Annotated in this window: 42 protein-coding genes and 2 pseudogenes; 17 read left to right on the top strand and 27 right to left on the bottom strand. The window is 70.4% G+C overall.

The genetic code is table 11. The annotated features are described in order from the left end of the window. Positions 1-70: 70 nt before the first annotated feature. Positions 71-1,702, bottom strand: a complete 1,632-nt coding sequence (locus tag FCN18_RS35480) for a GMC oxidoreductase (protein ID WP_206078065.1) — start codon at positions 1,700-1,702, stop codon at positions 71-73. A 94-nt stretch (positions 1,703-1,796) separates the two neighbouring features. Beyond that, complete coding sequence (locus tag FCN18_RS35475; protein WP_113645066.1) at positions 1,797-2,288, bottom strand: hotdog fold domain-containing protein; 492 nt, start codon at positions 2,286-2,288, stop codon at positions 1,797-1,799. A 54-nt stretch (positions 2,289-2,342) separates the two neighbouring features. Between FCN18_RS35475 and FCN18_RS35470 the strand changes: the two genes are divergently transcribed. Further along, positions 2,343-2,933, top strand: coding sequence for an acid phosphatase (locus tag FCN18_RS35470; protein WP_112270985.1), 591 nt, complete (start codon positions 2,343-2,345; stop codon positions 2,931-2,933). 29 nt (positions 2,934-2,962) lie between these two features. Here FCN18_RS35470 and FCN18_RS35465 read toward each other — a convergent pair whose 3' ends face one another. Further along, positions 2,963-3,925, bottom strand: a complete 963-nt coding sequence (locus tag FCN18_RS35465) for an SDR family oxidoreductase (protein WP_137097267.1) — start codon at positions 3,923-3,925, stop codon at positions 2,963-2,965. A gap of 255 nt (positions 3,926-4,180) precedes the next feature. Here FCN18_RS35465 and FCN18_RS35460 point away from each other — a divergent pair, with 255 nt between their 5' ends. Continuing rightward, entirely contained in the window at positions 4,181-4,849 is a 669-nt protein-coding gene (locus FCN18_RS35460; RefSeq protein WP_137097266.1) for a TetR/AcrR family transcriptional regulator, read from the top strand. A gap of 177 nt (positions 4,850-5,026) precedes the next feature. Here FCN18_RS35460 and FCN18_RS35455 read toward each other — a convergent pair whose 3' ends face one another. Further along, positions 5,027-5,506 (bottom strand): hypothetical protein, encoded by a 480-nt coding sequence (locus tag FCN18_RS35455; RefSeq protein ID WP_137097265.1) that lies wholly within the window; start codon positions 5,504-5,506, stop codon positions 5,027-5,029. Positions 5,507-5,818: 312 nt separating this feature from the next. On the opposite strand from FCN18_RS35455, the gene FCN18_RS35450 reads away from it, so the two are divergent. Further along, positions 5,819-6,745 carry a diacylglycerol/lipid kinase family protein gene (locus FCN18_RS35450; RefSeq protein WP_112271305.1) on the top strand — a complete coding sequence of 309 codons (927 nt, stop codon included), beginning with the start codon at positions 5,819-5,821 and terminating at the stop codon, positions 6,743-6,745. Positions 6,746-7,032: 287 nt separating this feature from the next. Beyond that, positions 7,033-7,287, top strand: a complete 255-nt coding sequence (locus FCN18_RS35445; RefSeq protein WP_110337660.1) for a WhiB family transcriptional regulator — start codon at positions 7,033-7,035, stop codon at positions 7,285-7,287. A gap of 358 nt (positions 7,288-7,645) precedes the next feature. Here the strand turns inward: FCN18_RS35445 and FCN18_RS35440 are convergent, their stop codons facing one another. Beyond that, positions 7,646-9,154 carry a sensor histidine kinase gene (locus FCN18_RS35440; RefSeq protein WP_112270977.1) on the bottom strand — a complete coding sequence of 503 codons (1,509 nt, stop codon included), beginning with the start codon at positions 9,152-9,154 and terminating at the stop codon, positions 7,646-7,648. A gap of 157 nt (positions 9,155-9,311) precedes the next feature. Between FCN18_RS35440 and FCN18_RS40945 the strand changes: the two genes are divergently transcribed. Continuing rightward, the gene (locus FCN18_RS40945; protein WP_098515123.1) at positions 9,312-9,386 is read left to right on the top strand and encodes a 50S ribosomal protein bL37; all 75 of its coding nucleotides are present in this window, start codon (positions 9,312-9,314) and stop codon (positions 9,384-9,386) included. Between the two features lie 65 nt (positions 9,387-9,451). On the opposite strand, the gene rsrA is transcribed toward FCN18_RS40945, so the two are convergent. Then, positions 9,452-9,781: a mycothiol system anti-sigma-R factor gene (gene rsrA, locus FCN18_RS35430; RefSeq protein ID WP_112270975.1), complete on the bottom strand. Its 330-nt coding sequence runs from the start codon at positions 9,779-9,781 to the stop codon at positions 9,452-9,454. Continuing rightward, a complete protein-coding gene (locus FCN18_RS35425; RefSeq protein ID WP_110337654.1) occupies positions 9,778-10,419 on the bottom strand; it encodes a sigma-70 family RNA polymerase sigma factor in 642 nt (213 codons plus the stop codon). The genes rsrA and FCN18_RS35425 overlap by 4 nt, the downstream gene beginning before the upstream one ends. 177 nt (positions 10,420-10,596) lie before the next feature. Between FCN18_RS35425 and ybaK the strand changes: the two genes are divergently transcribed. Beyond that, entirely contained in the window at positions 10,597-11,073 is a 477-nt protein-coding gene (ybaK, locus tag FCN18_RS35420; RefSeq protein WP_137097263.1) for a Cys-tRNA(Pro) deacylase, read from the top strand. Between the two features lie 14 nt (positions 11,074-11,087). Here the strand turns inward: ybaK and FCN18_RS35415 are convergent, their stop codons facing one another. Further along, positions 11,088-11,702, bottom strand: a complete 615-nt coding sequence (locus tag FCN18_RS35415) for an alpha/beta hydrolase family protein (protein ID WP_137097262.1) — start codon at positions 11,700-11,702, stop codon at positions 11,088-11,090. Beyond that, positions 11,699-12,502 carry an SOS response-associated peptidase gene (locus tag FCN18_RS35410; protein WP_112270969.1) on the bottom strand — a complete coding sequence of 268 codons (804 nt, stop codon included), beginning with the start codon at positions 12,500-12,502 and terminating at the stop codon, positions 11,699-11,701. The genes FCN18_RS35415 and FCN18_RS35410 overlap by 4 nt, the downstream gene beginning before the upstream one ends. 121 nt (positions 12,503-12,623) lie before the next feature. Here FCN18_RS35410 and rsgA point away from each other — a divergent pair, with 121 nt between their 5' ends. Continuing rightward, entirely contained in the window at positions 12,624-13,631 is a 1,008-nt protein-coding gene (gene rsgA / locus FCN18_RS35405; RefSeq protein WP_137097261.1) for a ribosome small subunit-dependent GTPase A, read from the top strand. 124 nt (positions 13,632-13,755) lie between these two features. After that, positions 13,756-14,577, top strand: coding sequence for a LolA-like protein (locus tag FCN18_RS35400; protein ID WP_112270966.1), 822 nt, complete (start codon positions 13,756-13,758; stop codon positions 14,575-14,577). Positions 14,578-14,667: 90 nt separating this feature from the next. Here the strand turns inward: FCN18_RS35400 and pruA are convergent, their stop codons facing one another. Genes pruA through FCN18_RS35385 form a run of 3 tightly spaced genes read right to left on the bottom strand, consistent with a single transcriptional unit; the run spans position 14,668 to position 18,264 of the window. Beyond that, positions 14,668-16,296: an L-glutamate gamma-semialdehyde dehydrogenase gene (gene pruA, locus FCN18_RS35395; protein ID WP_137097260.1), complete on the bottom strand. Its 1,629-nt coding sequence runs from the start codon at positions 16,294-16,296 to the stop codon at positions 14,668-14,670. Positions 16,297-16,351: 55 nt separating this feature from the next. Further along, entirely contained in the window at positions 16,352-16,861 is a 510-nt protein-coding gene (locus FCN18_RS35390) for a DUF6912 family protein (protein WP_112270962.1), read from the bottom strand. Further along, complete coding sequence (locus FCN18_RS35385) at positions 16,858-18,264, bottom strand: WS/DGAT/MGAT family O-acyltransferase (protein ID WP_137097259.1); 1,407 nt, start codon at positions 18,262-18,264, stop codon at positions 16,858-16,860. The genes FCN18_RS35390 and FCN18_RS35385 overlap by 4 nt, the downstream gene beginning before the upstream one ends. A gap of 35 nt (positions 18,265-18,299) precedes the next feature. On the opposite strand from FCN18_RS35385, the gene FCN18_RS35380 reads away from it, so the two are divergent. Beyond that, positions 18,300-19,058: a TrmH family RNA methyltransferase gene (locus tag FCN18_RS35380; protein WP_112270958.1), complete on the top strand. Its 759-nt coding sequence runs from the start codon at positions 18,300-18,302 to the stop codon at positions 19,056-19,058. Here FCN18_RS35380 and FCN18_RS35375 read toward each other — a convergent pair whose 3' ends face one another. Genes FCN18_RS35375 through FCN18_RS35355 form a run of 5 tightly spaced genes read right to left on the bottom strand, consistent with a single transcriptional unit; the run spans position 19,059 to position 22,684 of the window. Beyond that, positions 19,059-19,805 carry an ESX secretion-associated protein EspG gene (locus FCN18_RS35375; RefSeq protein WP_112270957.1) on the bottom strand — a complete coding sequence of 249 codons (747 nt, stop codon included), beginning with the start codon at positions 19,803-19,805 and terminating at the stop codon, positions 19,059-19,061. Continuing rightward, positions 19,802-21,124 carry a hypothetical protein gene (locus FCN18_RS35370; protein ID WP_137097258.1) on the bottom strand — a complete coding sequence of 441 codons (1,323 nt, stop codon included), beginning with the start codon at positions 21,122-21,124 and terminating at the stop codon, positions 19,802-19,804. Before FCN18_RS35370 ends, FCN18_RS35375 begins: the two co-directional genes overlap by 4 nt. A gap of 1 nt (position 21,125) precedes the next feature. Continuing rightward, positions 21,126-21,773, bottom strand: a complete 648-nt coding sequence (locus tag FCN18_RS35365; protein ID WP_112270953.1) for a DUF3558 domain-containing protein — start codon at positions 21,771-21,773, stop codon at positions 21,126-21,128. Beyond that, on the bottom strand, positions 21,773-22,246 hold the full coding sequence (locus FCN18_RS35360) for a hypothetical protein (RefSeq protein ID WP_137097257.1): 474 nt from the start codon (positions 22,244-22,246) through the stop codon (positions 21,773-21,775). Before FCN18_RS35360 ends, FCN18_RS35365 begins: the two co-directional genes overlap by 1 nt. 36 nt (positions 22,247-22,282) lie before the next feature. Beyond that, positions 22,283-22,684, bottom strand: a complete 402-nt coding sequence (locus FCN18_RS35355) for an HAD family hydrolase (RefSeq protein WP_137097271.1) — start codon at positions 22,682-22,684, stop codon at positions 22,283-22,285. A gap of 236 nt (positions 22,685-22,920) precedes the next feature. Between FCN18_RS35355 and FCN18_RS35350 the strand changes: the two genes are divergently transcribed. Beyond that, entirely contained in the window at positions 22,921-23,391 is a 471-nt protein-coding gene (locus tag FCN18_RS35350; protein WP_228714285.1) for an Rv3235 family protein, read from the top strand. A gap of 65 nt (positions 23,392-23,456) precedes the next feature. On the opposite strand, the gene secA is transcribed toward FCN18_RS35350, so the two are convergent. The 8 genes and pseudogenes from secA to FCN18_RS35310 form a co-directional block, all read right to left on the bottom strand. After that, a complete protein-coding gene (gene secA / locus FCN18_RS35345) occupies positions 23,457-26,324 on the bottom strand; it encodes a preprotein translocase subunit SecA (protein ID WP_112270947.1) in 2,868 nt (955 codons plus the stop codon). Positions 26,325-26,568: 244 nt separating this feature from the next. Beyond that, a complete protein-coding gene (gene hpf / locus FCN18_RS35340; RefSeq protein WP_112270946.1) occupies positions 26,569-27,255 on the bottom strand; it encodes a ribosome hibernation-promoting factor, HPF/YfiA family in 687 nt (228 codons plus the stop codon). A gap of 454 nt (positions 27,256-27,709) precedes the next feature. Further along, positions 27,710-28,384, bottom strand: coding sequence for a ComF family protein (locus FCN18_RS35335; protein ID WP_228714284.1), 675 nt, complete (start codon positions 28,382-28,384; stop codon positions 27,710-27,712). A gap of 25 nt (positions 28,385-28,409) precedes the next feature. Beyond that, a complete protein-coding gene (locus FCN18_RS35330; RefSeq protein WP_112270944.1) occupies positions 28,410-30,161 on the bottom strand; it encodes an LpqB family beta-propeller domain-containing protein in 1,752 nt (583 codons plus the stop codon). Then, the gene (mtrB, locus tag FCN18_RS35325) at positions 30,158-31,855 is read right to left on the bottom strand and encodes an MtrAB system histidine kinase MtrB (RefSeq protein ID WP_113644967.1); all 1,698 of its coding nucleotides are present in this window, start codon (positions 31,853-31,855) and stop codon (positions 30,158-30,160) included. The genes FCN18_RS35330 and mtrB overlap by 4 nt, the downstream gene beginning before the upstream one ends. 7 nt (positions 31,856-31,862) lie before the next feature. Beyond that, the gene (gene mtrA, locus FCN18_RS35320) at positions 31,863-32,540 is read right to left on the bottom strand and encodes an MtrAB system response regulator MtrA (protein WP_112270940.1); all 678 of its coding nucleotides are present in this window, start codon (positions 32,538-32,540) and stop codon (positions 31,863-31,865) included. 132 nt (positions 32,541-32,672) lie between these two features. Next, positions 32,673-33,254: an FAD-dependent oxidoreductase gene (locus FCN18_RS35315; RefSeq protein ID WP_369973659.1), complete on the bottom strand. Its 582-nt coding sequence runs from the start codon at positions 33,252-33,254 to the stop codon at positions 32,673-32,675. Between the two features lie 138 nt (positions 33,255-33,392). Next, positions 33,393-33,709, bottom strand: a pseudogene (locus FCN18_RS35310) (bifunctional 3-phenylpropionate/cinnamic acid dioxygenase ferredoxin subunit). 163 nt (positions 33,710-33,872) lie between these two features. On the opposite strand from FCN18_RS35310, the gene FCN18_RS35305 reads away from it, so the two are divergent. The 6 genes and pseudogenes from FCN18_RS35305 to FCN18_RS35285 form a co-directional block, all read left to right on the top strand. Then, the gene (locus tag FCN18_RS35305) at positions 33,873-34,658 is read left to right on the top strand and encodes an IclR family transcriptional regulator (RefSeq protein WP_112270937.1); all 786 of its coding nucleotides are present in this window, start codon (positions 33,873-33,875) and stop codon (positions 34,656-34,658) included. Between the two features lie 42 nt (positions 34,659-34,700). Beyond that, positions 34,701-35,087: a hypothetical protein gene (locus FCN18_RS39905; RefSeq protein ID WP_323808400.1), complete on the top strand. Its 387-nt coding sequence runs from the start codon at positions 34,701-34,703 to the stop codon at positions 35,085-35,087. After that, complete coding sequence (locus FCN18_RS40775) at positions 34,970-35,242, top strand: hypothetical protein (protein WP_323808401.1); 273 nt, start codon at positions 34,970-34,972, stop codon at positions 35,240-35,242. The genes FCN18_RS39905 and FCN18_RS40775 overlap by 118 nt, the downstream gene beginning before the upstream one ends. Before the next feature lie 9 nt (positions 35,243-35,251). Continuing rightward, on the top strand, positions 35,252-35,755 hold the full coding sequence (locus FCN18_RS35295; RefSeq protein WP_228714283.1) for a GbsR/MarR family transcriptional regulator: 504 nt from the start codon (positions 35,252-35,254) through the stop codon (positions 35,753-35,755). Next, positions 35,752-36,906, top strand: a complete 1,155-nt coding sequence (locus FCN18_RS35290) for an FAD-dependent monooxygenase (RefSeq protein WP_137097256.1) — start codon at positions 35,752-35,754, stop codon at positions 36,904-36,906. The genes FCN18_RS35295 and FCN18_RS35290 overlap by 4 nt, the downstream gene beginning before the upstream one ends. Before the next feature lie 52 nt (positions 36,907-36,958). Beyond that, positions 36,959-37,239, top strand: a pseudogene (locus FCN18_RS35285) (SRPBCC family protein); the annotation flags it as partial. On the opposite strand, the gene FCN18_RS35280 reads toward FCN18_RS35285, so the two are convergent. Then, a complete protein-coding gene (locus tag FCN18_RS35280; RefSeq protein ID WP_112270931.1) occupies positions 37,220-37,870 on the bottom strand; it encodes a dTMP kinase in 651 nt (216 codons plus the stop codon). The pseudogene FCN18_RS35285 and the gene FCN18_RS35280 overlap by 20 nt on opposite strands. Before the next feature lie 146 nt (positions 37,871-38,016). Beyond that, a complete protein-coding gene (gene ahcY / locus FCN18_RS35270) occupies positions 38,017-39,498 on the bottom strand; it encodes an adenosylhomocysteinase (protein ID WP_112270929.1) in 1,482 nt (493 codons plus the stop codon). A gap of 110 nt (positions 39,499-39,608) precedes the next feature. On the opposite strand from ahcY, the gene FCN18_RS35265 reads away from it, so the two are divergent. Next, positions 39,609-41,927 (top strand): hypothetical protein, encoded by a 2,319-nt coding sequence (locus FCN18_RS35265; protein WP_137097255.1) that lies wholly within the window; start codon positions 39,609-39,611, stop codon positions 41,925-41,927. Positions 41,928-41,970 lie beyond the last annotated feature (43 nt).

The raw sequence follows: 41,970 nt of genomic DNA, 5'->3' as shown, positions 1-41,970 counted from the left end.
TCGGTGGCCTTCCGAGTCAGGAGTGCCGGGATCCCGCCCACACACATCATCACTGTGGCCTTCACTGCGGTCACCCTCGCTGGCGGAGGTCCTCCGCGAGCACCCGCTCGATGTTGCGCTCGGCCAGCGCCGTGATCGTCACGAACGGGTTCACGCCGGTGCTGCCCGGGATGAGCGAGCCGTCGTTGACGTAGAGGTTCGGGTAGCCGCGCACCCGGCCGTAGAGGTCGGTCGCCCTGCCCAGCACCAGCCCGCCGAGCGGGTGGTAGGTGAACCGGTTCTCGAACGGGCGCGTGTCGCCGAACAGGTCGTGCCGGTAGATCGTGCCGTTGGCCCTGTTGACCCGGTCGAACAGCGCCTTCGCGGCATCGATCGTCGGTTGCCCCTGGTCGGCGGTCCAGTTGAGCCTGGCCGAGTCGCTCGTGGCGTCGTAGGTGAAGTGCCCGCGCTCGGGGTTCTTCGTGATCGCCAGGTACAGGCTCACCCAGAGCTCCAGCCCCGCCGGCATGGGCGCGATCTCGGCGAACACCGGGTGCTCGGGGTCGTCCCACGCGTCGATGCCGAGCGCGGGCATGCCCGACTGCACGGTGCCGGTGGTGTCCCACATGTGGTTGGCCCTGCCCAGCATGACGTTGCCGTTGGTGCCCCAGCACTGCCCGACCTCGCCGCTCAGCTCCGGCAGCGCACCCGTCTCGCGGGCCCGCAGCAGCAGCTCGGTGGACCCGAGGCTGCCCGCGCCGAGGAAGAGGTAGCGGGTGCCGATCTCCCTGGTCGCCACCACGTTGCCGACCTCGTCGAGCTCGCGCACGGTGAGCCGGTAGGTCCCGTCGGACTGGCGGTGGATGGCCCGCACCTCGGTCAACGTCCTGATCGTGACGTTGCCGGTGCCCAGCGCCGCGGGCAGGTAGGTCTTGTCGAGCGAGCGCTTGCCGTGGTTGTTTCCGTAGATGACCTCGGAGGCCAGCGCGGAGCGCGGAACTTCCTTCGCCTCCTCGCGGCGCATGTAGTCGAAGTCGTAGACGCTCGGCACGAACGTCGTGGTCAGCCCGGCCTTGTCGGCATGCTTGCGCGAAAGGCGCGCGTACTTGTACGAACGGCACGTCTCGAACCACGCCGGATCGATGTGGTTGACGCCCAGCGCGGCGTTGGCCCTCGGGAAGTACTTCCCGTACATCTCGTCGGCGTCGACCGAGGGCAGGATCTCCTCGAAGTAGTGCCGCTTGGGGGTCACCGCCATGGCGCCGTTGACCAGTGAGCCGCCGCCGACGCCGCGGCCGACGTAGACCGACATGTCACCGTGGTCGACGCGGTCGAGCACACCGGTGTAGCGCTCGATGTCGCGGTTGACGACGTCGATCCACAGGAACGACGCGAGCGGAGCCTCCGTGCGCGTCTTGAGCCACATGGAGCGCTTGTCGGGCCTGAGCATGCCGCTGAAGACGTTGCCGTCGTCGGCGGGCGTGTCCCACAGCCTGCCCATCTCGAGCACGAGCGTCGGGACACCCGCCTCGCCGAGGCGCAGCGCCGTCACGGCGGCTCCGTAGCCGGTGCCGATGACGACGGCCGGGGAGAAGTCGGTGCGCCGCTGCGATGCGGACGCACCGTTCGCGGAGATCGTGGTGAGCCCGAACGCGGCGGCGGAGCTCAGCGCGCTCAGCCCGAGGAAGCGCCTGCGGGACAGCGGGGAAGGCATGGCGCGCATGCTGCCGGGCACGCCATCACCCCCACAAGCTCAAACCCGAGCGGCGTTCACGTCAACTGGGTAAACACCGTTAAGTTTCACTCGCCTGGAGGAGTCAGCGCTGACTCCTTCTGGGTGTGACCCAGATCGTGATGGTCGCCGTCACCACGGCCTTGCCGCGGCGGTCGGTGACCGTCACCGGGACCGGAACCTCGACACCCTCGTGACCGGCGCCGCCGACGTCGAGCGGCTCGGCCAGCTCCGCCACCGCCACCAGCGACGTCTCGGCCTTCGCGAGGTAGGACACCGTCATGCCCTTCGGGATCCACCGGTGCGTCGAGGGCACCGTGGCCTCGGCGAGCATGCCCAACGCGGCCTCGGCGAGGTTGCACGCGGCGATGGCATGGAAGGTCCCGATGTGGTTGTGCACACCCCACCACTTGGGCGCGCTCACCTCCGCGCGACCGGGCCGCAGGTCGCGTACGTACGGCAGCACGGTGCGGAAGTACGGGGCACGCAGGCACACCGCGGCGGAGAAGAGCGCCCGGCCCGCCGTGGTCCCGGAAAGCTTGCGCCACGCCGCGTATGTCGAGTTCGAAGTCGTCATGGGCGCCATATTACTCATGAGTAACCGGTCGGGGGCGCCGCTATATTCGCAGGCGTGGACCAGCACGTGCTCCTCCTTCTCCGTCACGGCCAGACCGAGTGGTCCGCCGCGGGCAGGCACACCGGCCGAACCGACCTTCCGCTCACGGCCGTCGGGGAACGCCAGGCGCACGCCGCGGGCCGCACCTACGCGCTCATGCACGGCGGCACGTCACCGGCGCTCGTGCTGAGCAGCCCCCGCACGCGGGCCGTACGCACCGCCGAGCTGGCCGGGCTCGCCGTCGACGAGACCACCGAGGACCTCGCCGAATGGGACTACGGCGACTACGAAGGCCTCACCACGCCGCGGATCCGCGAAACCGTGCCGGGGTGGACCGTGTGGTCGCACCCGATGCCCGGCGGAGAGAGCGCGGCGCAGGTCACCGCGCGGGCCGACAAGGTCCTCGATCGCGTCCGGACCGCGCTTGCGGGCGGCGACGTCGTACTTGTCGGGCACGGGCACTTCAGCCGTGTGCTGATCGCCCGCTGGCTCGGCCTCGAAGCGAGCGCGGGCGTCCATTTCAAGTTCGATCCGGCGAGCATCACGGTGCTCGGCGACGAGCGCGGCCGCCCCCAGATCCAGCACCTGAACGTCCCGCCGTCCTGACGACGAACCTCACTTGACCCTGTTCTGCCTCAGGCCGGTGCTTGGGCGCGCCCAGCCGGGAAGCGAAAGCCGACCAATTCCTCGGAGACCTTCCAGATCCGGCGGGCGTCGTCCGCGCTGCGCAAGCGCGAGTACAGCTTCTGCTCGGCCGGAGGGCCGGAGAGGTGCCGGAAGCCGCTGGGCCCGTAGAGAACGCCGCCTTGGGCGCTGGGTGACGTCGCGGCGTAGAGCGCGGGCAACAGCGCCGTCTCCACCTTCCCGAACAGGATGCCGCGCGCGGACAGTGCGCGGATGAACCGCACCAGCGTGGTATCGCGTTCGCGGCCGACCTCCGGCCGCGCGGCGAGAAGATTGGTGGGGGTCACCCCGGGATGGGAGAGGTTGCTCGTGATGCCCCAGTCGCCGTCCCGGCTGCGCCGGTCGAGCTCGAGGCCGAACAGGCCGAACGCGATCTTCGACTGGCTGTAGGCCTGGTTGCCGTTGTACTTCCCTTTCCACTGGAGATCGTCCCAGTTGATGGAGTGCTGGTTGGCGGCGATGCTGATCTGCGAGGTGATCCGGGCCTTACCCGCGCGCAGCAGCGGAAGCAGCCGGGCTACCAGGGCGAAATGCCCGAGGTGGTTGGTGCCGAACTGCAGCTCGAAACCGTCCTTTGTAGTCTGCCGATCGGGCGGCGTCATCACTCCGGCGTTGTTCACGAGGATGTGGATCGGCCGCCCCTCCTCGGTGAGCCGGTCCGCCACCGCGGCGACGGACGCCAGCGAGGACAGATCCAGGTCACGCAGGGAGATCCTGGCGTCGGGGTGCTCACGGCGGATCTTCGCGATCGCGGCCTCGCCCTTGCGCGGGTTGCGGACCGGCATGATGATCTCCGCACCTGCTGCGGCGAGCCGGGTAGCCAGGCCAAGGCCGACGCCGTCACTTGCTCCGGTGACCACCGCGAGCTTGCCGGTGAGATCGGGAACCGGGATGTCCGGCGTGGTCTTTGCCATCGTTCTTCCTCCTGCCGGTTGGCGTCGTCCGTGGTGGCTCGGAGTTCGAGGCCGGACTTGCCTCCGAACCGGGCGGGGATGCCCGGCCTCGAGTCGTGGGCGGTCGGCCATTCCCACTGCTTCACGCCGGGCGCTGCCCTGACCATGGCAAGTCCATCCGAACACTGCCTGACAACTGTCAGATTAGATGTATTCTGACAAGTGTCAAGCGTTGTCCCCGGGTGGGTGAGCTGGAGTCGTGGGGAGAATGACCGCATGGCGGCAGAGGAGTCGGTGACCGGCGCGGCGCGAGGACCGGGGCGACCCGGGGCGGGCGCGCGTCCGGTGCCCGACGAGGCCGAGATCCTTCGACGGGGGATGGAGGCCTTCGCCGAACTCGGCTACGACCGAACCTCGGCCAGAGAGCTCGCGAGACGCCTCGGCGTCAGCCACAACTTCATCAACGACCGCTACGGGTCCAAGGCCAACTTCTGGCGGACCGTGGTGGATTCGCTCCTCGAACGCGACCAGCGGGAACGTCAGCGGCTACTCGAAGCCGACGTCGACGACGCCGAGCGGGTTCGTGCTGTGATCGTCCACTTCTATCAGGCCGCCGTCGAGGCGCCGCTGCTCGGCCGCTTGCTCGCCGACGAGTTCTCCCGCGAGTCAGAGCGCCTTGACTACCTGTACGAGAGGTATGTGGCGCCGACGCTGGGGCCGCTGGTTCCGGCCGTCGAACGGCTCATGGCGGCGGGCCGCCTGCCCACCGTGCCCATGGATGTGCTGTTCTTCGCCGTGATCAGCCCGGTTGCCGGCCTGGTGCAACTGCCGCTCGCACATCGGCTCGGCCGGGCCGAGCCGGTCACCAGGGAAAGCCAGACACGCACCGCGCGGGAACTCGCGGATCTGATCGTGAACGGGTTGCTCGGCCCACACGTGCGCTAGGGCCGGAAGGGTCGGCCTGCTCGCGCGAGGCCGCGGGACGAGTGGCCGGTCTACCGCCTCACCGACGAGCCGCTGCGCACACTGGCGAAGAGCGAAGCCATGCCTGACGATCCTCTGCCGGGCGAGCGGGGTCAGCGTGGTGCCTCGCCAGGCGGGACAAGGCCCTCGCAGGGCGGCCTAGTCCCGGTCGGGTTCGCGCTGGGCGGCACGGCCCTCGAGGCCGCCGCGCCGCGCGGCCTCCTCCTCGGTCTCACCCTCCTCCTGACCGAGCACCCACGCGCGCGAGGGCCTGCGGAAGAGCAGCACCACCACCGCCGCCCCGGCGATCATGATCGGCACACCGAAGCCCGGCTGACTGGACGGCCCGGCGGCGTACCACCCCACGCCGACGAGCACCAGGCTGATGACCAGCGCGGGCGAGCGCGCCCACGTCTTGCCGAGCAGCAGCCCCCCGGCGCACGCCAGCACACCGAACCCGAGCACGAGGTAGTAGGCGACCTCGGCGTAGACGTTGTTGCCCGCCACGGGCTCCTGTCCGAGGAACTCCACGACCAGCACCACGCCGATCGCGAGCAGCGCCAGTCCTGGCAGCGCGGTGAGGGCACCGGCGAGGCGCACCTCGCGCGGCGCCGGGGAGAACTTGTCGGCGAGCGACACGGGACGCCTTCCCGTCAGATGACCGTGCGTGAACACTTTCGATGGTATGCCACCCGGACGGCCGTTTTCGGGCGGCCGGGCCACGAGCAAAGATCTGGTTGTCGTCGATGAGCCGGCGGTCGGCCGGGGTGCACTCGTCACGGCGGAAGTTGTCGTTCGGGGTAGGACGAACGGAGGGCAGCGACCGGCTGAGGCAAACGGGATCGCGGGTCCACGACCGCTCACGACAGCTCGCGGCGCAGTGACGAGTTTCGCAAGTATTAGTTCGGGCAACCGGGCCGCGTGACGCGTGAACTCACCTACTCTGCGGTAGTGCGTGCAGTTCTCGTCGTGAATCCGCAGGCAACCGCTACCACTCCCGGTGGTCGCGACGTGCTCGCGCACGCGCTGGCCAGCCAGGTGAAACTGGACGTCGTCGAGACCGACTACCGCGGTCACGCGATGGCCGTCGCACACGCGGCGGCGCGGGACCAGGTCGACCTGGTGGTCGCGCACGGCGGGGACGGCACGGTCAACGAGGTCGTCAACGGTCTGCTGGCCGACACCGACGGCAAGCCCGGCAGGTACGGCCCGGTGCCGATGCTCGGCGTCGTGCCGGGCGGTTCGGCGAACGTCTTCGCGCGGGCCCTCGGGCTGCCGAGCGATCCGGTGGAGGCCACGCACCGGCTGCTGCACGGGCTCGAGGAGAAGAGCGGCAGACAGGTCGGCCTCGGCCTCGCCGGCGACCGCTGGTTCACCTTCAACGCCGGGATGGGCTGGGACGCCGACGTGGTCGGCGAGGTCGAGAAGCGGCGCGGCAAACGAACGAGTCCCTCGCTCTACCTGCGGACGGCCGTGCGCTGCTACCTGCGGCCGCCGAACGGCAGGCCGTCCCTGACGGTCCGGATGCCCGGCGAGGAGCCGGTCGAGGTTCACACCGCGTTCGTGTCCAATACGGACCCGTGGAGCTATCTGGGCTCGCGGCCGGTGCATCTCAACACGGAGTGCTCGTTCGACACCGGACTCGGCCTGTTCGCGCTGCGGGGCATGGGGCTCGCCACGGTGCTGCGGCACGTCCGCCAGGCTCTGCGCAGCCGCAGCAGGCACCGTGGCAGGCAGTTACTGCGTCACGACGATCTGCCGATAGTCAGCGTGACGTCTGAAGTCCCGGTAAACTTGCAGGTCGATGGCGATCTGGTCGGGCAGCGGACCCGGGTGGAGTTCATAAGCGTGCCGAGGGCGCTCACGGTTGCGTTATGAGTGGTTGCGGTCGGTCAGCAACATCGACTGATCGTCTCCGGCAAACTCCATGGTGCCGCTCAGCGACGGAGAAGCTCCGTTCACCGCAAGACGTTGCGCGACGGGCGGAACTGACAAGCGCATATCCGCAGGTCAGGCTAGTCGCTCGCGCGGGTGAGCTGACTCACCGATTGCCAGAAAACACTTGTCGAACTCGGTGACTCGTGAAAGCATTCACAAGCACCCCAAGAAACGACCGCCATGACGACTGGCGCGGAACGCCGCGCCCTTAAAAGGAGCTCAAGGAAATGGACTGGCGCCACCGCGCGGCCTGCCGAGACGAGGACCCGGAACTCTTCTTCCCTGTGGGGACCAGTGGTCCTGCTCTGTCGCAGATCACCGCGGCGAAGTCCGTGTGCCACCGCTGCACCGTCGCTTCCGACTGCCTGGCCTGGGCACTGGCCAGCGGCCAGGACGCCGGCGTGTGGGGCGGCATGAGCGAGGACGAGCGGCGCGCGCTCAAGCGTCGCCGTGCCCAGATCGGCACGCGCAGCAACTTCTGATCGCACTCAAGCGAATGCCTTTTGCCACGTAACGCTTTAACGCAATTCAAACAGCGGCAAAAGGTTTGAGGGCCGGCATCCGTCTCGGGTGCCGGCCCTCAAGCGTGTGTGCGGTTGTTTGGTTGCCGTTAATGCGCGGCACTCCTGCCGCAACGCGCACCCCTACCGCAGTGAAGGCCACCATGCCCGCGTGGAATCAGGCACAGCGGCGCGTCAGCGTCTCCGTTTGGGTGGTGGGGGGAGACGGACTGATCAGGCACAGCGGCGCGTCAGCGTCTCCGTTTGGGTGGTGGGGGGAGACGGGCGGGCGCAGTGAAGGTGGCCTTCACTGCGGTCGGCGAGGCTCCGGGGCCGGGCGTCAGACTCGGCGGCTCAGTGGAATGCGCAACGCGGCCTCGGTGCCGCCGGACCGGCGGCCGGAGGAGTCGCCGTCCCGCACGCCGCGCAGCGACAGGGACCCCCGCAGTTCCGACTCCACCAGGGTCCGCGCGATCTGCAGTCCGAGACCATCGGCCCGCTCCAGCGAGAAACCGGCGGGCAGGCCCTTGCCGTCGTCGCGCACGATGATGTCGAGCCAGCGCGCCGAGCGGGTCACCCGAATCTCGACCTGCCCTGGCCGTCCCGGCACGAAGGCGTGACCCACGGCGTTCTGCACGAGCTCGGCGACCACCATCACCAGTGGCGTGGCGATCTCCGCCACGACGACGCCGAAGGAGCCGGAGCGGGTGAGCTTCACGTGCGCCTCGGCGGTCGCGACCTCGCCCACCATCGGCAGCACGTTGTCGAGCAGCTTGTCGAGGTCCACGCGCTCGTCGACGGACATCGACAGCGCCTCGTGCACCATCGCGATCGACGACACGCGCCGCACGGACTCGCTCAGGGCCTGCCGCGCCTCGTTGCTCTGCGTGCGCCGCGACTGGAGCCGCAGCAGCGCGGCGACCGTCTGCAGGTTGTTCTTGACCCGGTGGTGGATCTCCCGGATCGTCGCGTCCTTCGACAGCAGCGCCCGGTCGCGCCGCTTCACCTCCGTGACGTCGCGTGCCAGCACCAGCGCGCCGGCCGGGCGCCCCGCGGGCCGCAACGGCAGCGCCCGGAACAGGACCACCGCCCCTCGCCGCGACTCCACCTCCGTCCGGCTGCCGGGCTTGCCGTCGAGCGCGTCGAGGATGCGGTGCGAGACCTCGGTGGCGTCGAACGGATCGCGGATCAGCGACCGCGTGAGCGGCGCGAGGCGCGTGCCGATGAGGTCCGACTCGTAGCCCATGCGGTGGTAGGCCGACTGCCCGTTGGGGCTCGCGAACACCACCGTGCCGCTCTGGTCGAGCCGGATGAGCCCGTCGCCGACGCGGGGGCTGGTGTGCACGTCGGTGCCGCCGTCGGGGCTCGGGAACGTGCCGTCGGCCATCATCTGGCACAGGTCCGCCGCGCTGCCCAGGTAGGCGATCTCCAGCGGGCTCGGCACCCTCGGCGACGCGAGGTTGGTCTCCCGGCTGAGTACCGCGATCACGCGCTCGCCGAACTTGACCGGCACGGCCTCCCTGCGCATCGGCAGGTCGCGGTACCAATGCGGGTCCTCCTCGCGGCAGAGCCGAACCTCCCGCATTGCCCTGCCGAGCTGCGGGTGCTCCCCGTTCGTGAACCGCGTGCCCACGACGTCCTCTGGATGAGCGGTCGGGCCGGTCGTCGGGCGCACCTGCGCGACACAGACGAAGTCGCCCTCGCCCTCCTCGACTGGCACCCACATCAGGAAGTCCGCGAAGGAGAGATCGGCCAGCAGCTGCCATTCGGCCACGACCATCTGCAGATGGTCGACCGCCTCACCAGGCAGTCCGGTGTTCTCCGCGAGCAGCTCGGCTAGCGTGGACATGGCTTATTCGACCACCGAACGTCATCCTCGATCACGGTGCGCAGGCCACGCACCGCCGTCCGCAATACAACCAGAGCGTGGTGCCCTCGGCACACCTCTGGCGGGCAGCGTCACTCCCCATGACACACTAGATGGAGCCAGTCATGGAGGAGTGAACATGTCGAAGCGTGCCCGTAAGCGTCGCGACCGGAAGAAGAACGGCGCGAACCACGGCAAGAAGCCCAACGCCTGAGCAGGCGAGGCGACGAACAGCGGCCCCGGCACCGGAATGGTGCCGGGGCCGCTGTTCAGGTGGCGTCAGTCGCTGCCTTCGGTGACGCGTTCCACGGTCACCTCGGTCTCGGAGATCCGCAGCCCGCCGTGCTCCTCCACGGTCTTGCGGATCGAGGCCCGCAACCGGTTCTTGAGCTCGGCCGGAGCGTGGTCGCCGCCGCACTTGCGGGCCAGCAGCTGCTTGAGCTGCTCGTCGATGCCGTACTCCTCGAGGCACGGCGGGCAGTCATCGATGTGCCTGCGCAGCTCGGCGTCGCGCTCGGGACTGCACTCCTTGTCCAGCAGCAGGAAGATCTCGGCGAGCGCCTCTTCGCAATGGACCTTGTCGGACTTGCCGGAACCGTGAGTGCTCATCGCCCGGCCACCTCCTGCTGGGCGGAACGGATGAACCCGCGCTCCCTGGCAACGTCGGCGAGCAGGCCGCGCAGCTGGCTACGGCCCCGGTGCAGGCGCGACATCACCGTGCCGATCGGCGTATCCATGATCTCTGCGATTTCCTTGTAGGCGAAGCCCTCGACGTCGGCGAGGTACACGGCGAGCCGGAATTCCTCGGGCAGCTGCTGCAGCGCCGCCTTCACGTCGACATCCGGCAGGTTGTCCATGGCCTCGACCTCGGCCGAGCGAAGGCCGCTCGACGTGTGGCTCTCCGCCTGGGCCAGCTGCCAGTCGGTGATCTCCTCCGTGGGTTGCTGGAGGGGCTGACGCTGCCGCTTGCGGTAGCCGTTGATATAGGTGTTGGTGAGGATCCGGTACATCCAGGCCTTGAGGTTCGTGCCCTTCTTGAAGGACGCGAACGCCGCATAGGCCTTGAGGTAGGTCTCCTGCACCAGGTCCTCGGCATCGGCGGGGTTACGGGTCATGCGCAACGCCGCCGAGTAGAGCTGGTCGAGCAGGGGCATCGCGTCGCGTTCGAAGCGCTCGGCCCGCTCCTGCTCCTGCTCTGTGTCGGCCGGGGTGGCCGTGGGCTCCGCGGAGTTCTGCGTGCTCGGCAAACCTTTCCCTTCCAGATCGGCGCTGTGGCGCCGGCGTGTGGTGCCCGCTGCCGACGGCTCGGTCGTCGGCTCCAAGGATACGCGGGAACGGCTGGCTGGTCTGGTCAGAGTGGTCGGCACGACGGGTGTAACGCGAGGGCCTCGTCGCGAATTCCTGGCCGGATAGGATGCGCTGCCGTGGCTGGTAAAGGCACTCCCGCAACGGCGTTGCTCAACAAGACGAAGATCGCGCACACGGTGCACACGTACGACCACGATCCGCGACACGACTCGTACGGGACCGAGGCCGCGGAGGCCCTCGGGGTGGATCCCGCCAAGGTGTTCAAGACCCTGGTCGCCGAGGTCGACGGCAAGCTCACCGTGGGCGTCGTGCCCGTGACCGGCCAGCTCGACCTCAAGGCGCTCGCGGCGGCCGTCGGCGGCAAGCGGGCGAAGATGGCGGACGCGGCGGCCGCGCAGCGGGCCACCGGTTACGTCCTCGGCGGCATCTCCCCGCTCGGCCAGCGCTCGCGCCTGCCCGTCGTGGTGGACGAGTCGGCGCAGCGGTTCGACACGGTGCTCTGCTCGGGCGGGCGACGCGGGCTGGAGATCGAGCTGGCCCCCGCCGACCTGGTGACACTCACCACGGCGACCGTGGCGCCCATCGCGGACTGAGGCTCACGGCGGGCTCACGTCACGAGCGGGCGCAGCACCCGGCCGAGCCACTCGGCCGCGGCCCGCGACACCCCGTCGAGGTCGGCCTTGAGGCTGTGGTCGCCGGGCACCACCACGACCTCGTGGTGCGGGCCCGGCTCCGGCCTGCCGAAGGGGTCGTTCTCGCCCTGCACGACCAGCGTCGGCACCTCGACGCCGTCCAGCTCGGGCTGGCGCGTCCGTTCCGGCTTGCCCGGCGGGTGCTCCGGGAACGCGAGGCAGAGCACGGCGACGGCCTGGCCCTCCGCAGCGGTGCGGCACGCGACCCTGGCGCCGGACGAGCGGCCGCCGAACACGAGCGGGAGCCCGTCGAACCATGTGGTGGAAAGGTCCTCGGCCACGGCCAGCCAGGCCGCGTCGAGTTGCTTCGCGGGCGCGGGGGCGCGCCTGCCCGCGACCCGATAGGGCTGCTCGACGAGTGCGACGTGCACGCCGGCGTCACGCGCCGACCTGGCGACCGCCACCAGGTCGGGCGCCTCGATCCCGCCGCCCGCGCCGTGCCCGAGCAGCAGCCCCGCCGTGCCCTCCTCTGCGCAGTGCAGCTCGGCACGGGCCGGGCCGTGCGGGGTGTCGATCTGCTTGCTGGTCATTTCCGGCTGGGCAGGTCGAACAGGGCGCCGGTGCCGCTCTCGTCGAGGTTCGCCGCCTCGGTCTCGACGCGCTCGAGCAGTTCGGGCCCGTTGTTGCGGACGCTGTTGACCTTGGTGGAGACCGGCCGCAGCTCGAGCGAGTCGGCCCACTCGAGGCCCGGCGGTTCGAGCAGCCCGGAGGCGTCGGTGCGATCGGGGTCCAGCCAGTCCTGCCACCGCTCCCTCGGCATGACGAGCGGCATGCGGTCGTGGATGTCGGTGAGCTGGCCGATCGCGTCGGTCGTGATCACCGAGCACGTGATCAGGGGCGGCGCGTCCGGCTCGCCCTTCGGGTCGCGCCAGGTCTCCCAGATGCCGGCGAACGCGAGCGACGACCCGTCCCGCGTGGTCATGAAGAACGGTTCCTTCGGCGCCTTCTTGCCCGCGCCCTCGGCGACCCGCCACTCGTACCAGCCGTCGGCGGGGATCAGGCAGCGGCGCCGCGACAGCGCCTTGCGGAACGCCGGCTTCTCGGTCGCGGTCTCCGCACGCGTGTTGATCATGCGGCTGCCGATGCCCGCGTCCTTCGCCCAGAACGGCACGAGGCCCCAGCGCATGACGCGCAGGCTGCGAACCGCGGGCTCGTCCTCCTGCACCTTGCCCTCTTCGTCGCGCGGGTGCCGCTCGACGACGCTGACGATGTTCTTCGTCGGCGCGACGTTGTAGTTCTCGGTCGGCGCGTGCCCCTCGGTGCCGTCGGCCGCGTCGAACTCCTTCATCAACGTGGCCGGGTCCTTGGTGGCGGCGTATCGGCCGCACATGAGATCGGCCCTCCCCTTGTTCGTGGCTGTAGAGCGCCATCGTGGCACGGTTGCTGGGCCCTGGCGAGCACCATGGGGGATCATCAGTGCAGGTATCCCCGCGAGTGGAGGGTGTGACGGTTTGGCCCGCAGTGACTGGCGCAAGCTCGACGAGAGCGACGTCAGGGTGCGCCCTGGCAAGGGAACCCGTCCACGGAGCAAGCGCCGGCCGGCACACGCCGACGCCGCACCCGCCATGGTGACGGCGGTCGACCGTGGCCGCTGGACCTGCGCGGTCGAGGCCGATCCCGGTCGCGCGGTCACGGCCATGCGGGCCCGCGAGCTGGGCCGGACACCGGTGGTGGTCGGCGACCGGGTGGGCCTGGTCGGCGACGTCAGCGGCAAACCCGACACGCTCGCGCGGATCGTGCGCGTCGAGGAGCGGACGAGCCTGCTGCGGCGTACCGCCGACGACACTGACCCGTACGAGCGTGTGGTCGTCGCCAACGCCGAGCAGCTGCTCATCGTCACCTCGCTCGCCGACCCACCACCGAGGACGGGGTTCATCGACCGGTGTCTCGCCGCCTGCTACACGGGCGGCCTCGAACCGGTGCTTTGCCTGACCAAGGCCGACCTCGCCGACCCCGGCGAGCTGCTCGCGTCCTACGCCGACCTGGACGTGCCCGCCGTCGTGACGCGCTACGACGAGGAGCCGGAGGGGCTGCGCGAGCAGCTGCAGGGGCGGGTGTCCGCGCTCGTCGGCCATTCCGGCGTCGGCAAGTCGACGCTGGTCAACCGAATCGTGCCCGACGCCCACCTGGCGACCGGCGAGGTGAGCGCGGTCGGCAAGGGCAGGCACACGTCGGTCAGCGCGATCGCGCTCCCGCTGCCCGACGGCGGCTGGGTGATCGACACTCCCGGGGTGCGCTCGTTCGGCCTGGCCCATGTCACGGCCGACGACATCGTCACGTCGTTCCCCGAGTTCGCCGAGGCCGCCGAGGAGTGCCCGTCCGGCTGCGGGCACCTCGGCCCGCCGGATGACCCGGACTGCGCGCTGGACGAGGTGGTCGAGGACGGGCAGGCGCGACCGGGCAGGCTCGCGTCACTGCGCAGGCTGCTGGCGTCACGAGCGGGTCTCGAGCAGCCCTGACACGCCGCGTTGGTTAAGCCGATGTGAAGCCGATCCGGTAAGCATGGAACCCTCATAGGGGATCGCCCGTCCGAGCAGAAGAGGGGCGAACCGCTCACACGATCAAACTCACAAGGGGATCTTCATGCGTAAGACGGCTCTGGCGGCCAGCGGCTTTGCGCTGGTCATCGCGCTCAGCGCCTGTGGCAGCGACGGTGACTCTGGCAACGCGTTCGGGGGCAACCCGGGCGGTGACGCGGGCTCGAGCTTCTTCAGCGACCCACAGCAGCTGGCGGCGGCGGCCTCCGAGAAGACGGCTGAGTCGAAGTCGTCGAAGTTCTCGATGGACATGAACATGGCCGGCATGCAGATGACGGCCGAAGGTGCGGGCCTCTACGACGGCGCCAACACCAAGATGTCCATGAACATGGAGATGATGGGCCAGTCCATCGAGATGCGCCTGGTCGACCAGGCGATGTACATGAAGATGGCCGGTCTCGAGGCTCAGACGGGCGGCAAGCCGTGGGCGAAGATCTCGCTCGACGGCACCGACCCGATGTCGCAGCAGCTGAGCAGCTCGATGGAGCAGAGCGACCCGACCAAGACGCTCGAGTACATCAAGGAAGCCGGCGAGATCACCAACAGCGAGAAGACCACCCTGGACGGCCAGGAGGTCACGCACTACACGATCGAGCTGGACTTCAAGAAGGTCGCCTCGGAGATGGGCGCCGCGTCCGGCATCACGCCCGAGCAGGCCGAGCAGCTGCCCGCCAAGCTGCCGATGGAGCTGTGGCTGAACAGCGACAACCTGCCGGTCCAGGTCGTCATGGACATGGGCAAGATGATGGAGGCCGCCGGCGCCGGTGGTCAGGAGGCCAAGATGACGATGAAGTACAGCGACTGGGGCACCCCGGTCACCGTCGAGGCCCCGCCCGCCGACCAGGTCGGCGAGATGCCGATGGGCTGACGCCCGCCCTCGGCTGAGCTGAGCCAACGTCCCCCAAGGCCACCTTTGCCGCGTTGAACGCAACAAAGGTGGCCTTGGGGGACTTTTTCGTTACTCCATGTGGGGGTAGGCGATCGAGGTGGGCGCGTCGAACGTCTCCTTGATCGACCTGGGGCTCGTCCAGCGCAGCAGGTTGAACATGGAGCCAGCCTTGTCGTTGGTCCCCGACGCCCGCGACCCGCCGAAGGGCTGCTGGCCGACGATCGAGCCCGTCGGCTTGTCGTTGACGTAGAAGTTGCCCGCCGTGAACCGCAGCGCCCGGTGCGCCTGCTGGATCGCGGCCCGGTCGTCGGCGAACACCGCGCCCGTGAGCGCGTACGGAGCGCTCGTGTCCACCAGTTCCAGCACCCGCTCGTACTCGCCGTCCGGGTAGACGTACACGGCCAGGATCGGGCCGAAATACTCCGTGGAGAGCACCTCGTGCGCCGGGTCGTCGGTCAGCAGCACGGTCGGCTCGACGAAGTAGCCGATCTGGTCGTCGCAACCGCCGCCGACCAGCACTTCCAGTGCCGAGTCACCGTCCACACGCGACAGCAGTTCCCGGTGCTTGGCGAACGCCTTGGCGTTGATCACCGCGCCGCCGAAGAGCGAGAAGTCGGAGATGTCGCCGTACTTCACGCTCTTCGTGACGTCGGCGAGCCGTTCGCGCACGCCGCCCTCCCACAGCGAGCGGGGCAGGTACGCCCGCGACGCCGCCGAGCACTTCTGGCCCTGGTACTCGAACGCGCCCCGCACCAGCGCGGGCACGAGCTTGTCCGGGTCCGCCGAGGAGTGCGCCACCACGAAGTCCTTGCCGCCGGTCTCGCCGACGATCCTCGGGTACGAGGCGTAGCCGTCCAGATTCTCGGCGATCTTTCGCCACAGCAGCTTGAACGTCGCCGTGGAGCCGGTGAAGTGCAGGCCGGCGAACCCGGGGTCGGCGAGCGCGACGTCGCTGACCGCGTGACCGTCGCCGGTCACCAGGTTGATCACGCCAGGGGGCAGGCCCGCCTCCTCGAACACCTGCATCGTGAAATGCGCGGCGAGCTGCTGCGACGGCGTCGGCTTCCACACCACCGTGTTGCCCATCAGCGCGGGTGAGCTGGGCAGGTTGCCCGCGATCGCGGTGAAGTTGAACGGCGTGATCGCGACCACGAAGCCGTCCAGCGGCCGGTACTCCATGCGATTCCACGCGCCCGGCACCGAGTTGGGCTGCTCGGCGAGGATGCGGCGCGCGTAGCTCACGTTGAAACGCAGGAAGTCGATCAGCTCGCACGCCGCGTCGATCTCGGCCTGCTGCACCGACTTGGACTGCCCGAGCATGGTCGCCGCGTTGATCGTGTCGCGGTACGGCCCCGCCAGCAGGTCGCCCGCTCGCAGGAACACGGCGGCGCGCTCGTCGAAGGGCAGCTCGCGCCACTCTGGCGCCGCGGCCTTCGCGGCCCGCACCGCCTCGGAGACGTCCTCGGGCGTCGCCTGCGCGCTCACCCCGAGCACGTGCCCGTGATCATGCGGTTGCACGACGTCGAACGGCTCTCCGCCCGCGAGCGCGCGCCTGCCGCCGATGGTCTGGGTCAGCTCGTGCTTGTCGCCCTTCAGCTCGGCGAGCCTGCGTTGCAGCGACGAGCGCTCCTCGGTGCCCGGCGCGTAGGTGCGCACCGGCTCGTTCTTCGGTACCGGAACAGATGTGACGGCGTCCATGGGTCAGTCTCGCCTCCCGGAATCGCTCCGCTTCGTGGGCGGTCTGACCTCATGGTTACATGAGCTCGAGCAGGAAGGGCAGTTCCTGAGGCGCGTACCAGGCGAGCTCGTGGTCCTCGACGTCCCCGAGGGTGAACTCGGCGTCGGGGTCCCCGAGATCGGCGGCGTCGATCACGGCGGCGGCGGCCAGCACGGCGGGCTCGGCCTCCGCGGCGTCGACGTGCACGGCCGCCACGTCGGAGAGCCGCACCGGCCCCGAGAGGCGCACCACCGCGTGGTCGAGGTCGGGCCGCAGCGTCACGTCCTCGACGTCGGCGGACACCACCACCCGCCTCGGCGGCTCCTTGGCGTCGTGCGCGTCCTCCTGCGCGGCCGCGATCAGCCGCAGCGAGGCCCGCGCCGCGTCCAGCAGCGCGGCGTACTCCAGCTCCTCCGTCGAACCGCTGACGTAGGACTCCCGCAGCGCCGGGGTGAGCGCGAAGCCGGTGCCGCTGAGCGGCCGGAACTCACCGTCCTCGACCAGTTGCCGCAGAATGCCGATCGTCGCGGGCAGGTAGACCCTCACCAGTTCGTCCCTTTCAGTTCCTCCAGCGCTTCCTCGATCATCTCCGCCACGAGGCGCACATCGAACAACGCCTTGCGGTCGCCGTTCAATCCGAAGTAGACACCGCCGTGGTACGAGGTCACCCCGATCGCCAGCGCCTGGTCGCGGGCGAGCGGCATCACCGGATAGATCGCGGCCATCCTCGCCGACCCGGCGTACACGGGTTCCTGGGGGCCCGGCGAGTTGGCGATGAGCACGTTGAAGATGCGCCCGGAGAACGACCCGGCCGCCCGCGCGGCCAGCGAGTGCATGGTCGCTGGCGCGAAACCGCCCACCTTGAGCATGGCCCGTGCGGCGACCGAACGTTCGGCGCCGAGATGCTCGGCCATCGCGTGCGCGATGTGCTGCAGCCGCAGCACCGGATCGGACTCGCCGACCGGCAGGTCGACCAGGTACGGCTTGACGCGGTTGTTGACCAGGCCTGCCGTGGAGAACTCGGCCGCGTCGGGTTCCAGCACCGCGAGCGGCACGAGCGCGCGAACGGTCGCCGAGTCGTCGAGCGGCTCGCCGCGCGAGCCCAGCCAAGACCGCAGCGCACCGGTGAGCACGGCGAACACGGCGTCATTGACGGTACAGCCGTGTTGGGCGCGGATCTTGCGGAAATCGTCGAGGCTGGTGCGCAGGCCGACGAAGACGCGACCCCCGGAGACGTGGCAGTTCAGTGGCCCCGCCGGCGCGGGCCGGATCACGCTGCGCAGGGCCGACGCGAGACCGCCAACGGCGCCGATGGTCTTCTCGGCCGTGGCGGCGAGGTCCCGCGCGGCCGAGCGGGCGTTCTCGACGAGCTCGCCGGGCCGCTGCACGGCCTCGCCCACGGCGTCGAGCACCAGTTGCGCGCGGTTGGGCGGGCGGCGCGGCGTCCAGGTGTCCTCGCCGGGATCGCGCTCGGCGGCACCCGCGTCGAGGATGAGCTGGCCGAGGTCGACGGTGCCGAGGCCGTCCACCAGCGACTGGTGGGTCTTGGTGACCAGTGCCACGCGGTTGTCGGCGAGCCCCTCGATGAAGTACGCCTCCCACAGCGGCCGTTCCCGGTCCAGCTGACGAGCCATCAGCCGCGCGACCAGGTCGAACAGCTGCTCGTCGCTGCCCGGAGCGGGTAGTGCCGAGCGGCGGACGTGGTAGTTGAGGTCGAAGTCCACGTCGTCCACCCACACGGGTCTGGCCAGGTGCCCCGGCACAGGCAGTGCGCGCTGCCGGTAGCGCGGCAGGTAGCCGAGGCGGTGGTTCACCAGCGCGAGCAGGGCGCCGTAGTCGAAGCCGGTCCTGGGCCGGTCGAAGATGGCCACGCTGCCGACGTGCATCGGGGTGGCCGGTTCCTCCACGTACAGGAACGATGCGTCCAGCGCGGAGAGACGGTCGGACATGTGGTGATCCTGGCACAGGTGGGAGACTTCCCGCCGTGGGTGACGATTCCGCGGTGTCCCCGAAGGACCGCTTCCTGACCGTCTACGGGCGCAAACCCGTGCTCGAGGCGCTGACCGACCCTGCGCTCGATGTCGACAAAGTGATACTCGCCGACGTGGCCAGAGGGCAGGCGGTCACCGAGATCGAGCGCGCGGCCAAGGCCGCCGGGGTGCCGGTGCAGCGCGCGAGCGCGCACCGGGTGAAGGTGCTCGCCGGCAACGGCAAGCAGGACCAGGGCGTGCTGGCCGACGTCGTCGCGCCGAGGATGCGCCCGCTGGCCACCGCGCTGGCGGAGCAGCGGCCACCGTCGAGGGTGCTCGTGCTGGACGGCATCACCACGCCCGCGAACGTCGGGATGATCCTGCGCACGGCGACGGCTGCGGGCTTCGGCGGCATCGTGGTCCCCCGGCGCGGGGTCGCGACACTGGACCCGCTGGTGGTGAAGGCATCGGCCGGCGTCGCGTTCCGGGCTCCCGTGCTGCGCTGCGTGACCGCTCTCGACGCGGTGGAGCAGCTCACCGAGGCCGGCTACACCGTCTACGCGCTGGGAGCCTCGGGCTCGGCGTCGCTGTTCGGCCTCGACCTGCCATCGCGCGCGGCGTTCGTCCTCGGCGGCGAGAGTCAGGGCGTGAGCGAGGAGGTCGCCCGCTACGTGGCCGAGTGGGTGTCGATCCCGATGCCGGGTGACGTCGAGTCGCTCAACGTGTCCGCGGCCGCCGCCGTGCTGTGCTTCGAGGTCGTGCGGCGAGGGTGATCAGCCCGGTAGCGTCGCGCGCAGCTTCTCGAGCGTCGCGGCGATCGCCGAAGGGCTCCCCGGGGCGATGTGGATCTCGGCCTCGGCCCCGGATCCCGTGGTGTAGTTGAGATACCGGCCCCAGTCGGTGTCCACATAGTGCAGTGGCGAGTCGAGCCTGCCGTAGCGGCCGAGCTCGTCGCGCTCGGCGACGTACAGCTCGCCGCCGCCCGTCACCGGACGCTGGACGACCTTGACGATCTCCTGCACGTCGGCGGGCAGCCGGTTCCGCGGCCCGCCGCGCCTGGCGGCCTCCTCCAGGTCGATGATCCGCACCGACCACTGCGTGCCGCCGCCGGGATAGAGCTCGGGCAACTGCTCGACGAAGGCGTCGGCCAGCTCGACGACGCCGACCGGCGTGAGCGTCACCAGGTCGCCGGCCCGCACGGCCAGCAGGCCCTGAACGCCGCGTGCCGCGGCGAGCACGCCCCAGGTGCTCTCGCCGTGGGAGAACCAGCCGTAGTACTCCAGCGAGGCGGTGGTGAGCAGGGGCAGCCAGTCGAGCAGCTCCACCTCGACGCGGCCACGCCGGTCGACGAGCCCGGCCTCGGTGAGGCTCCTGGTCAGCGCCGAGTCGAGCGCGTCCTTCTCCTCGTCCGGGAACCACATCGGCTCGGGCTGCAGAACGACGTGGAGCGTGCCCACCCGTTCGCGTTCGACCAGGCCGGCGAGCACGCCGAGGGGGAGCTCGACTCTGTTGGCTCTCACTCGCCGATCACCGGCGGCGTGGTCTTGCCGAGGTCACCGATGAACACCTCGTCGGGGTCGTTCTCCTGCAGGTACGCGGCGCGCTCGTGCTCCTCGTCCTCCTCGCGGTTCGCCCGGCCCGCTCCGACGGGCGCCATCGCACCCATGCCGGTGCCCCTGGCGCCCGCGGCGCCCCGTGCGGCGGCGGACTCCGCGGCGGAGGCGGCGCCACCGGGCAGCCCGGCGCCCGTCCCCTTGCCGGCGCCAAGTGCGCGGGAAGCCGCGTCACCGGCGGACCCGCCACTCCCGGCACCACCACCGACGCCCCCACCGCCGACCCCGCGGCCGACGGTGCCCCCGGTGCCGCTGCTGGAACCGCCGCTGGGGCCGTAGAGCCTGCTGCCCGCGCGCTCGTTGAGCCCGCGCGGGGCGCCCGGCTTCGTCGGGTTGGTGGTGCCGAAGGTGCTGCGCCCGGGAGGTGTGGACCCGGGCCGCGCCCGGTCGCCGGAAGACGAGCCGGTGGGTGGAGGCACCGGCCCGGCAGCGGCGAGCCCCGTCGTCGGCCCACTCGGACCCGAAGGACCGCTGGGCCCGGAGGTGATCGGCCCCGGTGTGGTGTTGGGCGCGCCCGTCCCGGTCGACACGGGCGAACCCACCTGCGGAACGGCGCTGGTCATCGGCCCGCTCGTGGTGGGCGTACCGGTGCCGACAGGGGCGGCGACCGTGGAGCTGCGCGTGACGTCGGAGTGCAGGTCACCGGAGATCGCGCTCGGCGTGGAGCTGTTGGCGACGGAGATCGGCGACGAGCCCGGCTCGAGCACCCCGTAGGTGCGGGGGAAGTTCGAGTTGCTGCTCGTCTGGTTCGAGTAGGCGGACATCACGTCGACGTTGTGCTGAGCGGCACGGTTGTGGGCCTCGACGCCCTCCTGGTACGACCGCAGGTCGCTGGAGGCCATGAACGGCCCCGCGACGGGAATGGCGGCCTTCAGACCGGTGGTCCAAGGGTTCGGCTTGTCCGGCAGCGGCGGCACGGGCTCGACGGAGTTGGCGGCCGTGTGCCAGTCACCGGCCTGCGTCTTCATCGAGTTGACCGTGCTGTCCATGTTCCGGGCGGACTCCTCGAGCGCGGGCATCAGCGGCGCCGCCCCCTGCCGCGCCCTGGTACTGGCGTCCCCACTCCACGCCGACTCCATGGACTGCTGGATGCCCTCGATCGCCTCCGCGCGGTCGCCGTAGGTCTTCTGCAGCTTGAGCAACTCGTTCGCGATCAACTGCAGCGACGAGGTGCCCTCGCCCTGTTTGAAGTTGTCGAAGACCTCCGCACCACTCAGGCCACCCATGTCACGCGCCCCCCTTCAACGTTTCGATCACCGCGCCGGCCACCTGCTCGACGACAGGACAGGCAGCGTCCGGATCGTCTCCATAGGGCCCTGCGTAGACCGAATAGGTCAGATCATCGGCGATGCCGACGTACATGGCGCAGCTCCCGCGGTCGCGATTGTCTGAGATATCGCTGAATGCCGCAGGATAGCCGTCCACGGTGGTCGGCTCGTAGTACTCGAACTGTCCGTCCTGGTAGCCGTCGTAGATTCCTTGCAGCCCGCCCATGCCGTCCTGTTGGTTCCCAGTCTGGATACCGACGACGACTGATTGCCCATGCCCACGCACGTTCCAGCCGCAGCCCGGTCCCGACAGGGCCGCAGTGCTGTTCTCATCGGCGGTGAGCGCCTTGCCGGGCTCGGTGTAGGAGAGTTCGTTCATGACCGTTTGCGGGACGAGGTCGCACGGGCGGTCCAGATACGCCGAGGCATCCAACGGGCTGGAGACCTGAGGCACATCCCCGCCGGAGGCTGACGTGCTGTTGTCGGCACTCGAGGTCCACGACGAGGCCGACGGCGTACCCGGCTCCTCAGTCGCGCAGCCCGCAGCGAGCAGGCCAACCATCAACGCAGCAGCTGCCGCACGGGGCGCGCGTCGTGCGGAAATCATCAGTTCGTCTGTCCAGTCGCCGCCTGCATCGGAGCCGCATTGGTCTCCTCGGTGGTGCCGATCTTCGTCTTCGCCTCGCGAAGTCGGCCCAGGAAATCCTCGACGTAGGCGATCATGGAGAGGTTCGAGTCTTCCAGCGACCTGACCCCCTCGCGGAGACCATCAACGAAGTTACCGCTCGGATCATCCTTTGAAGGCGGCGTGAGCCTGTCGACCATGAGCCTGATCGCGGTCTGGTCGGTTGCGAGATCCTCGAGCAGGTCCTCCCACTGGCCGATCACGGCGTCGATCTGCTCCGCGTCGAAGGTCCACTTGCCGGCCGTCACGTCGACCGCCGTCTGGACCCAGTTCTGGGTGCCGTACACCTTCTGGACCTCCGCGAGCGCGCTTCCGGCGCCCGCGAACACGTCGTCGAGGCGCTTTTCGCCCGAAAGCTCTTCGGCCATCCCCATCTCCAAGCTGCGCGTGACCATCCGGTACAGGAGCGTAGCCGAACGTACGGGCCCCCGTCAGGCGTTCTCACTCACGATGCCGGGAAAGAGGGCGCCCAGCTCAGCGAGGGTGTCCGCCATCGACGTGTGGTGCACACCGACCATGCCCGCGGCCACCGCTCCGGCCACGTTCACCGCCGAGTCGTCCACCACCACGCACGTCGAGACCGGTACGCCGAGGCGGTCGGCCGTCAGGCGGAAGACCTCCTCCGAGGGCTTGGCGACGCCCACCTCGCCGGAGAAGACCAGCGTGTCGAACCAGCCAGCGAGCCGCCGTCGCACGGCTCCACCACCCGCCGCGTTCGACAGCAGTGCCGTGCGGACGCCCTGGTCACGAGCGGTGTCGAGCACGTCGAGCAGCCGCGGGCCGTCCACGTCGGTCAGCACGCCCGCGTAGTCCACGACGATTCCCCGCAGCATCCACTCCACCGGCCCTCCTCGGCTGTTGTGACAATTCCGTTGGCGCCACGAGTCGCATTCTTCCGTAGCGCATCACGACGCGACCCGGAACCGGAATCGCATCTTTCACCACCTCGGGCGACTTTTGAGTCGAATCGCGGTTTTTTCACCTCTATTTCCACAGGGTGGCCGAGGGGGCCATCCCGCATTACCGTTCCACCGGAATCCAGGGGGTAAGTATGATTACTCATTCGCCTTTGCGGGGGCTGTTACCGCTCAATCCGTACGAACCCGCGAAAGGCCGGGACGCGTCGCCGAGCACCGAGTTGCCGGAGGGCCAGCTCACGCTCGACGACCTGCTCGCCGACATTCCCGCGCAGCGCGCGGGCGGGCGGCCGCGACCATTGCTCGAGCGGAGGCAACTGCACCGCGTGCTGGCCGCGATGTTGGAGGTCCACGCCGGGCGCCGACCCGCTGTCCAACTCGGACAGTGGCTTACGCCTGCGCTGCAACGGAGAATGCGGGAACGCGCTCGGATGACCGGACCGCGCTACACGTTGCACAAGGTGTACACGTGCCGGCCCGCGGAGAGCGTGGTGGAGGTGTGCGGCACCGCCGACACCGGTGAACGCGTACTGGCCGTGACCGCCCGGTTCGAGTATCGCCGCGGCAACTGGCGCTGCACGTCGTTCACCGTGCTGGAGCCGGGCAGGCTCGGGCCCCGGTAGCCCGGAACGGGTTCGGCCCGCGCCGCACAACGCGACACGGGCCGAATCCGGTCCTCGCCCGGCTACTACCGGCGAGCACCCTTCTTGTTCTTCTTCGCCTGCTCACGCGCGGCGGCACGGCGCTCCCGCCGGGTGCCCCCACCGCCGGCGCCCGCGGCACGCTTCTCGCCATCGGCGGAGCCGCGCTTCTCGACGCCGCCACCTTCGGCGGGACCGGAGTAGGTCAGCGCCTGCTGCCCGTCGCCGTCGAGCCCCTTGCCCCGAAGCGCGGACGGAACGGCCTCGCGGCCGGCCGGCCTGCCGGTGTCCGGCTGCTGCGGCACCGGCCTGGCGTGCCTGCCCGTCGCCGCCTGCTGGCCGTTGCCCGCACTGGCCGCGGCTGGCGCCGCGGCGGCCGGTGCTGCCGCCGCCGCGGGCTGCGCCTGTGCCTGCTGCTGGTCGGCCTGCTCGACCTGGAGATTGAACAGGAAGCCGACGGCTTCCTCCTTCAGCGAGTCGAGCATCGCGTTGAACATGTCGAAGCCCTCGCGCTGGTACTCGACGAGCGGGTCGCGCTGGGCCATCGCGCGCAGGCCGATGCCCTCCTTGAGATAGTCCATCTCGTAGAGGTGCTCACGCCACTTGCGGTCGAGCACCGACAGCACCACGCGGCGTTCCAGCTCACGCATGGCGCCCTCGCCGACCTTGCCGTCGATGTCGGCCTCACGCCGCTCGTACGCCTTGGCGGCGTCCTCGAGCAGGATCTCACGCAGCCGCTCGGCGTCGAGGTCGTCCTCCTGCTCGGCGATGTCCTCCCATTTGACGCCCACCGGGTACAGCGTCTTGAGGGCGGTCCACAGCTTCTCGTGGTCCCAGTCCTCGGCGTAGCCCTCGGCGGTCGCTCCGTCGACGTACGCGCTCACCACGTCGCGGATCATGTGCTCGACCTGCTCGCGCAGGTCCTCGCCCTCCAGCACGCGGCGGCGCTCGGCGTAGATCACCTTGCGCTGCCGGTTCATGACCTCGTCGTACTTGAGGACGTTCTTGCGAATCTCCATGTTCTGCTGCTCGACCTGGGTCTGCGCGCTCTTGATCGCGCGGCTGACCATCTTGTGCTCGATCGGCACGTCGTCGGGCAGGCGCATGGTGGTCATGACGCGCTCGACCATGGCCGCGTTGAAGCGGCGCATGAGGTCGTCGCCGAGCGACAGGTAGAACCGCGACTCACCGGGGTCGCCCTGACGTCCGGAGCGACCACGTAGCTGGTTGTCGATGCGGCGGGACTCGTGCCGCTCGGTGCCCAGCACGTAGAGGCCGCCGGCCTCGCGCACGGCCTCGGCCTCCTCGGCGACGTCGGCCTTGACCTCCTCCAGCACCTTCGGCCACGCGGCCTCGTACTCGGCCGAGTTCTCAACCGGGTCGAGGCCGCGCTCGCGCAGCACCTCGTCGGCGATGATGTCGGGGTTGCCGCCGAGCACGATGTCGGTACCGCGGCCCGCCATGTTCGTTGCGACCGTGACGGCGCCCTTGCGGCCCGCCTTGGCGATGATCAGCGCCTCGCGGTGGTGCGCCTTCGCGTTCAGCACCTCGTGCGGCACCCCGAGCTTGAGCAGCAGCTTCGAGAGGTACTCCGACTTCTCGACGCTCGTGGTGCCGACCAGCACCGGCTGGCCCTTCTCGTGGCGCTCCGCGATGTCCTCGGCGACGGCCTCGAACTTGGCGGGCTCCGTCTTGTAGATGAGGTCGGCCTCGTCGGCACGCACCATCGGCCGGTTGGTGGGGATCGGCACGACGCCCAGCTTGTAGGTCTGGTGGAACTCCGCCGCCTCGGTTTCGGCGGTACCGGTCATGCCGGAGAGCTTCTCGTAGAGGCGGAAGAAGTTCTGCAGCGTGATCGTGGCGAGCGTCTGGTTCTCCGCCTTGATCTCGACGCCTTCCTTGGCCTCGATCGCCTGGTGCATGCCCTCGTTGAAACGGCGGCCCGCCAGGATGCGGCCGGTGAACTCGTCGACGATGAGCACCTCGCCGTTGCGGACGATGTACTCCTTGTCCTTGTTGTAGAGCTCCTTGGCCTTGAGCGCGTTGTTCAGGAAGCCGACGAGCGGAGTGTTGGCCGCCTCGTACAGGTTCTCGATGCCGAGCTGGTCCTCGACGAACTCAACGCCCTGCTCCGTGACACCGACGGCGCGCTTGCGCTCGTCCACCTCGTAGTGGACGTCGCGCTTCATCAGCGGCGCCATCCTGGCGAACTCGGTGTACCAGCGAGAGGACTGGTCGGCGGGACCCGAGATGATCAGCGGGGTCCGCGCCTCGTCGATGAGGATCGAGTCGACCTCGTCGACGATGGCGAAGTTGTGCCCGCGTTGCACGCAGTCGTCGAGGCTCCACGCCATGTTGTCGCGCAGGTAGTCGAAGCCGAACTCGTTGTTGGTGCCGTAGGTGATGTCGGCCTTGTACGCCTCACGACGCGCCGACGGCGGCATGTCGGACAGGATCGAGCCGACCTCGAGGCCGAGGAAGCGGTGGATGCGACCCATCCACTCCGCGTCACGTTTTGCCAGGTAGTCGTTGGTGGTGACGACGTGGACGCCCTTGCCGGAAATGGCGTTGAGGTACGCGGGCAGGACCGAGGTCAGCGTCTTGCCCTCACCGGTCTTCATCTCGGCGACCTGGCCGAGGTGCAGGGCGGCACCGCCCATGAGCTGGACGTCGAAGGGTCGCTGGCCGAGCACCCGCTTGGCGCCCTCCCTCGCGACGGCGAAGGCCTCGGGGAGCAGGTCGTCGAGCGATTCGCCGCTCTCGTGCCGCTTGCGGAACTCCGCGGTCTTGCCCCGCAGCTCGGCGTCCGAGAGGTCCTTGACGTCGTCTTCGAGGGTGTTGATGGTGTCCGCGATGCGGCGCAGCCGCTTCACCATCTTGCCCTCGCCCGCACGGAGCAGGCGGTTCAGAAGCATCCGGGTCGACCTCGCTAGCTGTATCCGGTGGTCGTCGTCGCAGCACCCCAGCGGGTGCCGGGCAGCTTGACACGCGCGGCCCTGAGACCACGCAGTACTCCCCATCGTAGGGAATCTCGGGACCCGCGTGCACACGGCGTCGCGAACGGGCATCCCACTCCACCCACGTCCATGCAGGCCGACGGCCCGTGCACGGGAGCGCGCACGGGCCGTCGGGCGGAATGGTCGAAGCGCGGACGGGCGGTCAGCCCAGGCGGATCACGCCGTAGTCGAAGCCCTTCCTGCGGTAGACGACGCTCGGCTTGCCGGTGTCCGAGCAGTTGAAGAGGTAGAAGTCGTGTCCGACCAGCTCCATTTGGTAAAGGGCCTGGTCGACGGTCATGGGTTCCGCGGAATGCTGCTTCTCGCGCACGATGCGGCCGGGCTCGTGGTCGGCCACACCGTCGTCCCAGCGCTGCTCTGGGAGCTCGATCTCCTCGGCGGACACTGCCGTCGCGGGCTCTGCGGGCGCCTCCATCACGGCGGTCGCGGCGGAGCGCCGCCCGCTCGTGGGGGAACCGCTGGGGCCTGCGGCCATCGCGGCCGCGGACGTGGCCTCCGCGACGGACTCAGGGGAGCGGCGACCGTAGTGGATCCGTCGCCGGTCGTGCATGCGCCGCAGCCGGTTCTCGAGCTTGCTGATGGCGGAGTCGAGCGCGGCGTAGAAGTCGCCCGCAGCGGCAGCGGCCCGGACGGCGGGGCCCTTGCCCTTGCCGGTGATCTCAACGCGCTGGCAGTTCTTGGACTGCCGCCGGTTCGGCTCGTGGAAGAGCTCCACGTCGTACCGGATCACTTTCCTGTCGTAACGCTCCAGCCGCGCCAGTTTCTCGCTGACATGGAGCCGGTAGTGCTCAGGCACCTCCACGTTGCGACCCTTGACGACGATGTCCATACACGACCTCCCTCGCTGATTGCGGCGAGTTACCTTCTGGACGAAAAGCGCCGGGGGGACAAGGGATCACGCCGGCACGACTCCTCGTGCGCGCTCCCGCGAACTTCAGGGTTCCTCCGGCGCTAGGGGCATCGGCTCGTCACCTCCCTGCGTGCCGGGATAGCTGTTAGCGGAGCACGTTAGCCCGCTTGTCTCACTTACAACAGCCCCCGAGGCGGGGGACGTCGAACGGTGAGTGGCGGTCACGATCCGCAATGGACTCATGGAGTCCCGGGCGGACGCGGGCCCCGTTCGGAGCAGCGCACCGCCCCTGCGGGCATCACCCAGGCGCGCGCGGCTCACCCATGCCTGCGTCGGGGTGACAGCGGGCCGCCTCATACCCCTCCAACGCGCGGGCTCCGCCGCCGGGTTCCCACCCACCCGATCGAGTGAAAGTTTCCGACAAGCCCTCCGATCAGACCGCCGTCAGGGTGAGCGCCGCGGCTACCTCGAACCCGGCGAGGGTCAGCGTCCGTCGCGCCGCCGCCAGCGTGGCCCCCGTGGTCACGACGTCGTCGAGCAGCACGATCGGAGCGCCCGCTGGCGGGCCTCCCGCGGACCGCAGCAGCAGCCTGCCCTCCAGGTTGGCGGCGCGCTGCGCGCGATCGAGGCCGACGGCGTCCCGAACGCCAGGCGCCAGCTCGAGCGCCGGGGCCACGGCAGCGGGGCGGCCGCCCCGCGCGAGCACGGCCGCGCAGCACCTGGCCAGGCCGAGCACGTGCGGCCCGCCCCGCGCTCGAGCGGCCGACCTGCGGGAGGGCACCGGCACGAGCCACCATGTGCCGTGCTGGTCCGGCCGCGCCCCGGGCAGGTATGGCACGGCACCGGCGAGCAGTCGCCCGAGCGGCTCGGCGAGGTCGCGACGCCCGCGCTCCTTGTAGCCGAGCACGAGCCGCCTGGCCACGCCGTCGTAGGCGGCCAGCGCGTAGACGCCCTCACCTCTGGGCCGGGGCGCGCCGAACGCGGCGGCGCACTCCGGGCAGCACGGGGAGCCCCGCCGCCCGCAGCCCGCGCAGGTGGAGGGCAGCAGCAGGTCGAGCGTGGCCAGGCCCATGGAGGACAGTCGACGGGTGAGCACGCCCGCCAGCATGCGGGCCACCACCGACAGTTCCGGTTCAGCCGGGATAGAAGGGCTTCGCCTCCGGCCTGCTGTGCGGGTGCGGGCGCCACACGTCACCCACGTCGCTCGCCGTCCACAACCCGCTCGCGTCGGCCACCACGATCGGCCTGCCCGGCGCCGCCGTGATGGCCCGCATCGGCGGCGTGAGGTTGGAGCTGTTGAACTGATCGAGCCGTAGGCCGTCGACGGGCACGCGCGCGACCGGGATCGAGTCGGAACCCGTCGCCACGATGAGCGTGTCCTGGCTGATCCAGTCGACGTCCACCACGCTGTGCAGCTCCCCTGCCTGCAGGATCCTCGGCGCGCGCAGGGTCACCGACGAGCCGTCCGGCGCACGCACCACCGAGGCGACCACCACGTGCCCGCCCGCGATCATCGCCACCCGCGAGCCGTCCCTGGACAGCCGCAGGCCCGTGATGGGCCCGACCGCGAGCACCTCGGAGGCGTTCACCGACTGCGGAAGCCACCGACCGTCCGGCCCGCGCAGGACCCGCACGACGTTGGACCCGTCGACGACGGTCCACAGCTCGCCCGACTTGCCCCCGCTCGACGTCGCGGGCCGCCAGCTCGGCCGCGTCATTGTCATGCCGGGCAGGTCGACGATCCGGTCCTCGGCTCCGTAGTCGCCCACCCGCAGGCGCACGGCGGGCCCGACCCGCTCGACCACCGCGAGCTGGTCGCCGGTGATCGACTGCGCCGCGCTCTCCACGGTGTACGACCCGTCACCGGCGGGGCCGTCGATGGGCGCGCCGGTGCCGAGCGAGCGGAGCTGGCCGCCCACCGCCATCAGCCCCGGCAGCTCCGAGCTGGGGGAGGCCTGTGCCTCGTACGCGGGCACCTCGCTCGGCCGCCAGTCGATGTGGCCCGGCACGAGCGCTGTGCCGTCGGAGAGCAGTCTGATGCGGCTCGTGGTCACGTACTGGAGGGAGCGGACCACCTGCGCGGCGATGAGCTCCTTGGCCTGCACGCTCTGCTCCTCGACGCCGCTCAGCGGCACCACGAGCGCCCCGTCGTTCGCACCCGTCACGTTGCTCTCGAGCGTCGCCGACTCCCCGAGCGGGTTGCGCACGGCGCCGCTCAGCCCGTTCGACGGCCCGGCGAGCAGCAGGTCCATCACCCGAGCGGGCAGGCCCGACTGCGGCCGCGCGACGACGTAACGCAGGTCGGGCACGAGCGCGCTGGAGTCAGGAGCGAAGAAGTACACCGGCACGCGGAAGTAGCTGTCGGTGAAGTCGCTGTAGGTCACCAGGATGCTGTCGGGCGGATCGACGATGCGCCACTGCCCGTCGGCCTGCAGCCGCAACCGCACCGGCACCTGCACCGGCTCGTCGGAGGGGATGAACGCGCTGTCCGAGCCGAGCCTGCCGACGAAGTTGCCGCGTAGCATCACGAGCCGCTCGTCGGCGTCGGGCGACTGCTGGCTGCCGGGCCCGTATACCGTGCCGAACTCGTCCTCGATGATCGCCAGCGACTGGTCGGGCTTCCACTCCCTGCGGGTGTTGCCGGAGAGGTAGGCGCGCGCGGCGGCGTGGTCGTTGGTGGGCTGCGCGCTCGCGCGGACGAACTCGCGCACCACCGACAGCGGGTCGAGGTCGGGCGTCGGCTCCGGCACCTCCTGGGTCGGTTGGCCGAGCCGCTCGCGCGGGATGGCCTCCGGCTGCGACTCCGCGGGGATGGCCGCGCACCCGCCGAGGGTCACGACGCATGCGAGCACCGCGAGCAGCACGCGGAACCTGCCCCGGATCACCGGACCTCCTCGTGTTCCACGACCGTGACCGTCAGCTCGGCGTGCCCGTTGCGCTGCACGGGCTCCGGGGCGCGCGCCGGAGCGGCGTCCTCGGGCGGCAGCGGCAGCGGGCTCTCCCCCGGCGGCTCGCCGACCCGCCTCGGCAGCGTGAGCCGGAAGCACGAGCCCCTGTCGAGCTCGCCCCACGCGTCGAGGGTGCCGCCGTGCAGGCGGGCGTCCTCCTGGCTGATGGCAAGGCCGAGCCCGGTGCCGCCGGTGCGCCGGTTGCGCGAGGGGTCGGCGCGCCAGAACCGGTTGAACACCAGCTCGGCCTCCCCCGCCCGCAGGCCGACACCGTAGTCGCGCACGGTCAGCGCGACGGCGTCGTCACTGGCCACGAGGCGCAGTCGCACGGGTTCGCCCTCGCCGTGGTCGACCGCGTTGGCGAGCAGGTTGCGCAGGATCCGCTCGACCCTGCGGGCGTCGACCTCGGCGGTGACCTCCTCCTCCGGCAGGTCCAGCTCGATGTCGCTGCCCGCGGTGCCCGCGATGACCTTGACCTGCTCGACGGCCCGGCGCGCGATCGGGCGGACGTCGATCAGCTCCGCCGACAGCTCCTCGACGCCCGCGTCGAGCTTGCTGATCTCCAGCAGGTCCCCCAGCAGCGTCTCGAACCGGTCGAGTTCGTCGACCAGCAGCTCCGTTGACCGGGCGAGGCCGGCCGGGAACTGCTCGCGCGAGGCGTGCAGGACGTCGGCGGCCATGCGGACCGTGGTGAGCGGGGTACGCAGCTCGTGGGAGACGTCCGAGGTGAACCGGCGTTGCAGCTGACCGAACTCCTCCAGCTGCCGGATCTGCCGCTGGATGCTCGCCGCCATCTCGTTGTAGGACAGCGCGAGCTTGGCGAGATCGTCCTCGCCGACCACGTCGAGCCTGCGGTCGAGCTCGCCCTCGGCGAAGCGCTCAGCGGCTTCGGCAGCACGGCGGACCGGCCGGACGACCTGGCGGGTGACCATGTTCGTGATGCCGGCGAGCAGGAGCAGCAGGACCAGACAACCGACGAGCAGCGTGTTCTGCACCGTCGCGACGGTGTTCTGCTCGGTGGTGAGGGGGAACAGCAGGTACAGCTGCAGCGGCCGGGTCGTCGTGGTCACCGGGGTGCCGACGACGAGGTAGGTGATGCCCTCCGCGGTGTGGATCTGCTTGGCCTGCGAGTTGTTCTCGACGAAGTTGCGCAGCCCGCCCGGCACCTTGTCGTAGGGCCCCGCGTAGACCGCGTGCTCGGAGGTCTCGTCGGGGTCGCCAGCGGCGAGCACCGGTTCGAACGCGCCCGCCGCCGAGCTGGCGGTGTCCTGGGTCGCCGTCGAACTGCTGGTGATCTTCTTGATCGCGTTGTTCAGCCGGTTGCGCAGTGCCTCGTCTTGGCCCGCGTCACCGACGAGCTCGCTCTCGGCCGTCTGCACGACCACCTGGAGCTGGGCGATCGCGGCCCGCTCCTTGGTGTCCATCAGCCGCTCGGTGATCTGGTTCTGCAACACCATGCCGAGCACGAACACCACGGCCGACGACAGGGCAAGCGTCGAGACGGTCACGCGGAACTGCACCGAGTGCCGCCAGAGCTCGCCGAACGCGACGACCTTGCGCCGGCCGTACGTCGCCGCGCGACGGGCCAGCGCTATCGCCGACCAGCCGAAGGAGGCCAGTCGTTGTCTCATGGCTCGATTATGGTGGGCCGGCCTTGTAACCCACACCGCGCACGGTCAGCACGACCTCCGGGTGCTCCGGATCCTTCTCCACCTTGGACCGCAGGCGCTGGACGTGGACGTTCACCAGGCGCGTGTCGGCGGCGTGCCGGTAGCCCCACACCTGCTCCAGCAGGACCTCGCGGGTGAACACCTGGCGGGGCTTGCGGGCCAGCGCGACGAGGAGGTCGAACTCCAGCGGCGTGAGCGGGATGGCCTTGCCCTCCCTGGTGACCTCGTGCCCCGGCACGTCGATGACCAGGTCTCCGATGGTGAGGCTCTCGGCGGGCTCCGACTCGGTGCGGCGCATGCGGGCGCGCACGCGCGCGACGAGCTCCTTGGGCTTGAACGGCTTGACGACGTAGTCGTCGGCACCGGACTCGAGGCCGAGCACGATGTCCACGGTGTCGCTCTTGGCCGTGAGCATCACGATCGGAACCCCGGACTCGGCCCTGATCGCCTTGCAGACGTCGATCCCGTTCATGCCCGGCAACATCAGGTCGAGCAACACGAGGTCCGGCTTCAGCTCGCGCAGCGCGGGCAGCGCGCGCGAACCGTCGGCGACCACGGCGGTGTCGAACCCCTCGCCGCGGAGCACGATGGTCAGCATCTCAGCCAGGGCGGGGTCGTCATCGACGACCAGCACACGTGCCTTCATGAGCACATATTCGCACCACTTCGCACGCCACTTCGCATGACCCGGCCATCTGGCGCCGAGACTAGCCCAGTTGGACGATCGCCGCGTCGTGTTCCAGGCGCTTGCGCAGCCGCAGGAACGGCCTCGGCCGGTTCATCGCGAGCACCCCGGTGAGCACGCCCTCGCGGTGGTAGGTCGCGACGAACCATTCCGCACGGCGATGCGGGGTTGTTCACTCGCGGTCGTCCAGTGCTCACCGCCTGCGACGTCGCCGACGGCGACCACGCGGGAATTGCTCGTGACACAGCCGGGATCGCAGCACACCCCGTGGCCGACGGCGAGTCCCGAACCGGCGAGCCATTCGGTCGCGGGTGTACTCCCGATACCGGTCACGACCACCTCGGCAGGCAGCCACGACCCGTCGGCGAGCGAGACGCCCGTGACGCGGCCGCTCGCCGCCGTCACTCCGGTCACTCCGGTGCCCGCGAGCAGCCGGACGCCGTTGTCGCTGTGCAGCCCCGCCGCGACGGCGCCCATCCGCTCGCCAAGGACCCCCGCCAGCGGCACGGGAGCCGCCTCCACGACCGTGACGGCGCAGCCGAGCGCGTGGCACGCCGAAGCCACCTCGGCGCCGATGAACCCGGCTCCGATCACCACGACCCGCGCGCCGTCGGTGAGCTCCGCCCGCAGGGAGAGCGCGTCGTCGAGGGTCCGCAGGGCGTGGACACCGAGCAGTTCTGCTGTGCCCGCAAGGGTTTTCGCCGTGGCGTCGGTGGCGACGACGCCGTCGGAGCCGTCCGGAGCAGCCCTGCGCCCGCAGGTCCTGCGCGGCGCGCAGTCCGGCGAGCGAGGTGCCCACGACCCCGACCGTCCTCATGCGACCTCTTCCCGGACGTTCGTCTCGACGTAGACCACCCCGTCGCTCACGAGCACCGGGTAGGTGCGCACGGGCTGTTTCGCGGGCAGGCAGGTCGGCTCGCCCGTGCGCAGGTCGAACGAGGCCGCGTGCAGCGGACACTCGACGAAGCACCCCTCCACCCAGCCGTCGGCGAGCGAGGCGTCCTGGTGGGTGCGGGTGTCGTCGACGGCGTAGTAGCCGCCCTCGGCGTCGAAGACGGCGATCGGTACGTGCGCGAGGATGCGCACGGCCTCCCCTCGGGAAGGTCCGCGACATCGCAGACTCGGATCATTTCTGACCTCCGATAACGATCTGTTGCGTATTACGCGATCAATATCGCCATACGCAACAATCCGCGCCGAAGCTCTCGCCCGTCCGGGAGTTCACCTGCCTATTACGCGCCGATGTCCCCCGGACGGCCCAGTGGTCTTGCGTTCACGAGTTAGTGTTGCGCCATGCGGAACTCCGATGAGGCCAAGGGAGCCGCCAGCCCGGTCCAGTCCGTGGACCGGGCGATCAACGTGCTCGAACTGCTCGCCCGCAACGGCGAAGCGGGGATCACGGAGATCGCGGACGAACTGGGCGTGCACAAGTCGACCGCGTCGAGACTCGTGGCCGCGCTGGAGAACAGAAACCTCGTCGAACAGCTCGGAGAACGCGGAAAGTACGCCATCGGGTTCGGCATCGTGCGGCTAGCGGGCGCCGCGACCGGGCGCATGGACCTCGCCAGACTCGGCACGCAGACCTGCCAGTCGCTCGCCGATTCCCTCGGCGAGACCGTGAACATCGCCGTCGCCGACGGCGGGATCGCGATCAACATCAGCCAGGCTGTTGGCACCGCCTCGGTCGCGGCGCAGAACTGGACCGGCAGGCGGACCCCCTTGCACGCCACTTCGAGCGGCAAGGTGCTGCTGGCCTTCATGAACAGCGCCGAGCGGCGCAAGGTGCTGCACCGCAGGCTGGAGGAGTTCACCCCGCGCACCCTCACGGCGCCGGACGAGCTGGCCGCCGAGCTGGAACGCGTCGCCGACGACGGCTACGCCGCCTGTTTCGAGGAGTTCGAACTCGGCCTGCATGCCGTCGCGGTGCCGATCTACGGCAACGGCGGCGAGGTGATCGCCGCGATGAGCGCGTCGGGGCCGTCCTACCGGCTCTCCCGGCAGCGGATCCGTCAGCTCGTCCGGCCCATGACCGCGGCGGCCGCGGAACTGTCCGGCCAGCTCGGCCACTTCCCCGCGTAACCCACCTGCCAGAACGGGCTTGCCACGTGGAATGACCTGACCGTGGCCCGGCTCGACGCGGAACGCTTCCAGGTCGGGCTCAACAGTCCGCTCGACATCGACTGGCTGCGCAGGCGGCTGCCCGGCGACGGCGCGGTGAGCCTGCGCGAGACCACCTCCGGCACGTGCTGCGCCGGGCTGTGGGGGCCGAAGGCACGCGACATGCTCCAGCCTCTGTCCACAACGGACCTCTCACCCAAGGCGCTCGGCTACTTCAAGGGCGCGGAGACCTTCGTGGGCAACGCGCCCGCACCGCGCTGCGACTGTCCTATGTGGGCGAACTGGGCTGGGAGCTCTACACCACGGCCGACCTCGGGCGCCTGCTGTGGGAGGCCGGGCTCAACATCGCCTACGCGTGGCTGCCCGCCGAAGGTGGCGGTGCGGTCCTGAGGGGGAACGAGGTGGCGTACGACGTGATCGGGCTCGGCGACATGGGCAGCGCCGCGGCCCATGTCGCCGAGCGCGGGCAGCGGGTGCTCGGCCTCGAACAGCACTTCCCGGCTCTCCCTTGGTACGCCCCACGAGTTCGTCGAGTGTTACAGTGAGTTTAGCTTATGCTGAAATTGCTGCAGGAAGTGGGTCGCGTGGGCGAGCAAAAGGCGTTGCTGGAGTGGGTGGAGCAGGTCGCGATGTACCTGGCGCGCGACGGTGTGCCGCCGATCGCCGGGCGGGTGTTGGGTTGGCTGATGGTCTGCGACCCGCCGGAGCAGTCCGCCGGGCAGATCAGCGAAGCCATCGGCGCCAGTCGCGCCTCGTTGACCTCGAACCTGCGGGTGTTGTCCAGCATGGGGTTTCTGACCAGCCGGACCCGGCCGGGCGAGCGGACGGTCTACTACCGGATGGCGGAAGGAGCCTGGGCGGTCGTAGTCCGCAGGCAGATCGCTGGCATCACTTCATTCCTCGACATCACCCGCAAGGGCCTGGACCTGGTCGGCCCGGACGACGGCCGCGCCGGGCGCGTTCGCGAGGCGCACGCCACCTTCGAATGGATGGCCGCGGTGTTCGACAACGCGCCACCCCTGCACACCGACGACCCGACCGGCGGGGACACAGCATGACCAGGCAAGCGATCGTGGTCGGCGGCGGCATCGGCGGACTGGCCGCCGCGTTGGCCCTGCACCGGATCGGCTGGCAGGCCACCGTGCTGGAGCGCGCACCCGAACTGGGCGAGATCGGCGCGGGCATGTCCCAGTCCCCCAACGCCCTGCGCGCGCTGACCGAACTCGGTGTCGAGGAGCAAGCCCGGTCGGTCGGGGTGCCTACCCACGCCTCCGGCAACCTCCGCCTGCCCGACGGGCGCTACCTGCAACGCGCCCGACCCGCCGACACCACCGCGCTGCTGGCCTTCCACCGCGCCGACCTGCACCAGGTGCTTCTCGACGCGCTGCCTACCGGCTGGGTCCGCACGGATGCGGAGGTCACCGCGGTATGGCAGGACGACAGCTCGGTAACCGTCGCGTGCGGCGACACCGAGCTAAACGCCGAACTGGTCGTCGCCGCCGACGGCATCCGCAGCACCGTCCGCCGGCTGCTGTGGCCGGACGCGCCGCCACCTCGCTTCCTGGGCCGCACCGCATGGCTGGGCATCGCCGAGATCGCCGACCTGCCCGGCAGCATGACGCTCGGTCCAGGCGGCTACTTCCTCATCCACCCCATCGCCCGCGGCCGCGCGTACTGGGCCCACGTCACCACCGCCGACGAGCCCGGCCTCCGCTACGACCACGACAAGGTCGAGGTAGCCCACCGAGTCGCCACCTGGCACGAGCCGATCCCGCAGCTGATCGACGCCACCCCGGACGAGCGGATCATCCACATCGACATCCACGACCTGGACCCGTTGCCGACCTACGTCCACGGTCGGGTAGCGCTACTGGGCGACGCCGCCCACGCGATGAGCCCGGACCGCGGCCAGGGCGCCGGGCAGTCCATTGAGGACGCCGTCGTTCTCGCCGCCGCCCTCGCCGACGAGAACGCGATCGAGGCGGCCCTCTTCCGCTACGACACCGAACGTCGCCCGCGAACCCAAGCCACCGCCCGGGGGGCCCGCACCGACGGCCGACGCACCACCTCCAGAACCGCCCACCGAGCCATGGTCACCATGATCCGGCTGATGCCCGCACCCTTGTGGCGCAAAGGTATCGCTGCCAACGGCAACCCCACCTGGCGATGGCAACCCCCGCACCTGCGATCACCGGCCCCACCTCACTGAGCCAGGCGCCTGCCCTCGACCACAAGTTCATCCGAGCACGCACATGCAGCCCCTGCCCGACCACGTGATCGTGCACCGGATGTTCCCGCTCGCCGCCGACCGCAGGTGGTCGAGTGCGACTGGCTGTACTCACCGGAGGTCGTCGGGGCGGGACGGGACATCTCCCCGTCGATGGAACCGTTCCGCCGCGTGAACGAGCAGAACTTCGCGGCGTGCGAGCGCTGCCGGCCCGCGATGAACTCAAGCTCCTACGCGGACGGCGGCGTGCTCGCCCCCTCCGAACACCACATCGGCGAGTTCCACGACTGGCTGCTCAAGCGCCTGGCCGGGTGATCGCCTCTGCGAGCGCGGCGGCGTCGACCCGCTCGGCGCCGTCGACGACGTGCCAGCGCGAGAGCCAGTCGCGCGCGGCCAGCTCGTCGTATACGGCTGCGCACCGGGCCTGCAGGTCGTCGTCGGACTCGAAGGCGTCCTTGCGGCGGTCGGCGTCCGCCCGCGCCCGGCTCTCGGCGCGGGCGGCGGCGACCTCCGGCGAGACGCGCAGCAGGACGTGCGCGTCGGGGACGGGCAGCCCGAAGCGGTCGATCTCCAGCCCCCGCACCCACTCCACCACGGGACTGTCCGCGCCCTCGTGCAGGCGGGCGGCCTGGTAGGCGGCGTTCGAGGCGACGTAGCGGTCGAGCAGCACGACGTCGTGGGTGCGCAGGTCGGCGCGGATGGCCTCGGCGGCGTCGCGCCGGTCGAGCGCGTACAGCAGCGCCATGCCGTACACGGACTCGCCGAGGTCCCCGTGCTCGCCGTGCAGCGCCTCCCGGACGAGGTCGGCGTGCACACTCTCGCCGTAGCGGGGGAACGCGAGCGTCGCCACGCTCGAGCCCAGGTCGTGCAGCGCCTTCGTCAGCGCGTCGCTCAGCGTGCGCTTGCCCGCCCCGTCGAGACCTTCGATGACCACCAGTCGACCCACGTGGCCACTGTAGTCAGCGCACCTCGAGGCCGTTCGCCTTCGCCACCTCGCCCTGCCGTTCGTCCCGTGTCACGAACATCACCGGCTCACCGCCGACGAGTGCCGCCGCGTCGTGCGGCGCCACGGCGAGATGCGGCCCTGGTGCGTCAGTAGCGGTAGTGGTCCGACTTGTACGGGCCCTCCACGTCGACGTCGATGTACTCGGCCTGCTCCTTGGTCAGCTTGGTCAGCTCGCCACCGAGGGCCTGGAGGTGGATCTTGGCGACCTTCTCGTCGAGCTTCTTCGGCAGCCGGTACACCTCCCTGTCGTACTCCTCGTGCTTGGTGAACAGCTCCACCTGCGCGATGACCTGGTTGGAGAAGCTGTTCGACATCACGAAGCTCGGGTGCCCCGTGGCGTTGCCGAGGTTCAGCAGGCGCCCCTCGGAGAGCACGATGATCGAGTGACCGTCCGGGAAGGTCCACTCGTCGACCTGCGGCTTGATGTTCTCCCTGCGGATCCCGGGGTAACGCGCGAGGCCGGCCATGTCCAGCTCGTTGTCGAAGTGGCCGATGTTGCCCACGATCGTCTGGTGCTTCATCCGGGCCATGTGCTCGGCCATCACGACGTCCTTGTTGCCCGTCGTGGTGATCACGATGTCGGCCTCTGGCAGCACCGACTCCAGCGTCTTGACCGGGAAGCCGTCCATCGCGGCCTGCAGCCCGCAGATCGGGTCGATCTCGGTGACCACCACGCGCGCGCCCTGCCCGCGCAGCGACTCGGCGGCGCCCTTGCCGACGTCGCCGTACCCGCACACCACCGCGACCTTGCCGCCGATGAGCACGTCGGTGCCGCGGTTGATGCCGTCGATCAGCGAGTGCCGGATGCCGTACTTGTTGTCGAACTTGCTCTTGGTCACCGAGTCGTTGACGTTGATGGCCGGGAACAGCAGCTCGCCGGCCGCGGCGAGCTGGTACAGCCGCAGCACGCCGGTGGTGGTCTCCTCGGTGACGCCCCGGATGCCCTCGCCGATCTTGGTCCACTTGCCGGTGTCGGCGGCCAGCGAGTCCCGCAGCAGCTGCAGGAAGACCTTCCACTCGTCGGGGTCGTTGTCGTCGGCAGCGGGCACCACTCCGGCGCGCTCGTACTCGGTGCCCTTGTGCACGAGCATCGTGGCGTCGCCGCCATCGTCGAGGATCATGTTCGGACCGGCACCATCACTGCCGTCCCAGGTCAGCATCCGCTCGGTGCACCACCAGTACTCGGCGAGCGACTCACCCTTCCACGCGAACACCGGCACGCCCCGCGGCTCCTCCGGCGTCCCGTGCGGGCCCACCACCACGGCGGCGGCCGCGTGGTCCTGCGTGGAGAAGATGTTGCACGAGGCCCAGCGAACCTCAGCGCCGAGGGCGACCAGCGTCTCGATCAGCACCGCCGTCTGCACGGTCATGTGCAGCGAGCCGGACACCCGCGCGCCCCGCAACGGGTACACGTCGGCGTACTCCCTGCGCAGCGCCATCAGCCCCGGCATCTCGTGTTCGGCCAGCCGGATCTCCTTGCGACCGAACTCCGCGAGCGCCAGATCGGCGACCGCGAACTCCACACCGTTTCGCGTCTGGTGCAGAGAAGCAACGCTTTCAGGGGCCATCTCGGAACAATCCTCCAGACTCGCTGTGCCGCCAACCGGACGGACCGACACCTGCACATTACCGTTGTTTGTTCGTTCGTCGTCCTGCCAACCAGCGAGGAGATCCCCAGGTGCCCCTCCCCGGCCCCGATGCCCGCGTCGTCGAACTGCGCGTTCCGGGGCTGATAGGTACGAGTGGCGAGTCGTTGCTCGACTCCGTCGGCACGGTCGACGTGGCCGGTGACGGAGTCGGCCGCGTGATCCGCCCCTCCGACCGGCTGCGCAGGCCCGCGCCCGGCCCGGTCCTGCAGGCGCTCGGCCGGTCGGTGCCGCGCACGTTGGAGGGTTACCTGTGGAGCCGGATGACCTCGGGCGGCGCCGCGAAGGCCACGTGGGCGCTGCTGTTCCCGTTCTCACTAGCCAACGTGGCGCACTGGATGCTGCCGCCGGCGCCCGAGGGCAAGCGGTTGCCCTCGGTGCTCGGCGTGCTGTGCCGGGGCCTGCTGCGCCTCGCCGCGTTGCTGCTCACGATGCTGCTGGTGAGCCAGCTCGCCGTGGTGACGCTCGACCTGTTCGCCGCGCAGTGCCTGGCGCCGGGCAGCGGATGCCTCACGGCCGCGCCGTCCTGGGTGCGGGACGTCGACGGGGTGCGCATGGCGCTCGGCGTGGTGCCCCTGTTGCTGGTGGTGTTCGTGCTCTTCCGGGTGTCGTCGGCGAAGTGGAAGGTGAGCGCGCCGGAACGACGCCCGCTCCCCGGCAAGGGACTGCCCGGTGACGAGCTGGTCGACGGCGCCGACACCGCGATGCTGCGCTGCGTGCACACGGTCGCCGCGCTCGCGTGCGTCGCGCTGCTGCTGCTCGGTGGCCCGCTGCGGGTGCCGGAGCGGACCGCCGACGCCGTGCTGTGGTTCGCCACGCTCGGGCTACTGGGCATCGCGGTGCTCGCCACCATGGTGCGCGCGCACCGGCTGCTCCCGGTCGTGCCGCGGACGGCGCTGCTGGCGCTCGCGGCGGGGCTCGCGGTCGCGGCCGCCGTGGTGCGGACGCCGCTGCCGGTCACGCTCACCGGCACCGACGACACCGTCGAGGGCATCGGTGCCGCGCTGCTCGTCGTGTGTGTGCTGTTCGGGCTGCTGCTGATCCCGGCCGCGCTGCTGGCGAGGCCGGCGTGGGCCACGCTGCCGAGGCGGCTGCGGCCGTGGGCTGGTGGCTGGGCCGCGGCGCCAGCGCTCGCGCTCGCCGGGCTGCTCGGCGGCGGGTTCGGCGCTGGGCTCGCGATCGCCCTGCGCGAGCTCGTCGGCACCCGTGGTCTGCGGCTGCCGGAGAGCTACACGCTCATCACGCTGCTGTGGGGCGCTGGGCTCGCGGTCGGCGCGCTGCTCGCCGTGCTCGGGTTCGCGGTCGCGGTGCCGCTGCGGCGCGCTCGCCGTGGCATCCCCGACGTCGTCCGGCTCATGGAGACGCGTGAGGAGGACGAGGAGGAGGCGGCCACGGCGTGGGCGCGGTCGAGCTGGGAGCGCAAGTACCTGCACCGCATCGTGCTCACGATCGTCTTCGTGCTCGCCGTGGGTGTGGCCGCGCTGCTCGCGGTGCGGCTGGGCTTCGGCTCGGTGCCGACCGCGCTGAACCCGCTCTCCGGCGTCGGCGTGCTCACGCTCGGCGGGCTCGCGGCCGGGTTGCTGCGGGTGGTCTACACGGCGGCGACCGGGCCGGAGCGGAGCCGTCACCTCGGCGCGTTCTCCGACCTCGTGTGCTTCTGGCCGAGGGCGGCGCACCCCGCCGTACCGCCGTCGTACGCGCTCAAGGTGGTGCCGGAGCTGGCCCAGCGGGCACGCGAGCACCTTGCCGAGCCCGGCGCGCGCGTGGTGCTCGCCGGATACCACGTCGGCGGGCTGCTCGCGGTGATGAGCGCGGCGAGGCTGGCGGCCGAGCTGCCCGCGGCCGACCGCGAACGAGTCGGCGTGGTGACGGCGGGGGCGCCCCTGCAGTGGGGCTACCAGCGCGCGTTCCCGGCCGTGTTCCCGCACGACTCGCTCGCCCGCCTCTACGGGCAGCTCGACGGGCGCTGGCGCGGGCTGTGCCGGGGCACCGACACGTTCGGCGGCGGCGCCACGACGTGGCGGCATCAGGTCACCGAGGACAAGCTTCTCGGCATCGGCTACCTGCCCGACGGCGGCGTCGGCGCGCTGGAGCCCGCGGTGCAGGGCCCGACCGGGGCGCTCGTGCTCGGCGGCGACCACTGGCTGCCGGACCCCTTGCGCGAGCCCATCAACGGCAGGCGCTGGGTGGCCGGGGTGCGCAGGCACGCGGACTACGTCGCCGACCCGGAGTGGGACCGCGCCGTCGTGCTGGCCGCCGGCCTCGAACGGGCCGACATGACGGCGCGGCTGGCCGAACAGGTGCCCCTCTTCGAGGGCCTGCTCGGCCAGCCGCGCGTCAGGGAAGGCTAGGGCCTACGGCGCGTCCGTGGCCCCTACCGCGGCAGTGAAGGCC

The organism is Prauserella endophytica, from assembly GCF_005146945.1.
GTDB classification, from domain to species: domain Bacteria; phylum Actinomycetota; class Actinomycetes; order Mycobacteriales; family Pseudonocardiaceae; genus Prauserella_A; species Prauserella_A endophytica.
This window is presented reverse-complemented; position numbering and strand designations above follow the sequence as displayed.

What these genes read in the sequence shown, in the direction of transcription:
- mtrB (WP_113644967.1), bottom strand. Translation starts at nt 31,855, where the DNA reads ATGAGACAACGACTGGCCTCCTTCGGCTGGTCGGCGATAGCGCTGGCC.
- FCN18_RS35355 (WP_137097271.1), bottom strand. Translation starts at nt 22,684, where the DNA reads ATGCTGCGGGGAATCGTCGTGGACTACGCGGGCGTGCTGACCGACGTG.
- ahcY (WP_112270929.1), bottom strand. Translation starts at nt 39,498, where the DNA reads ATGGCCCCTGAAAGCGTTGCTTCTCTGCACCAGACGCGAAACGGTGTG.
- FCN18_RS35305 (WP_112270937.1), top strand. Translation starts at nt 33,873, where the DNA reads ATGCGGAACTCCGATGAGGCCAAGGGAGCCGCCAGCCCGGTCCAGTCC.
- pruA (WP_137097260.1), bottom strand. Translation starts at nt 16,296, where the DNA reads ATGGACGCCGTCACATCTGTTCCGGTACCGAAGAACGAGCCGGTGCGC.
- FCN18_RS35335 (WP_228714284.1), bottom strand. Translation starts at nt 28,384, where the DNA reads ATGCTGGCGGGCGTGCTCACCCGTCGACTGTCCTCCATGGGCCTGGCC.
- FCN18_RS35480 (WP_206078065.1), bottom strand. Translation starts at nt 1,702, where the DNA reads ATGCGCGCCATGCCTTCCCCGCTGTCCCGCAGGCGCTTCCTCGGGCTG.
- rsrA (WP_112270975.1), bottom strand. Translation starts at nt 9,781, where the DNA reads ATGAGCACTCACGGTTCCGGCAAGTCCGACAAGGTCCATTGCGAAGAG.
- FCN18_RS35370 (WP_137097258.1), bottom strand. Translation starts at nt 21,124, where the DNA reads ATGGGTGGCCTGAGTGGTGCGGAGGTCTTCGACAACTTCAAACAGGGC.
- FCN18_RS35410 (WP_112270969.1), bottom strand. Translation starts at nt 12,502, where the DNA reads ATGTGCGGCCGATACGCCGCCACCAAGGACCCGGCCACGTTGATGAAG.
- mtrA (WP_112270940.1), bottom strand. Translation starts at nt 32,540, where the DNA reads ATGAAGGCACGTGTGCTGGTCGTCGATGACGACCCCGCCCTGGCTGAG.
- FCN18_RS35290 (WP_137097256.1), top strand. Translation starts at nt 35,752, where the DNA reads ATGACCAGGCAAGCGATCGTGGTCGGCGGCGGCATCGGCGGACTGGCC.
- FCN18_RS35465 (WP_137097267.1), bottom strand. Translation starts at nt 3,925, where the DNA reads ATGGCAAAGACCACGCCGGACATCCCGGTTCCCGATCTCACCGGCAAG.
- FCN18_RS35365 (WP_112270953.1), bottom strand. Translation starts at nt 21,773, where the DNA reads ATGATTTCCGCACGACGCGCGCCCCGTGCGGCAGCTGCTGCGTTGATG.
- FCN18_RS35460 (WP_137097266.1), top strand. Translation starts at nt 4,181, where the DNA reads ATGGCGGCAGAGGAGTCGGTGACCGGCGCGGCGCGAGGACCGGGGCGA.
- FCN18_RS35440 (WP_112270977.1), bottom strand. Translation starts at nt 9,154, where the DNA reads ATGTCCACGCTAGCCGAGCTGCTCGCGGAGAACACCGGACTGCCTGGT.
- secA (WP_112270947.1), bottom strand. Translation starts at nt 26,324, where the DNA reads ATGCTTCTGAACCGCCTGCTCCGTGCGGGCGAGGGCAAGATGGTGAAG.
- FCN18_RS35445 (WP_110337660.1), top strand. Translation starts at nt 7,033, where the DNA reads ATGGACTGGCGCCACCGCGCGGCCTGCCGAGACGAGGACCCGGAACTC.
- FCN18_RS35400 (WP_112270966.1), top strand. Translation starts at nt 13,756, where the DNA reads ATGCGTAAGACGGCTCTGGCGGCCAGCGGCTTTGCGCTGGTCATCGCG.
- FCN18_RS35415 (WP_137097262.1), bottom strand. Translation starts at nt 11,702, where the DNA reads ATGACCAGCAAGCAGATCGACACCCCGCACGGCCCGGCCCGTGCCGAG.
- FCN18_RS35295 (WP_228714283.1), top strand. Translation starts at nt 35,252, where the DNA reads ATGCTGAAATTGCTGCAGGAAGTGGGTCGCGTGGGCGAGCAAAAGGCG.
- FCN18_RS35475 (WP_113645066.1), bottom strand. Translation starts at nt 2,288, where the DNA reads ATGACGACTTCGAACTCGACATACGCGGCGTGGCGCAAGCTTTCCGGG.
- hpf (WP_112270946.1), bottom strand. Translation starts at nt 27,255, where the DNA reads ATGGACATCGTCGTCAAGGGTCGCAACGTGGAGGTGCCTGAGCACTAC.
- FCN18_RS35385 (WP_137097259.1), bottom strand. Translation starts at nt 18,264, where the DNA reads ATGTCCGACCGTCTCTCCGCGCTGGACGCATCGTTCCTGTACGTGGAG.
- FCN18_RS35360 (WP_137097257.1), bottom strand. Translation starts at nt 22,246, where the DNA reads ATGGTCACGCGCAGCTTGGAGATGGGGATGGCCGAAGAGCTTTCGGGC.